Annotated in this window: 51 protein-coding genes, 1 tRNA gene, 2 pseudogenes and 1 riboswitch; of the genes and pseudogenes, 27 read left to right on the top strand and 27 right to left on the bottom strand. The window is 71.5% G+C overall.

The features are described 5' to 3' along the window. Positions 1-103: 103 nt before the first annotated feature. On the bottom strand, positions 104-862 hold the full coding sequence (gene grpE, locus AB0B85_RS29795) for a nucleotide exchange factor GrpE (protein WP_357412431.1): 759 nt from the start codon (positions 860-862) through the stop codon (positions 104-106). A 48-nt stretch (positions 863-910) separates the two neighbouring features. Beyond that, positions 911-2773: a molecular chaperone DnaK gene (dnaK, locus tag AB0B85_RS29790; RefSeq protein ID WP_357412429.1), complete on the bottom strand. Its 1863-nt coding sequence runs from the start codon at positions 2771-2773 to the stop codon at positions 911-913. A 219-nt stretch (positions 2774-2992) separates the two neighbouring features. On the opposite strand from dnaK, the gene AB0B85_RS29785 reads away from it, so the two are divergent. From AB0B85_RS29785 to AB0B85_RS29775, 3 genes are read left to right on the top strand one after another with little or no spacing between them, the layout of a single operon-like run. Then, entirely contained in the window at positions 2993-4834 is a 1842-nt protein-coding gene (locus AB0B85_RS29785; RefSeq protein ID WP_357412427.1) for an ABC transporter, read from the top strand. Further along, complete coding sequence (locus tag AB0B85_RS29780; RefSeq protein ID WP_357412425.1) at positions 4831-6516, top strand: GTPase; 1686 nt, start codon at positions 4831-4833, stop codon at positions 6514-6516. The genes AB0B85_RS29785 and AB0B85_RS29780 overlap by 4 nt, the downstream gene beginning before the upstream one ends. A 58-nt stretch (positions 6517-6574) precedes the next feature. Further along, positions 6575-7798 carry a hypothetical protein gene (locus AB0B85_RS29775; RefSeq protein WP_357412423.1) on the top strand — a complete coding sequence of 408 codons (1224 nt, stop codon included), beginning with the start codon at positions 6575-6577 and terminating at the stop codon, positions 7796-7798. Positions 7799-7878: 80 nt separating this feature from the next. Here AB0B85_RS29775 and AB0B85_RS29770 read toward each other — a convergent pair whose 3' ends face one another. Then, positions 7879-8502, bottom strand: coding sequence for a phosphatase PAP2 family protein (locus AB0B85_RS29770; protein ID WP_357412421.1), 624 nt, complete (start codon positions 8500-8502; stop codon positions 7879-7881). 84 nt (positions 8503-8586) lie between these two features. After that, positions 8587-9417, bottom strand: a complete 831-nt coding sequence (locus AB0B85_RS29765) for a hypothetical protein (RefSeq protein ID WP_357412419.1) — start codon at positions 9415-9417, stop codon at positions 8587-8589. A 635-nt stretch (positions 9418-10052) separates the two neighbouring features. Here AB0B85_RS29765 and pdhA point away from each other — a divergent pair. The 6 genes from pdhA (at position 10053) to AB0B85_RS29735 (ending at position 19348) form a co-directional block, all read left to right on the top strand. Continuing rightward, positions 10053-11228 (top strand): pyruvate dehydrogenase (acetyl-transferring) E1 component subunit alpha, encoded by a 1176-nt coding sequence (gene pdhA / locus AB0B85_RS29760; protein WP_357412417.1) that lies wholly within the window; start codon positions 10053-10055, stop codon positions 11226-11228. Beyond that, positions 11228-12217 (top strand): alpha-ketoacid dehydrogenase subunit beta, encoded by a 990-nt coding sequence (locus AB0B85_RS29755; RefSeq protein ID WP_357412415.1) that lies wholly within the window; start codon positions 11228-11230, stop codon positions 12215-12217. The genes pdhA and AB0B85_RS29755 overlap by 1 nt, the downstream gene beginning before the upstream one ends. Before the next feature lie 5 nt (positions 12218-12222). Beyond that, positions 12223-13815 (top strand): dihydrolipoamide acetyltransferase family protein, encoded by a 1593-nt coding sequence (locus AB0B85_RS29750; RefSeq protein ID WP_357412443.1) that lies wholly within the window; start codon positions 12223-12225, stop codon positions 13813-13815. Positions 13816-14032: 217 nt separating this feature from the next. Next, positions 14033-14170: a hypothetical protein gene (locus tag AB0B85_RS29745; RefSeq protein WP_357243345.1), complete on the top strand. Its 138-nt coding sequence runs from the start codon at positions 14033-14035 to the stop codon at positions 14168-14170. Positions 14171-14513: 343 nt separating this feature from the next. Further along, on the top strand, positions 14514-17279 hold the full coding sequence (locus tag AB0B85_RS29740) for a hypothetical protein (RefSeq protein WP_357412413.1): 2766 nt from the start codon (positions 14514-14516) through the stop codon (positions 17277-17279). 230 nt (positions 17280-17509) lie between these two features. Continuing rightward, on the top strand, positions 17510-19348 hold the full coding sequence (locus tag AB0B85_RS29735; RefSeq protein ID WP_357412411.1) for an NHL domain-containing thioredoxin family protein: 1839 nt from the start codon (positions 17510-17512) through the stop codon (positions 19346-19348). Positions 19349-19379: 31 nt separating this feature from the next. On the opposite strand, the gene AB0B85_RS29730 is transcribed toward AB0B85_RS29735, so the two are convergent. Genes AB0B85_RS29730 through AB0B85_RS29720 form a run of 3 tightly spaced genes read right to left on the bottom strand, consistent with a single transcriptional unit; the run spans position 19380 to position 21638 of the window. Next, complete coding sequence (locus AB0B85_RS29730) at positions 19380-20129, bottom strand: 5-oxoprolinase subunit PxpA (protein ID WP_357412409.1); 750 nt, start codon at positions 20127-20129, stop codon at positions 19380-19382. Then, entirely contained in the window at positions 20113-20976 is an 864-nt protein-coding gene (locus AB0B85_RS29725) for a biotin-dependent carboxyltransferase family protein (RefSeq protein ID WP_357412407.1), read from the bottom strand. Before AB0B85_RS29725 ends, AB0B85_RS29730 begins: the two co-directional genes overlap by 17 nt. Next, the gene (locus AB0B85_RS29720) at positions 20973-21638 is read right to left on the bottom strand and encodes a carboxyltransferase domain-containing protein (RefSeq protein WP_357412405.1); all 666 of its coding nucleotides are present in this window, start codon (positions 21636-21638) and stop codon (positions 20973-20975) included. The genes AB0B85_RS29725 and AB0B85_RS29720 overlap by 4 nt, the downstream gene beginning before the upstream one ends. A gap of 107 nt (positions 21639-21745) precedes the next feature. On the opposite strand from AB0B85_RS29720, the gene AB0B85_RS29715 reads away from it, so the two are divergent. Continuing rightward, a complete protein-coding gene (locus AB0B85_RS29715; protein ID WP_357412403.1) occupies positions 21746-22423 on the top strand; it encodes a hemolysin III family protein in 678 nt (225 codons plus the stop codon). A 100-nt stretch (positions 22424-22523) separates the two neighbouring features. Here AB0B85_RS29715 and AB0B85_RS29710 read toward each other — a convergent pair whose 3' ends face one another. Then, complete coding sequence (locus AB0B85_RS29710; protein WP_357412401.1) at positions 22524-22811, bottom strand: DUF6458 family protein; 288 nt, start codon at positions 22809-22811, stop codon at positions 22524-22526. Between the two features lie 112 nt (positions 22812-22923). On the opposite strand from AB0B85_RS29710, the gene AB0B85_RS29705 reads away from it, so the two are divergent. Continuing rightward, on the top strand, positions 22924-23463 hold the full coding sequence (locus AB0B85_RS29705) for a histidine phosphatase family protein (protein ID WP_357412399.1): 540 nt from the start codon (positions 22924-22926) through the stop codon (positions 23461-23463). 46 nt (positions 23464-23509) lie between these two features. Here AB0B85_RS29705 and AB0B85_RS29700 read toward each other — a convergent pair whose 3' ends face one another. The 4 genes from AB0B85_RS29700 to AB0B85_RS29685 form a co-directional block, all read right to left on the bottom strand. Then, entirely contained in the window at positions 23510-23779 is a 270-nt protein-coding gene (locus tag AB0B85_RS29700) for a DUF6458 family protein (RefSeq protein ID WP_030487564.1), read from the bottom strand. Between the two features lie 311 nt (positions 23780-24090). Continuing rightward, a complete protein-coding gene (locus AB0B85_RS29695; protein WP_357412441.1) occupies positions 24091-25947 on the bottom strand; it encodes an acyl-CoA dehydrogenase in 1857 nt (618 codons plus the stop codon). Between the two features lie 118 nt (positions 25948-26065). Beyond that, positions 26066-27190 (bottom strand): PP2C family protein-serine/threonine phosphatase, encoded by a 1125-nt coding sequence (locus AB0B85_RS29690; protein ID WP_357412439.1) that lies wholly within the window; start codon positions 27188-27190, stop codon positions 26066-26068. Between the two features lie 104 nt (positions 27191-27294). Continuing rightward, entirely contained in the window at positions 27295-27933 is a 639-nt protein-coding gene (locus AB0B85_RS29685; protein WP_357412397.1) for a septal ring lytic transglycosylase RlpA family protein, read from the bottom strand. Positions 27934-28120: 187 nt separating this feature from the next. Here AB0B85_RS29685 and AB0B85_RS29680 point away from each other — a divergent pair, with 187 nt between their 5' ends. Next, positions 28121-28672, top strand: a complete 552-nt coding sequence (locus AB0B85_RS29680; protein WP_357412394.1) for a phosphoribosyltransferase family protein — start codon at positions 28121-28123, stop codon at positions 28670-28672. Positions 28673-28721: 49 nt separating this feature from the next. Next, positions 28722-29153, top strand: a complete 432-nt coding sequence (locus AB0B85_RS29675) for an ASCH domain-containing protein (RefSeq protein WP_357412392.1) — start codon at positions 28722-28724, stop codon at positions 29151-29153. 83 nt (positions 29154-29236) lie between these two features. On the opposite strand, the gene AB0B85_RS29670 is transcribed toward AB0B85_RS29675, so the two are convergent. After that, positions 29237-30118: an LLM class flavin-dependent oxidoreductase gene (locus AB0B85_RS29670; RefSeq protein WP_357412391.1), complete on the bottom strand. Its 882-nt coding sequence runs from the start codon at positions 30116-30118 to the stop codon at positions 29237-29239. 48 nt (positions 30119-30166) lie between these two features. Between AB0B85_RS29670 and AB0B85_RS29665 the strand changes: the two genes are divergently transcribed. The 4 genes from AB0B85_RS29665 (at position 30167) to AB0B85_RS29650 (ending at position 32425) form a co-directional block, all read left to right on the top strand. Next, positions 30167-30661 carry a GNAT family N-acetyltransferase gene (locus tag AB0B85_RS29665; protein WP_357412388.1) on the top strand — a complete coding sequence of 165 codons (495 nt, stop codon included), beginning with the start codon at positions 30167-30169 and terminating at the stop codon, positions 30659-30661. Between the two features lie 57 nt (positions 30662-30718). Beyond that, the gene (locus AB0B85_RS29660; RefSeq protein WP_357412386.1) at positions 30719-30913 is read left to right on the top strand and encodes a hypothetical protein; all 195 of its coding nucleotides are present in this window, start codon (positions 30719-30721) and stop codon (positions 30911-30913) included. 131 nt (positions 30914-31044) lie between these two features. Continuing rightward, entirely contained in the window at positions 31045-31749 is a 705-nt protein-coding gene (locus tag AB0B85_RS29655; protein WP_357412384.1) for a dihydrofolate reductase family protein, read from the top strand. A 31-nt stretch (positions 31750-31780) separates the two neighbouring features. After that, the gene (locus AB0B85_RS29650; RefSeq protein WP_357412382.1) at positions 31781-32425 is read left to right on the top strand and encodes a dihydrofolate reductase family protein; all 645 of its coding nucleotides are present in this window, start codon (positions 31781-31783) and stop codon (positions 32423-32425) included. Between the two features lie 24 nt (positions 32426-32449). Here the strand turns inward: AB0B85_RS29650 and AB0B85_RS29645 are convergent, their stop codons facing one another. After that, a complete protein-coding gene (locus tag AB0B85_RS29645) occupies positions 32450-32815 on the bottom strand; it encodes a VOC family protein (protein WP_357412379.1) in 366 nt (121 codons plus the stop codon). A 127-nt stretch (positions 32816-32942) separates the two neighbouring features. Between AB0B85_RS29645 and AB0B85_RS29640 the strand changes: the two genes are divergently transcribed. Together AB0B85_RS29640 and AB0B85_RS29635 are read left to right on the top strand one after the other, a co-directional pair. Next, complete coding sequence (locus AB0B85_RS29640; RefSeq protein ID WP_357412377.1) at positions 32943-33737, top strand: hypothetical protein; 795 nt, start codon at positions 32943-32945, stop codon at positions 33735-33737. After that, positions 33727-34080, top strand: a complete 354-nt coding sequence (locus AB0B85_RS29635; protein WP_357412374.1) for a transcriptional regulator — start codon at positions 33727-33729, stop codon at positions 34078-34080. The genes AB0B85_RS29640 and AB0B85_RS29635 overlap by 11 nt, the downstream gene beginning before the upstream one ends. 125 nt (positions 34081-34205) lie before the next feature. On the opposite strand, the gene AB0B85_RS29630 is transcribed toward AB0B85_RS29635, so the two are convergent. After that, positions 34206-34709 carry a hypothetical protein gene (locus tag AB0B85_RS29630; RefSeq protein WP_357412372.1) on the bottom strand — a complete coding sequence of 168 codons (504 nt, stop codon included), beginning with the start codon at positions 34707-34709 and terminating at the stop codon, positions 34206-34208. Positions 34710-34924: 215 nt separating this feature from the next. Here AB0B85_RS29630 and AB0B85_RS29625 point away from each other — a divergent pair, with 215 nt between their 5' ends. Further along, the gene (locus AB0B85_RS29625; protein ID WP_357412370.1) at positions 34925-35857 is read left to right on the top strand and encodes an NAD-dependent epimerase/dehydratase family protein; all 933 of its coding nucleotides are present in this window, start codon (positions 34925-34927) and stop codon (positions 35855-35857) included. Positions 35858-35921: 64 nt separating this feature from the next. On the opposite strand, the gene AB0B85_RS29620 is transcribed toward AB0B85_RS29625, so the two are convergent. The 3 genes from AB0B85_RS29620 to AB0B85_RS29610 all read right to left on the bottom strand — a co-directional run bounded on the left by AB0B85_RS29620 (position 35922) and on the right by AB0B85_RS29610 (position 37333). Beyond that, complete coding sequence (locus AB0B85_RS29620; RefSeq protein ID WP_357412367.1) at positions 35922-36200, bottom strand: hypothetical protein; 279 nt, start codon at positions 36198-36200, stop codon at positions 35922-35924. Positions 36201-36372: 172 nt separating this feature from the next. Beyond that, positions 36373-36446 (bottom strand) — tRNA-Gly (locus tag AB0B85_RS29615). Between the two features lie 323 nt (positions 36447-36769). Continuing rightward, on the bottom strand, positions 36770-37333 hold the full coding sequence (locus tag AB0B85_RS29610) for a pyridoxamine 5'-phosphate oxidase family protein (RefSeq protein ID WP_357412366.1): 564 nt from the start codon (positions 37331-37333) through the stop codon (positions 36770-36772). Between the two features lie 99 nt (positions 37334-37432). On the opposite strand from AB0B85_RS29610, the gene dcd reads away from it, so the two are divergent. Beyond that, on the top strand, positions 37433-38011 hold the full coding sequence (dcd, locus tag AB0B85_RS29605; protein WP_285792496.1) for a dCTP deaminase: 579 nt from the start codon (positions 37433-37435) through the stop codon (positions 38009-38011). Positions 38012-38073: 62 nt separating this feature from the next. Here the strand turns inward: dcd and AB0B85_RS29600 are convergent, their stop codons facing one another. Beyond that, a complete protein-coding gene (locus AB0B85_RS29600; protein ID WP_357412364.1) occupies positions 38074-39114 on the bottom strand; it encodes an NlpC/P60 family protein in 1041 nt (346 codons plus the stop codon). A 13-nt stretch (positions 39115-39127) separates the two neighbouring features. Continuing rightward, a riboswitch (cyclic di-AMP (ydaO/yuaA leader) is annotated at positions 39128-39263 on the bottom strand. Between the two features lie 234 nt (positions 39264-39497). Between AB0B85_RS29600 and AB0B85_RS29595 the strand changes: the two genes are divergently transcribed. After that, a complete protein-coding gene (locus tag AB0B85_RS29595; RefSeq protein WP_357412362.1) occupies positions 39498-41465 on the top strand; it encodes an N-acetylmuramoyl-L-alanine amidase in 1968 nt (655 codons plus the stop codon). A 55-nt stretch (positions 41466-41520) separates the two neighbouring features. Here the strand turns inward: AB0B85_RS29595 and AB0B85_RS29590 are convergent, their stop codons facing one another. The 5 genes from AB0B85_RS29590 to AB0B85_RS29570 form a co-directional block, all read right to left on the bottom strand. Beyond that, positions 41521-42534, bottom strand: coding sequence for an NlpC/P60 family protein (locus AB0B85_RS29590; protein WP_357412360.1), 1014 nt, complete (start codon positions 42532-42534; stop codon positions 41521-41523). Between the two features lie 167 nt (positions 42535-42701). After that, complete coding sequence (locus AB0B85_RS29585; RefSeq protein WP_357412358.1) at positions 42702-43703, bottom strand: hemolysin family protein; 1002 nt, start codon at positions 43701-43703, stop codon at positions 42702-42704. Beyond that, the gene (locus AB0B85_RS29580) at positions 43696-45018 is read right to left on the bottom strand and encodes a hemolysin family protein (protein WP_357412356.1); all 1323 of its coding nucleotides are present in this window, start codon (positions 45016-45018) and stop codon (positions 43696-43698) included. The genes AB0B85_RS29585 and AB0B85_RS29580 overlap by 8 nt, the downstream gene beginning before the upstream one ends. A gap of 107 nt (positions 45019-45125) precedes the next feature. Further along, positions 45126-47324 (bottom strand): (Fe-S)-binding protein, encoded by a 2199-nt coding sequence (locus AB0B85_RS29575; protein WP_357412437.1) that lies wholly within the window; start codon positions 47322-47324, stop codon positions 45126-45128. A gap of 209 nt (positions 47325-47533) precedes the next feature. Beyond that, complete coding sequence (locus AB0B85_RS29570) at positions 47534-47797, bottom strand: cell division protein CrgA (RefSeq protein ID WP_357412354.1); 264 nt, start codon at positions 47795-47797, stop codon at positions 47534-47536. A 221-nt stretch (positions 47798-48018) separates the two neighbouring features. On the opposite strand from AB0B85_RS29570, the gene AB0B85_RS29565 reads away from it, so the two are divergent. The 4 genes from AB0B85_RS29565 to AB0B85_RS29550 are packed head-to-tail and all read left to right on the top strand — an operon-like array spanning position 48019 to position 51242. Continuing rightward, entirely contained in the window at positions 48019-48819 is an 801-nt protein-coding gene (locus tag AB0B85_RS29565; protein WP_357412352.1) for a DUF881 domain-containing protein, read from the top strand. Continuing rightward, the gene (locus AB0B85_RS29560; RefSeq protein ID WP_357412350.1) at positions 48816-50306 is read left to right on the top strand and encodes a class E sortase; all 1491 of its coding nucleotides are present in this window, start codon (positions 48816-48818) and stop codon (positions 50304-50306) included. Before AB0B85_RS29565 ends, AB0B85_RS29560 begins: the two co-directional genes overlap by 4 nt. A 4-nt stretch (positions 50307-50310) precedes the next feature. Continuing rightward, complete coding sequence (locus AB0B85_RS29555) at positions 50311-50589, top strand: hypothetical protein (protein WP_357412348.1); 279 nt, start codon at positions 50311-50313, stop codon at positions 50587-50589. A gap of 2 nt (positions 50590-50591) precedes the next feature. Further along, positions 50592-51242 (top strand): aminodeoxychorismate/anthranilate synthase component II, encoded by a 651-nt coding sequence (locus AB0B85_RS29550; RefSeq protein WP_357412346.1) that lies wholly within the window; start codon positions 50592-50594, stop codon positions 51240-51242. Between the two features lie 148 nt (positions 51243-51390). Here AB0B85_RS29550 and AB0B85_RS29545 read toward each other — a convergent pair whose 3' ends face one another. From AB0B85_RS29545 to AB0B85_RS29535, 3 genes and pseudogenes are all read right to left on the bottom strand, one after another. Beyond that, complete coding sequence (locus AB0B85_RS29545) at positions 51391-52089, bottom strand: ElyC/SanA/YdcF family protein (RefSeq protein WP_357412344.1); 699 nt, start codon at positions 52087-52089, stop codon at positions 51391-51393. A 50-nt stretch (positions 52090-52139) separates the two neighbouring features. Beyond that, entirely contained in the window at positions 52140-53960 is a 1821-nt protein-coding gene (gene pknB / locus AB0B85_RS29540; RefSeq protein WP_357412342.1) for a Stk1 family PASTA domain-containing Ser/Thr kinase, read from the bottom strand. Beyond that, positions 53957-54232 (bottom strand): annotated as a pseudogene (locus AB0B85_RS29535) (serine/threonine protein kinase); the annotation flags it as partial. The gene pknB and the pseudogene AB0B85_RS29535, both read right to left, overlap by 4 nt. Here AB0B85_RS29535 and AB0B85_RS29530 point away from each other — a divergent pair. Next, positions 54183-54372 (top strand): annotated as a pseudogene (locus AB0B85_RS29530) (hypothetical protein); the annotation flags it as partial. The pseudogenes AB0B85_RS29535 and AB0B85_RS29530 sit on opposite strands and share 50 nt — an antisense overlap.

Genomic DNA, 54372 nt, shown 5'->3' with positions numbered 1-54372 from the left:
AATTGAATACAAACTCCCCGCACCCCCCCTTCTCGCCGTCGGCGTTCCCGCCCCCCCCCCCCCCGGGGGGGGGGGGGGGCCACGGCCCGGTCACTGCTTCGCACTATTCCGGATCCGCGACCGCTACCAGCGCGGGGCGCAACAGCCGCTCACCGAGCTGGTAGCCGCGCCGCATGACCTGCACGCAGGTCGGCTCGGTGACCTCGGCCGAGGTCTGGTGCGCGACCGCCTCGTGGCGGGTCGGGTCGAACGGGTCGCCCTGTTCGCCGAAGGCGTTCAGGCCGAACTTGCCGAGCGCGGTGGTGAGCTGTTCCGCCACCGTGCCGAACGGTCCGACCAGGTCGCCGTGTTCCCGAGCCCGGTCCAGGTCGTCGAGGATCGGCAGCAGTGCGGCCAGCACCGAACCGGTCGCCTGCTCCTGCACCAGGTTGCGGTCGCGGTCGACCCGCTTGCGGTAGTTGGCGTACTCCGCCGACACCCGCTGCACGTCCCTGGTCCGCTCGTCCAACTCGGCCCGGAGCGCCTCCAGTTCGGCACCGAGCGAGGTGCCCGTGCCGCCGCCGTCCACCGGCTGCGCCGGGGCGTCCACCACCGGCGGACCGGACGGCTCCGGACCGTCTGTGGAGTTGACCTCGACCTCGATCTCGTCGACCACGACCTCGGCGTCCTCGACCAGACCCTCGGCCGGCACACCGGTTTCCGCGTCGGCGGCGGTGCCCTCCGGCTCCGCCGTGTCGACGAGCTTGCGCTTGTTGCGGATGACCACCCGCTCCTCGTCGCCGCTGGTCGGCTCCGTGGGCGCGGAGCCACCCGGCGTCGACCCGGTGTCGCCCGGGTCGGCGGCTCGTGGCTTCTGCGTCATGCGGCTACCTCATCCCCTTCGCCGTGGACACGTGTCGGAGGCCGACTGTCACTTCTTGCCGTCCTCGTCCACGATTTCCGCGTCGACCACGTCGTCGGCGCCGCCGGACTGCGGGCCGGGCTGTGCGCCGGTCGCACCCGGGCCGGCCTCGCCACCCGGCTGCTGACCCTGCTCGTCCTGCTGCGAGTAGAGCAGCGAGCCGGCCTGCTGGGAGACCTGCGCCAGCTTCTCGTGCGCGGACTTGATCTTCTCGATGTCCTGGCCGCCGAGGGCGCCGCGCAGCTCGCCGAGCGCCTCGTTGAGCTGCTCCCGGTTTTCGGTGGGCAGCTTGTCACCGCTCTCGGCGAGGAACTTCTCGGTCTGCCACTGGAGCGCCTCGGCCACGTTGCGGGTCTCGGCGTCGTCGCGGCGGCGCTTGTCCTCCTCCGCGTGCTCCTCGGCGTCCCGGCGCATCCGCTCGATGTCGTCCTTCGGCAGCGACGAGCCGCCGGTGATCGTCATCTTCTGTTCCTTGCCGGTGCCCAGGTCCTTGGCGTGCACGTTGACGATGCCGTTGGCGTCGATGTCGAAGGCGACCTCGATCTGCGGCACACCGCGCGGCGCCGGCGGCAGGCCGGTCAGCTCGAAGGTGCCGAGCTTCTTGTTGTAGGCCGCGATCTCCCGCTCACCCTGGAAGACCTGGATCAGCACCGACGGCTGGTTGTCGTCCGCCGTGGTGAAGACCTCGGAGCGCTTGGTCGGGATGGTGGTGTTGCGCTCGATCAGCTTGGTGAAGATGCCGCCCTTGGTCTCGATGCCCAGGCTCAGCGGGGTCACGTCGAGCAGCAGGACGTCCTTGACCTCACCCTTGAGCACACCGGCCTGCAGGGCGGCGCCGACGGCGACGACCTCGTCCGGGTTGACGCCCTTGTTCGGGTCACGACCGGTGAGCTGCTTGACCAGGTCGGTCACGGCGGGCATCCGGGTCGAACCGCCGACCAGGATGACGTGCTCGACGTCGGAGATCTTGATCCCGGCGTCCTTCACGGCCTGCTCGAACGGGCCCTTGCAGCGGTCCAGCAGGTCCTGCGTCATCCGCTGGAACTCGGCGCGGCTGAGCGTCACGTCGAGGTGCAGCGGGCCGGCCGCGCCGGCAGTGATGTACGGCAGGTTGATGTTGGTGGTGGTGGCGGCGGACAGCTCGATCTTGGCCTTCTCGGCGGCCTCACGGAGGCGCTGGAGGGCCATCTTGTCCTGACCGAGGTCGATGCCGTGCTCACCGCGGAACGTCTTGACCAGGTGGTCGATGATCCGCTGGTCCCAGTCGTCGCCACCGAGGTGGTTGTCACCGCTCGTCGACTTGACCTCGATGACGCCCTCGGCCAGCTCGAGCAGCGACACGTCGAAGGTGCCGCCGCCGAGGTCGAAGACCAGGACGGTCTGCTCCTTGGAGCCCTTGTCCAGCCCGTACGCCAGTGCGGCCGCGGTCGGCTCGTTGACGATCCGCAGCACGTTGAAGCCGGCGATCTCGCCAGCTTCCTTGGTGGCCTGACGCTGACTGTCGTTGAAGTAGGCCGGGACGGTGATCACCGCGTCGGTGATCTGCTCGCCCAGGTACGCCTCCGCGTCCCGCTTGAGCTTCATCAGCGTCCGGGCCGAGATCTCCTGCGGGGTGTACTTCTTGCCGTCGATGTCGACGGACCAGTTCGTGCCGACCTCGCGCTTGACCGACCGGATCGTCCGATCCGGGTTGGTCACCGCCTGGCGCTTGGCGACCTCACCGACGAGCACCTCGCCGTTGCGGGCGAACGCGACGATCGACGGGGTCGTCCGCGAGCCCTCCGCGTTGGCGATGACGGTGGGCTCACCGCCCTCGAGAACGCTGACGCAGGAGTTCGTCGTGCCGAGGTCGATACCGACCGCACGTGCCATCTTCGCTTCCTCGCTTCGTAAGGTTGTGCAGATGACGGGGGTTGCCCGTGACTGCTGGCGGGCACCGCCGGCAGCGGGCCACACCACAAGTTGAGTGAACTTGACTCAATAGTGCCACGCGTTGGCGAATCGTCAAGTCGAGTTGAGTCGACCCGACGCAACCCAGCCGTTACTACCGTCTGGTTGTCTTCCCTTGCATCGGTCGGGCACGCTTTAGCGGTGACGACGCACGGCGATTCCGCCACCCGTTCCGGCGCGCCCGCCGTCGCAGCCCGCACCGGTCCGCCGGACGCCGCGGAGGAGCCGCCCGCCACCACCGGGGACGACAGCCTCCCCGGCGCCCTGTCGGGCCTCCGGGAGGCGATCGGTGCGACCCGGTACCCCCTCGCACTGCCCTCCGCCGGCCCCGCCCGGCACACCGCCACCGCCCTCACCGACCAGCTCGACGACTACCTGCTACCCCGGCTCGCCCGGCTGGACGCCCCCCTTCTCGTGGTGGTCGGCGGCTCCACCGGGGCGGGCAAGTCGACGCTCGTCAACAGCCTGGTCAAGGCCCGGGTCAGCGCCGCCGGCGTGCTCCGGCCGACCACCCGCTCCCCGGTGCTTGTCTGCAACCCGTCCGACGCGGCGTGGTTCCGCCAGGGCGACCTGCTGCCCGGCCTGACCCGCACCACCGAGCCGAGCGACGACCCCCGCGCCCTACACCTCGTCACCGCCCCCGCACTACCCGCCGGGCTGGCCTTCCTCGACGCGCCCGACATCGACTCGGTGGTCGACGCCAACCGGGCGCTCGCCACCCAACTGCTGGCCGCCGCAGACCTCTGGCTCTTCGTCACCACCGCCGCCCGATACGCCGACGCGGTGCCCTGGGAGTTGCTGCGCAGCGCCCGGGCGCGCGGCGCGGTGATCGCCATGGTGCTGGACCGGGTGCCCGCCGAGGCCACCGACGAGATCGCCGCGCACCTGGCTGAAATGCTCGCCGCACAGGATCTCGGCCGGGCGCCGCTGTTCGTGCTGCCGGAGACCTGGGTCGACGGGCAGGGGCTGCTGCCCGAGGGCACGACCGCGGCACTCGCCGACTGGTTCGCCCGACTGGCCGCCGACGCGGACGCTCGGGCGGCCGTGGTCCGCCAGACGCTGGACGGGGCGCTGGCCGCGCTCCACCCCGCCGTCGAGGAGCTGGCCGACGCCGCCGACGAGCAGGTCACCGCCGCCGACGGGCTGGACGACCGGGTCCGCGCCGCGTACCGGGGTGCCGAGCGAACCACCGAGCAGGGGCTCCAGGACGGTCGACTACTTCGGGGCGAGGTGCTCGCCCGCTGGCAGGAGTTCGTCGGCACCGGGGAGTTCTTCCGCACACTCGAGGCACGGATCGGCCGCCTCCGGGACCGGGTCGTCGCCGCTGTCTCCGGTCGGCCGGCGCCCGCCGTCGAGCTGCGCAACGCCATCGAGTCGCAACTGATCACCCTGCTGCGCGGGGTGGCCTCGGAGGCCGCCGAGTCGGCGTACACGGCCTGGCAGGCGCACCCGGCGGGCCGAGGGCTGCTCGATCCGGCGCTCGCCCACCCGAGCGACGACCTGCCCGAGCGCGCCGAACGGATGGTCCGGGACTGGCAGCGCGGCGTGTTGGAGCTGGTCCGGGTCGAGGGCGGCGACAAGCGGTTCGTGGCCCGCACCGCCGCGTACGCGGTGAACGCCACCGGGTTGGCCGTGATGATCGCCGTCTTCGCCTCCACCGCGTTCATCCCGACCGGGCTGGAGCTTGCCACCGGGGCCGGCACCACTGTCGCCGCGCAGGCCGTGCTCCAGGCGATCTTCGGTGACCAGGCGGTGCGTACCCTGGCCGCCAAGGCCCGCACCGACCTGCTGGCCCGGGTGCGGACCCTGCTCGACGCGGAGGCCGACCGGTTCCTCAGCCGCACCGCCGACGCCCGCCCCGCCGCGGACGCCGGCGACGGGCTGCGCCGGGCCGCCGGCCGGGTCGAGCTGGCCCGGCACCGCAGCGGCCTGTCCGCCGGCGGCGACACCCGACCGGCCGGCGACGAGGAGGGCAACCGGTGAGCAACATCACCGGTCGGGTACGCGAGGCGTTCCGCGGTGAGCAGCGGGTGGACGCCGACGCGCTGATCGCCCGACTCGACGCGGTCCGGCGCCTGTTGACCGCTGTGGACGGCCTGCTGCCCGACGCCGAACTGGTGCCGGCGCACACCCTGGTCGAGCGGGCCGGCACGCGGCTGGCCCTGTCCCGGGATCACACGGTTGTCGCGTTGGCCGGTGCCACCGGCAGTGGCAAGTCCAGCCTCTTCAACGCGTTGGCCCAACTGGAGCTCTCGCCGGTGGGGGTCCGCCGGCCGACCACCGGCGTCACCCACGCCTGCGTGTGGGGGCCGTTGGCTGGCGCCAACCAGTTGCTCGACTGGATCGGCGTGCTGCCCCGACACCGCTTTGTCCGGGAGAGTGCCCTGGACGCGGACGACGAGTCGGCGCTGCACGGGCTGGTCCTGCTCGACCTGCCCGACTTCGACTCGGTGCAGCGCTCGCACCGCCTGGAGGTGGACCGGCTCCTCGGCCTTGTCGACCAGGTGGTCTGGGTGGTCGACCCGCAGAAGTACGCCGACCGGGTCATCCACGACAGCTACCTGCGCGAGTTCCAGAGGCACCGCGACGTCACTGTGGTCGTGCTCAACCAGGCCGACCGGCTGCCCCCGGCCGAGCTGCCCCGGGTCCTGGGCGACCTGCGCCGGCTGCTCGACGCGGACGGGCTGACCGGTGTGCCGCTGCTGTCCACCACCGCCATCGACCCGGCCGGCATGGTCGGGCTGCGCGGCGCGCTGGAGCGGACCGTCGCCGAGCGGCAGGCCGCGCTGCGCCGACTCGCTGGTGACGTCGACACGGTTGTCGCCGGACTGACCGAGTTGATCGGCTCGGCCAACCCCTCGGCCGGACCGGACAGCTCCACCGTCGACGGGCTCAACCGGGCGCTGGCCGGGGCGGCCGGGGTGCCCACCGTCACCGTGGCGGTGGAGCAGGCGTACCGGCATCGGGCCGGCGCTGCCACCGGCTGGCCCGTGGTCCGGGGTTGGCGGCGGTTGCGACCCGACCCGCTGCGCCGGCTGCACCTGCCCGGCCCGGGCGGCGACCGCGACGCCCCGGCGGAGAGCCTGGTCGCGGCCACCTCGGTGCCGGCACCATCGGCCGCCCAGCGCTCGGCGGTGGGCCTCGCCGTCCGCGCGGTGGCCGACCGGGCCGCCGCCGACCTGCCCGCCGCCTGGCCCGGCGCGGTAACCTCGGCCGCCCGGTCCCGCCTCGGTGACCTGCCGGACGCGCTGGACCGCACGATCGCCGGCACCGACCTCGGCCTGGACCGGCGACCGCTGTGGTGGCGGGTCGTCGGCGGGGTGCAGTGGCTCGTCACCCTCGCCGCCGTGGTCGGGCTCGGCTGGCTGGTGCTCGGGTACGCACTGCGAGCCCTGGGCCTGCCGGCGCTTGACAACCCGACTGTCGGTCAGGTGCCGCTGCCCACCCTGCTGCTGCTCGGCGGGCTGCTGGCCGGGCTGCTGGTGGCGGCGCTGACCCGGCCGGTGGTGCGCTGGGCTGCCCGGCGGGCCCGGGCCCGTGCCGAGCAGCGGCTGACGGCAAAGGTCGCGGTGGTCGGCGAGGAGTACGTGCTGACACCGGTGCGGACCGTGCTGGACTCGTACGCGCAGGCGCGCGACGCGCTGCGGGACGCCGCCCGCCGCTGAACGCCCCGCCCGGCTCGCTACCGCTCTCCATCGGCCCCGGGCGGCGTAGGGTCGGAGCATGGCCACGCCTGAGACCCCCTACGACGCGGTGCTGCACGCCGCACGCGACGTGACCAAGCTGGAGTCCGCCCTCGACGCCGAGATGCTCGGCAGCGCGCTGCTGGGCAGTGTCTACGCCATCGCGGAGACCGACCGCGACACCGCCGTACGGGAGTTCGTCACCGGGTTCCTCGCCGCCACCGCCCGCCGACGGATCGCTGCGGCCACCACCATCCGGCAGGTCTTCGCCTCGCTCGTTCCGGACGCCGCGGGCACCGAACGGGTCCGTCCGGGCAGCCAGGCACCCGCCTGGTCCGGGCAGCTCGGCCGGGTGCACCTCACCGGCACCTGGGCGTACGGCGACGTGTACGGCGACCAGACCTCCTATCTCGCCACCTTCGCGTACGACGACGCGTCGGGTGGCACCGAACACGCGTTGGTGGCCCTGGTGGACCACAACATCGGGATCACCAAGGACATCTTCGTCGGCGGGCCGGCGGAACGGATCCTGGACCAGGTCCGGCAGATGTGCGCCGACGACGAGTTGACCTGGTTCCGGACCGAGAGTCCGGCCCGACTCCGTGGCGAGGTGGCCCGCCACCTCGCGGTGACCGACGACCTGAGTGAGTTGCCCGGCGAGGGTTCCCTCGCCACCGACCGGGCGCTTGTCGGTGCCCGGCTGGCGCTGCTGCCCACCGCTGCCGATCCGACCGGCCCGGCGGCTGTCGAGCCGCTGTCCGCGGCTGAGCGCACCGACCTGGTCCGGCGGTTCCTCGCCGCGCCGGAGGCCGCCCGCTTCGGGCTGGACGCCGTCGACGGCGCGGAGTTGGCCTCACTGCACTTCTGCCTGAGCCTGGTGCTTGACCATTCGGCGAGCTTCCCGGACGGCGACCCGATGCGCTGGAGCCCGGCGGTGTCCGGGCTGTTCCTGCTCGACTGGGTGCACCGCCGGGCGGTGCTGGACATGGACGACGCGGCGATGCTGCCCCGGGTGCTGCGCGGCTGGGCACGGTACGCGTCACGCCAGCGTGGGCTGCCGGAGGCGGCGGCGACGCGCACCGACGAGGCGATCGAGGAGATGGTGCCGGAGTTCGCACGCCTCTACTCGACAGGTGAGCGGCGCAGTCCGGCGACCGCCGCGGTGGCGCAGCTGATGGCCGACGGGGTGGACCCGGACGATCCGGCCGCGTTGGACGCCTGGATCGAGGCGAACCGGCACCGCCTCGCCGACGACGGCGCCTGACGGTCTTCCGGGGCGGGTGGCATGCCGCCCGTCCCGGGTCCGCGCCCGGTGACGGGGCTCGGTCGGGGGCAGGCTGCCGGTCAGCGCAGCGCGCCGAAGACCACAGCGGCGATCAGCCCGCCGAGGACGCCACCCGCGAGCACCTGCGGCACCGTGTGGTCCCTGAGCCGCACCCTGGACCAGCCGACCAACACCAGCAGCGGCGCGGCGACGACCAGCCGGGTGCCGAAGGTCAGCATCAGGATGACCAGGGTGCCGGTGGCCACCGCTACGTGGACCGACATCTTCCACCAGTGGCTCACCGACACGGTGACCACGAGACCGACCAGCCCGGCCACGGCCAGCGCCAGCACCGGGCGGGGCGCGTCGAGCACGACGAGCAGGGCGAGCCCTGCCGTCACCGAGGCGAGGCCGACCAGCAGCGGCGCGCGGCGCTGCTCGCGCCTGCCGACATGGTGGTCGGTGAGGCGGCCTCGGCGTACCCCGCCGACGACGTAGGCGAACGGAATGCCGATGACGAAGAGCGTGGCGAGCAGACCCCAGATCAGGCCCTGACCAGGGCGGCGGGCGCTGTGCCAGCTCACTGTGACGATCAGCAGCGACACGATTACGGCCGGCGCGCTCACCTCGGTGACCAGCCGGGCGAACCGCAACCCCGGGCCGGGTCGGGTGGTGACCGGGCGGAATCTCGCACCGCCGCCCACGCCACCCCCTCCGGTACGTGCCCACCGCCGGGTCACGCCTGAGGGTCACCGTACCGTCGCGACGCGGAGCGTGGGGTGCGTTGGTCAGGCCACCGGCGAGCGGCTGACCGGGGGCGTCGACCGAACGTCAGTGGGCGACGGAACCGCCGGGCCGGGCCGGCTTGTCGGTGTGGCAGGGACGGCGGGTGGCCCGGGGGTGGTGGCCGGCGCTGACGGCGCCCTGGTCGGCACCGCGGTCGCGGTGGGGACGTCCGTCGGCGTCGGATCAATCGTGGGCGTCGGGTCCGTGGACGGCGTCGGCTCCATCGTCACGGTCGGGGTCGGGTCGGGAGCCGCCGAGTCGGTCGGGTCGGGATCCGCTGGGCCGGTCGGGTCGGGATCCGCCGAGTCGGTCGGGTCGGGATCCGCTGGGCCGGTCGGGTCGGGATCCGCCGAGTCGGTCGGGTCGGGATCCGCCGGGCCGGTCGGGTCCGGGTCGGCCGGTGTGCCGGTCGTCGGCGCTGGCGGGCCGGGCGGGGGGACGGCGGGCCAGGTCTCGCGGGTGGGCTTCGGTGCCAGTGGCGGGTAGGTCGTCGACCGGCCGGGGGCCTGGCCGGTCACGGGCTCCGAGCCGGGTCTCTCCGCGGTACGCCGGGGAGCGGGCAGCCAGCCACTGGCCGGGTCGACGCTTGGTGTGCCCGGTGGCGGGAGCGCCGGCTGGCTGGTCATCGGCATCGGGATGACCACCGGTCCCACCGACGGGGTCGGGATGAACGGGGTGCTGCTGTCGGGCAGCGCGGTGCTGCCCGGGGTGGCCGAGCCCGCGCTGATCGCGGCGAGGATGGGCATCGACGCGGTGCCGGCGAGCAGCGCGACGGTGAGCAGATAGCCCCGGGACGGGCCGCCCGCTCCCGGGGCGCGGTGGACGCCGACCATTCGGCGGTAGCCACCGGTCGACCGATGCCGGCCGAGTGCTGGTGGGCCTGGACCGTCAGCTGGCTCGTGCACCGCACACCCCTTGTCGTCGGCCGCCGCAGGACACGGATGGACGCCGTGCGAACGCCTGGCCGCCCCCCGTCGCCGGGCTCGTCGCCATGAGCCACAAATCCGGCATATAACCCGATAAACGTGATCGCGCAGGAATCAGCCTGGCCCAGTTACCCTCCGTCAGCCAACCTCCACCGCGTGTCGACACGCCGGCCTGACCGAACCGTGACGAATCATCGCCGGAACGTCTCGGAACGGCAGGCCGGCAGGAGGGCGACAAACAGCAGTAAAGGGTGGGTGGTCGGAATCCGGGGCGGGCGTACTGTGGGCGCGCTCACCTGCTCTGCGAATATGGAGCACGACGGCAACGCAGCCGTGACCTCCGCGCACCCTCGCGGCAGGCGCGGCCCGGCGCCGGCGCTCCCGATCCGGGTTCGGCCAGAACCCGGCTCATGCCGTGCGGCAACCCCCACCGGGGCTAGGCGCGGCCGCCAGGAACCGGTCCGGCAAGAGCCGGGCAGGCGCACGAGTTGCGTGGCCGGGTGACCCCCCGGTGCCGACGCAGACACGACAGGGAGAGACCGATGGCAAAGGGCGACCCCGGGGGCACCACCCGCAGCAGGCGGGCGGCACCCCGCTCCAAGAAGGGCACGGCCGGCGATCCCGAGCTGGTGCAGTTGCTCACCCCCGACGGCGAGCGGATCGACAGCGTCACCGGGCCGGACGGCACCGAATACCGCGTCGACTTCACCGACGAGGAATACCGCGGCCTCTACCGCGATCTGGTGCTGGTCCGCAAGCTGGACGCCGAGGCGACCGCTCTCCAGCGCCAGGGCGAGCTGGGCCTCTGGGCCAGCCTGCTCGGCCAGGAGGCCGCCCAGGTTGGTTCGGGACGGGCGCTACGAACGCAGGACATGGCCTTCCCGACCTACCGGGAGCACGGCGTCCTCTACTGCCGGGGCATCGACCCGATCATGCCGCTCGGCCTGTTCCGCGGTGTCGACCAGGGCGGTTGGGACCCGAACGAGTTCAAGTTCAACATGTACACGATCGTCATCGGCGCGCAGACCCTGCACGCGACCGGATACGCCATGGGCATCACCATGGACGGCAAGACCGGCACCGACGACGGCGAGGCGGTCATCGCCTACTTCGGCGACGGGGCCACCAGCCAGGGCGACGTGAACGAGGCGTTCGTCTGGGCGAGCGTGTTCAACGCCCCGCTCGTGTTCTTCTGCCAGAACAACCAGTACGCGATCTCCGAGCCGCTCGAGCGGCAGACCCGGGTTCCGCTCTACCAGCGGGCCGCCGGCTTCGGCTTCCCCGGCGTACGCGTGGACGGCAACGACGTGCTGGCCTCGTACGCGGTCACCCGCACGGCGCTTGACAACGCCCGCCACGGGCAGGGCCCGAGCCTGATCGAGGCGTACACCTACCGGATGGGTGCGCACACCACCTCCGACGACCCGACCCGCTACCGGATCGCCAGCGAGGTCGAGGCGTGGCAGGCCAAGGACCCGATCGCCCGGGTCAAGGCCTTCCTGGAGAAGCAGCAGATCGCCGACGCGGCCTTCTTCGCCGAGGTCGACGAACAGGCGCGCCGGGAGTCGGTGCATCTGCGTGAGCGGGTGCTCGACATGCCCAACCCCGAGCCGGTGACGATGTTCGACCACGTCTACCCGAACGGTTCTCCACTGCTCGACAAGCAACGTGCGCAGTTCAGCCGCTACATGGAGTCCTTCGAGGGGAGCGCCCACTGATGGCCACTGAGACGCTCACCATCGGCAAGGCCCTCAACACCGGCCTGCGCCGCGCCCTGGAGAACGACTCCAAGGTCATCATCATGGGCGAGGACGTCGGCAAGCTCGGCGGCGTCTTCCGGATCACCGACGGGCTCCAGAAGGACTTCGGCGACCAGCGGGTGATCGACACCCCGCTTGCCGAGTCCGGCATCATCGGCACCGCCGTCGGTCTGGCCATCCGCGGCTACCGGCCGATCTGCGAGATCCAGTTCGACGGCTTCGTCTACCCCGCGTACGACCAGATCGTGTCGCAGGTGGCGAAGATGCACTACCGCTCGGGCGGCAAGCTCAGCATCCCGATGGTGATCCGGATCCCGTACGGCGGTGGCATCGGCGCTGTCGAGCACCACTCCGAGTCGCCCGAGGCGTACTTCGCGCACACGGCTGGCCTGAAGGTGGTGACCTGCGCCAACCCGCAGGACGCGTACGTGATGATCCAGCAGGCGGTCGCCTCGGACGACCCGATCGTCTTCCTGGAGCCCAAGCGGCGCTACTGGGAGAAGGGGCAGGTCGACCTGGACGCGCCGCTGTCCGAGGCGTACCCCCTGCACTCGGCCCGCGTGGTGCGGCCCGGCACCGACGTGACGGTGCTGGCCTACGGGCCGATGGTGCGCACCTGCCTGGAGGCGGCGACCGCCGCCGCGGAGGACGGCCGGGAGCTGGAGGTCATCGACCTGCGTTCGCTCTCCCCGCTGGATCTGGCGGCGGCGTACGAGTCGGTGAAGCGCACCGGCCGCGCGGTAGTGGTGCACGAGGCGCCGTCCAACATCGGCCTCGGCGCCGAGCTGGCCGCCCGGATCACCGAGGAGTGCTTCTACTCGCTTGAGTCGCCCGTGCTGCGGGTCACCGGCTTCGACACCCCCTACCCGGCAGCCCGGGTGGAAGAGGAATACCTGCCCGACCTCGACCGGGTGCTCGACGCCGTCGACCGCACCTTCGGCTGGTGAGCGACATGTCCCGGATCAAGACGTTCAACCTGCCCGACCTGGGCGAGGGCCTGACCGAGGGCGAGATCCTGGCCTGGCTGGTCAAGGTCGGCGACACCATCGAGCTGAACCAGCCGATCGTCGAGGTGGAGACGGCCAAGGCGGCGGTGGAGATCCCGGCGAAGTGGGCCGGGCAGGTGCAGGCGATCCACCACCCGGAGGGCACCACTGTCGAGGTCGGTACGCCGATCATCGCGATCGACACCGACCCCGGTGCCGGCCCGTTGGCGGCACCGTCGACCACTGCCACGCCCAGCGGTGACCTGCCCACCCCGTCGGCGGCTTCGCTGGCGGCGGTGGAGGTGGCGCCGGCCGAGGGCATGGTGGAGCCGGGCCTGATCGGTGGCGCCGCCCCGGGCGGCCGCACTGCGGTGCTAGTCGGCTACGGCCCCCGCACCACCGCCGCAAAACGCCGCCCCCGCAAAAACGCGCCCCCCACCCCCACCCCCACCCCCACCCCTGTCCCCGTGCCCCCCGCCCCCGCCCCCACCCCCGCCGCCGTCGATCATGGACTTGTGGTGGGGGACAAACCCGCTACTACCCCTGCAATTCCGGCACCACAAGTCCATGATCGACGCGATGGGGTGAGCCTTGGGCGCGATGGGGTGAGCCTTGGGCGCGATGGGGTGAGCCTTGGGCGCGATGGGGTGAGCCTTGGGCGCGACGGGGTTGTGCTTGCCAAGCCTCCGGTGCGGAAGCTTGCCAAGGATCTTGGCGTGGACCTGCGCACGCTCACCGGGTCGGGGCCGCTGGGCTCGATCACCCGGGAGGACGTGCAGCAGGCGGCCAGTGGGGTGGCCCCGGCCGCCGAGCCGGTCACCGTCACGCCGGTGGCGACGAGCGCCGCGAGCTTCGGCGCCGACCGGGAGCAACGCATCCCGGTCAAGGGGGTCCGCAAGCTCACCGCCGAGAACATGTCCCGCTCGGCGTTCACCGCACCGCACGTGACGGAGTTCCTGACCGTCGACGTGACCCGGGCGATGAAGGCACTTGAGCGCCTGCGGGGTCGGCGGGAGTGGCGCGAGGTGCGGGTCTCGCCGCTGCTGCTGGTGGCGAAGGCGGTGCTGCTGGCGGTCAAGCGGCACCCGATGGTCAACTCGACGTGGGCCGGCGACGAGATCGTGGTGAAGGAGTACGTCAACCTCGGCATCGCGGCGGCCACCGAGCGCGGTCTGATCGTGCCGAACGTCAAGGACGCCGGCCGACTCTCGTTGCGGGAGCTGGCGGACGCGCTCACCGACCTGGTGCAGACGGCGAAGTCCGGCCGCACCTCGCCAGCGGCCATGTCCGGCGGCACCCTGACCATCACCAACGTCGGTGTGTTCGGCGTGGACACCGGCACGCCGATCCTGCCGCCTGGTGAGTCCGCGATCCTGGCCTTCGGCGCGGTACGGGAGATGCCCTGGGTGCACAAGGGCAAGGTCAAGGTGCGTCAGGTCACCACGCTGGGGCTGAGCTTCGACCACCGGATCATCGACGGTGAGTTGGGCTCGAAGTTCCTCCGCGACGTCGGTGACTTCCTGGCGGATCCGGAGGCGGCGCTGCTCGCCTGGACCTGATCGTCGATACGCCAGCCACGGCCGGTGTGCCACGGGTTAACGCCCGGCACACCGGCCGTGTCGTTGAGGCGACGAAAGCATCGGCCAGACAGCCCGTTGACCTTTGATTGTTAGGCAGGTGTCTCAGCTCACCTAATAATCGATGGAAGTTGGCGGGGTTCTGCTGTTGAATAGATGCATCAGGGGCTGACAACCGAATAGCTAGGGGGACCCACCAATGAGCATGATCGAGCGAATCCGCAACCACCGCGACGCCACCCGCCGCGCCCGTGCCATCGAGCACGCGCTGCGCTCGGCGAACACGCCGGCAGTTCGCGAGGAACTCCTCGTCATCGCCCAGCGTCACATGAGCTGACGCTCCACGACATTCCGCACCTCCTCCAGATCGATGGCCCACCCGGCCCACCGGGTGGGCCATCGGCGTTCCCGGCCACCCGCCACCGGGATTCCGCCCTGCCGCAGCGCCCGGTACGGTGGGCTTCGGTCGCCGCCCGCCGACCCGGCAGAGGCCGAGCAGTCCGAAGCTGCTCGACACCGACCGGCCACGCGGAGTGACGACCGGTGCTCCTTGGACGTGCCGTGCCACCACCCGATACCGTGCGGGGAGCCGGCACAGCGGTACGCCGGTGACGCCGGCAGCCATGCCGAGGAGACCGATCGGCACCGGCGAGCCGACATGTGATGGAGGAGGCGCACCCATGACGTCCGAGGGCCCGCACCGCACCGGCCATGAGCCGGACGAGGTGTCACCGGGCGCCGGCGGACCGGCGCCGTACGGCGACCGCCCGGCGCAGCCGGACAACGGCCACAACGCCGCCGGCCCCGACCTGGGCTGGGCACCCCCGCCACCGGCGCGGCCCGACGCGTCGACGCCGGCATGGGCGACCCAGTCCGAGCAACCGCCGGCCCCCGCCTGGGGTGCCGTCGCTGCCCCACAGCCAACCGACCCGCCGCAGCCCGCCTGGGGCGCCGCCCCCACCGCACAGCCGAACGACCCGCCGCAACCCGCCTGGGGCGCCGCCGCTGCCCCACAGCCAACCGACCCGCCGCAACCCGCCTGGGGCGCCGCCCCCACCGCACAGCCGAACGACCCGCCGCAGCCGGCGTGGGCGGCCGGCGGTGGCGTGAGCGAGCCGCCGCAACAGCAGCCCGGCACCTGGCCCGGCAGCGAGGGCACACCAGCCCCGGCGCAGCCGGCCTGGGCCGCACCCCAACAGCAGGGCTGGACGCCCGCTGAGCAGGGCACGCCCGCCCCCTCCTGGACCCCGAACGCGGCCGAGCAGCCCGACTGGGCGCAGGCCCAGCAGCCCGCGCGGGGCGCCGCGCAGGTGCCGCCGGCCACCACCGCCTGGCCCGCCCAGGAAGATCCGGCCGCTGCCGGTGGCTGGGGTGGTGCGGCGCAGAACAACCCGCCCGCCGCTGACTGGCACGGAGCCCAGGGCCAGCAGGCCGAGCCGCAGCCGGCCGCCAACTGGTCCGGCAGCGCTCCGCAGGACGAGTCATCAGGCAACGGCGGCTGGCCCGCCACCGCAGCGGGACGCGACGACCAGCCAGTGTGGACGCCGGCTGAGCAGTCGCCGCCGGCCTGGGGTCAGTCCGCCGAACCCGCCGAGCAGCCCGCCCCCGGGTGGGGTCAGGCCGCTCAGCCCAACGCGGCCCGTGGCGCGGCGCAGGTGCCGGCACCGGCGACGAACTGGCCCGGTCAGGACGACCCGGTCCGCTCCGGTGGCTGGGCCGCCCAGCAACAGCCGGACCAGCCCGCGCAACCGGCCGTCTGGGGCGATGCCGAGAGCCGTCCGCAGCAGCCCGACTGGGTGCTCCCGCCGCAGGACCAGCCCGCCGAGCGGCCGGAGCAGGTCGGGTGGACCCCCCCGGCGCAGAGCGCCCTGCCCTCCCGCGCCAGCGCCAGCGTGCCCGGCAAGGATGGCCCGGCCGAGGTCGAGCCGTGGGCACCCGGCGAGGTGTGGGGTCGCGCCGAGGCGGAAGCCTCCGCGCAGGCCCGCGGCGGCTGGGAGGCGGACCGGGGCGACGAGGCGCCGGCCTACCAACCCGGGCCCGCGCCGGGCATCTCACCGGCGAACGCGGTGCCGCTGCCGCCGCAGGAGCAACGGGTGCCGGGCGCCAGCCTGGCGGCTGCCCCGCCGACCGACTACGCACCCCAGGCCCAGTTCGCACCGATCCCTGAGCAGCCCGCGTACGCCGAGCGGGAGACCCCGGACGCCGCCGCGCAGTACGAGGCGGACCCGGCCGGTTGGGGCCGCGCCGAGGATGCCCCCGCCAATGCCGCGGTGGTGCCCGCACCGCGTACCTCTCCGGAGTCCGGAGCGGGTCGCGCGGTGGTGCCGGTGTCGGACGCCGAGTCGGCAGCCAGCGCGGCGGCCCGGGCCACGGCGAGCGCTTCGGTGCCGCTGGCCAGCCGGGTGATGCCCCCGACCGACCAGGCCATCCGCCCGACCGGCACTGCCACACCACAACCCCGGGTGTACGGTCGGCCGGCGCGAACCGAGCCGGAGAACGAGCCGGAGCCGGAGGCGTTCCAGGCCGACCCGGCTGCCGACCGCCAGTCGGCACCGGAGTGGCAGCACGATGCCCAGCGGCAGGTCGCACCGGAGTGGCAGAACGACTCCCCCCGTCAGGTCGCACCTGACTGGCAGAACGACCCGCAGCGGCAGATCAGCCCCGGCTGGGGCGGCGAGCCCGCTGCCGAGCCGCGCTTCGACGACCGGCAGCCCGCCCCGAACGCGTTCGGTGAGGCTGCGGCACCGCCGCCGGCGTTCCCGCCCGGTGTGCCTTCCTTCGTCGACGCGCCCAGCAACAACCGGCCGATGAACGGCACCCGGCCGCACGGCGGCGCCGAGCGGCCGGCCGACCAGTTCGGCGGCGCCGGATCGTCCGCCGCCGGCACCGCAGCGGTCGGCGGCACGTCGACGTTCGGTGCGACGAACTACGGCGGACCGGGCCCCAACGGGCCCGGCTTCGGCGGGCCCCCGATCGAGTCGGGACCGGGCGGCAGCTTCCCGCCGGCCTTCCCGCCACCGCAGCAGCCCGCGCCGTCCTGGGGCCAGGAGCCCGGCAAGTCGGATCAGGGCCGGTTCGACGCGTTCAAGCCGGACGCCGAGGAGCCCAAGACGGAGGCACCGGCGCCGAAGGTACGCAACGGTCGGGTGCTGGCCGCGGTATTGATCGCCGCGGTGCTCATCCTGGCGGTGCCGCTCGGCCTGCTGCTGCTCCTCGGGAAGGTCGGCAAGGAAGACACCCCGGCCTTCGACCCCGCGGTCGGCAGCTGCGTGAAGCAGTCCGGTCAGGGTGGCGCATCGGCGGCAACCTGCGGCGAGGCCGGTTCCTTCACTGTCGTCTCCAAGGTGGACGCCAAGGAGAAGTGCGCCGACCCGACGCAGCCCCACGTGGTGTTGCCGGGTAGCGGCACCAACAGGGTGCTCTGCCTCAAGCCGGCCACCAAGTAACTCCACCGACGGCGGGGTCACGGGCAACCGTGGCCCCGCCGTCGTCGTACCCGCCGCGGCGGCGCAACGCCCATGGCCAGGCGTAACCCGTCCCCGACCGACGCGGTCGAGGTCCGTGAATACGCCGCGAGGCGTCGGGAGCGCGACGAGGGCGGCGCGGGCGGGGACTGCTCAGCGGTCTGTCGCCCGGGTCACGGCGGTCGGGACTGCGGCGTGGCAGGCTGGCAGGCATGGGAACGACAGCGCGTGTACGTGCGCCCGAACTGCGGGGCCGCCAGTGGCTCAACACGGGCGGACGGAACCTGACCTTGCAGGACCTTCGCGGCAAGATCGTGGTCGCGGACTTTTGGACGTTCTGCTGCATCAACTGCCTGCACGTGCTCGACGAACTGCGCCCGCTTGAGGAGAAGTACGGCGACGTGCTCGTCGTGATCGGTGTGCACTCGCCGAAGTTCGAGCACGAGAAGGACGCGGACGCCCTCGTCGCGGCCGTCGAGCGGTACGGGGTGCACCACCCCGTACTCGACGATCCCGAGATGGACATGTGGCAGCAGTACGCGGCCCGGGCCTGGCCGACCCTCTCGGTGATCGACCCCGAGGGTTACGTGGTGGCCACCATGGCGGGCGAGGGTCACGCCGAGGGGCTGGCCCGGTTGATCGACGAGCTGATCGCCACCCACGAGGCCAAGGGCACCCTGCACCGGGGCGACGGCCCGTACGTTCCGCCGCCGGCCCCGGAGACGGCGCTGCGCTTCCCGGGTAAGGCGGCGCTGCTGCCGAACGGGAACCTGCTGGTCTCGGACTCGGCCCGGCACTCACTTGTCGAGGTTGCTCCCGACGGCGAGACGCCGGTGCGTCGGATCGGCTCGGGCGAGCGGGGCCGGGTCGACGGGCTGGCTCCTGCGGCGACGTTCTCCGAGCCGCAGGGGGTGTGCCTGCTGCCCACGCATGTCGCCGAGGTCGCCGGCTACGACCTGGTGGTGGCCGACACCGTCAACCACCTGCTGCGCGGTGTGCGGCTGGAGTCCGGCGAGGTGGTCACCGTGGCCGGCAGCGGCCGGCAGTGGCGTGCCGAGGTCGACGACCACGCCCACGACGCCCTCGCTGTGGATCTCTCGTCCCCGTGGGACCTGGCCTGGTACGACGACAAGTTGATCATCGCGATGGCCGGTATCCACCAGCTGTGGTGGTTCGACCCGATCAAGCGGACCGCCGGCATGTACGCCGGCACCACTGTCGAGGCGCTGCGCGACGGCCCACTGGCCGAGGCGTGGATGGCGCAGCCGTCCGGGCTCTCCGTCTCCGCCGACGGTGCGCGGCTGTGGATCGCCGACAGCGAGACCAGTGCTCTGCGGTACGTCGAGAACGGTGTGCTGGGCACCGCCGTCGGGCAGGGCCTGTTCGACTTCGGGCACGTGGACGGTCCGGCGGAGTCGGCGCTACTGCAACACCCGCTCGGTGTGTGCGCCCTGCCGGACGGCTCGGTGCTGATCGCGGACACGTACAACGGCGCGGTTCGTCGCTTCGACCCGGCCACCAACCAGGTCTCCACAGTCGCCGACGGGTTGGCCGAGCCGAGCGACCTGGTGCTCACCCCGGCCGGCGAGGTGCTGGTGGTGGAGTCCGCCGCGCACCGGCTGACCCGGCTCGCCCCGGGTGCCCTGTCGGCGGCCGGTGCCAGCACTGTCGACGGCCCCCGGCACCGCACCGAGCGCAAGCCGACCGACGTCGCGGCCGGTGAGGTCACCCTGGACATCGTCTTCACCCCCGCGCCGGGGCAGAAGCTGGACGAGACGTTCGGGCCGTCGACCCGGTTGGTGGTCTCCGCGTCACCGCCGGAGCTGCTGGTGGAGGGTGCGGGCACGGGCACCGACCTGTCCCGTCGGCTGGTGCTCAACAGCGAGGTCACCGCCGGGGTGTTGCAGGTGACCGCCCAGGCGGCCACCTGCGACGCGGACGTCGAACACGCGGCGTGCCACCTGACCCGGCAGGACTGGGGCGTACCGGTCCGGGTCGTCGACGGTGCGGTGACCCGACTCCCGCTGGTCCTCCGCGGCCTGGACGCCTGACGTGTGGAGGGGCCCGTGCGGGCCCCTCCTCTCACGCGAACGGTGCCAGGGACACGTCGGCGTCGATGAGGGTGGCGCGGACCAACTCGGCGGCGGAGACCGCGCCCGGGGTGTCGCCGTGCACGCAGATCGAGTCGACCGAGCAGGGGATGACGGTGCCGTCAACCGCCACCACGATCCGTTCGGTGGCCATCCGCGCCGCCCGTTCCGCCACCTGCTCCGGGTCGGTGATCACCGCGCCGGGTGTGCCGCGCGGCACCAGCGCCCCGTTGGGCAGGTAGGCACGGTCGGCGAAGGCCTCCGCGACGACCGGCAGGCCCGCGCCGACAGCGAGTTGGGCGAGCGTCGACCCGGGTAGGCAGAGCACCGGCAGCTCGGGGTCGTAACCGGTGACCGCCGCGACCACCGCCGCCGCCTGGGATTCGTTGGTGCTGGCTGCGTGGTAGAGCGCGCCGTGCGGTTTGAGGTAGCGGACCCGGGTGCCGAACAGCCGGCAGAACGCGTCGAGCGCCCCCAGTTGGTAGGTCACCTCGTCGCGTAGTTCGGCGAAGTCGTACGCGATGTGCCGTCGACCGAAGCCGGCCAGGTCCCGGTAGCCGACCTGCGCGCCCACCGCGACCCCCCGTCGCGCGGCGCCCTCGCAGACCCGCCGCATGGTGGACGGGTCGCCACCGTGGAAGCCGCAGGCGACGTTGGCGGAGGTGACGAGGCTCAGCAGCGCCTCGTCGTCGCCGAGCCGCCAGATGCCGAATCCCTCACCCAGGTCAGCGTTGAGGTCCATGGAATCTGACGGTAGTACCTGGCCGGGCCTGCGCGAGCGCTGTCACGTCGCTGACCACCCCGATGACGGGGTATCCACCGGTGGTCGGATGGTCGGCGAGGAAGATCAGGGGCTGTCCGTCCGCCGGCACCTGCACCGCGCCGAGCACGATGCCCTCGCTCGGCAGTTCGCCGGCCACCGCGCGGGGCAGCGCCGCGCCGGCGAGCCGCGCCCCGACCCGGTTGCTCACCGGGCTGACGGTGTACGCGGTGCCGAACAGCCTGTCGAACGCGGTCGGCGTGAACCAGTCCTCCCGAGGGCCGGGATGCAGCAGCAGGTGCAGTTCCGACGCCGGCGCGGCGGTGACGGTCAGGTCCACCGGCGCGGGCGGGCCGTGGGGCTCGCCGAGCGGCAGCCGGTCGCCGTCACGCAGCGGAGCCGGCCCGAGCCCGGCGAGGGTGTCGGTGGCCCGACTGCCGAGTACCGGCGACACGTCGATGCCACCCGCCACCGCCAACCAACTCCGTACGCCCTGACGGGCCGGGCCGATCCGCAGCACCGTCCCGGCCGGCACGGTGAGTGGCCGTCCGGTGTCGCCGGGGCGATCGCCCGCCTGGACCGTCACCTCGGCCCCGGTGACCGCCACAGTGGTGGCCCGGGTCAGCCGCAGCGTGCAACCGGACAGGGTGACCTCCAGGCCCGCGGCGTGCTCCGGGTTTCCGACCAGCCGGTTGGCCAGCCGCAGCGCCGCCGGGTCGAGGGCACCGGAGCGGGGTACGCCCAGGTGTGCCCAACCGGGCCGGCCCAGATCCTGCACGGTGGTGAGTGCGCCGGCGCGCAGCACCTCGACAGCGGCCGGACGGGTCATGCCGCCGCCATCCGGACCTGGGTGCCGGGTCCGAGTCGGGCCGGGGGATCGGCGTGCACGTCGAAGAGGACCAACTCGGTCCGGCCGACCAACAGCCATCCCCCGGGGGACGCGCTCGGGTAGATGCCCGCGTACGGGCCGGCCAGCGCGACCGACCCGGCCGGCACCCGGGGGCGGGGGGTGGCGAGCCGGGGCAACGCCAACTCGTCGGGCAACCCGGTCAGGTAGGGAAACCCGGGGGCGAAGCCGCAGAACGCGACCCGGAACCGGGTGCCGGTCAGCCGGCGTAGCACTGTCGGCACGTCCACGCCCCACTGCTCGGCCACCACCGGCAGGTCCGGCCCGTCGAAGACGACAGGCACGACCACCTCCGCCGCGGCACCGGCACTGTCGCCCGCCCCGCCGCCGGCCCCGACAACGCCCACCGCTGTCACGCCGGGCGCCCATCGGGCCAACTGCTCGGCCGTGCCGGCCGGGTCGGGCAGGCCGTCGAGCAGGACCGTGCTGGCCGCGGGGACGATCTCGACGGCGACCAGGTCACCCTGGGCCCGACGCCGCCACAGCTCGGCCCGCCACGCTTCCACGAGCGCGGCGTCGGAAGAGCCGGCCGGGGCGGTGCAGTCGATGAGCAGGGCTCGCGCCCCGACGGGTCGGATCCGCATCCGCTCATCCTCGCCGATGTCGTGCCGGTACGGAGTTCGCGACGACGGTGCCACGCGTCACCCACACCACTACTTGCAGGTAACCTACGGTGCCGTAGCCTGACTGTGTGAGCACTTCCGCCCCGCTTCGCCTGAAGCCGGTCGACATCGGTAAGCCCCGGATGCGCGGCTGGCTACACACGTACGCCTTCTTCGTGGCCGTGGTCTGCGGCATCGTGCTGTACTCGATCGCCGCCACCCGCCCGGGGTGGGCACCCCTGGTCAGCTGCCTGATCTACAGCGTCACGGTGTGCGGGCTCTTCGGCACCAGCGCGCTCTACCACCGTCGGGTGTGGTCGGAGCGCGGCTACCAGGTGATGCGCCGGATGGACCATTCGATGATCTTCGTGTTCATCGCCGGCACGTACACACCGCTCTGCACGATGCTGCTCGCGCCCCGGCCGGCCACCGTGATGCTGGCCCTGGTCTGGGGTGGTGCGCTGGCCGGCGTTGCGGTCACGATGGTCTGGCCGCACGCGCCGCGCTGGGTGTCCGCGCCGCTATACCTGGCGCTGGGCTGGGTGGCGGTGGCCATGCTGCCGGAGATCCTGCACGGTGGCGGCGTCGCGGCACTGGTCTTGCTGATCGCCGGTGGCGCGATCTACAGCGCCGGCGCGGTCTGTTACGCGTTGCGCCGGCCCAATCCGTGGCCGACCGTCTTCGGTCACCACGAGTTCTTCCACGCCTGCACGCTGCTGGCAGCGCTCTGCCACCACATCGCGATCTACCTCGCGCTGTTCGCCTGACCTTCCGGGCCGACGAAGCCCGGGACCGTCCGCGACGCCGGGCCAATACGCGAGCCGGGGCCCCGCGACGCTGCGGGACCCCGGAGTTCGCGAGCGAGGATCAGACCGGCCGGCCCGGCCGACGCACCTCGCGGTACTCCTGCACAACCTGGTTGTCCTGGACCGGCACGACCCGGTCAGCCACCACGCGCTCCTCGCGGACCGGTGCGGCGACCACTGTGCGACGGCGGCTGTTCCAGAAGTAGAGGGTGGCGATCAGGCCGGCGACACCGGCCAGCATCAGCACCCAGCCGACCACTGACAGGTTCAGCCAGCCCAGATCGGCGTCCACGGCGAACGCGAGGATCGCGCCCAGCGCGATCAAGAAGATGCTGCCACCAATGCCCATGTCTCGCTCCTCGGCTCTAACCTGGCGTACGACGCGCCGCGGCCGTCGGTAGGGGTGCGGCATCCATCGACTTACCCAGGCACAGAGATCGCCAATCGGGCAAGCTGGGGGCATGACGGACGCTGACTCCGAGATGCGGACTCTGGTGTTGCTGCGGCACGCGAAGGCCGAGCAGGGCAGTGACGCGGCAGATGATGCCGAGCGCCCACTCAGTGCCCGTGGGGAGGCGGACGCGGCAGCGGCGGGTGCCTGGCTGGCGCACCACGGGTTGCTGCCGGACGTGGTGATCTGCTCGACGGCGAGACGTACCCGGCAGACCTGGCACGGGGTGGCGATGGGGATGACCGGCACGCCACCGGAGGGTGGCCCGGCCGGTCCGCGGCCAACTGTTCGTTACGAGCCCGGCGCGTACGACGCCCACCCGGAGGAGTTGTTGGCGCTGGTGCGTACGGTCGACGCAGCGGCCCGGACCGCCCTGTTGATTGCCCACAACCCGGGCATATCGCTGTTCGCGGGCCTCCTCGACCCGACAGGTGCGCCAGATGAGGGTTTGCGGACCGCCGAACTGTCGGTGCACCGTGGCCGGTTCGCCTGGATGGAGTTGGCGCCGGCGGGAGCGCCGGTCTCGGCCCGTCACATCGCACGCGGCTGAGCCACCCGTCGATCATCGACGGGTGGCTCAGCGGGATGTGCCGGCGTCAGGACGGCGGCGCGGTTGGTGGCGGTGGGTCTGGCGGTGGCGGCATCATCGCCGTCGGATGGGAGAGCCGGTTCTCCTCGACGATGAGGGTCCGGGCCCGCTTGCGCCGGTCCTGCCAGAACCAGACAGTGGTCAGCAGTACGGCCAGCCCGGCCAGGATGAAGACCCAGCCGACCGCCCGCACGTCGATCCACCAGACGTTGGCCCTCAGTGCGAAGGTCAGGATCGCGCCGATCGCGATGAGAAAAATGCCGCTTCCTACACCCATGTGCGCTGCACTCCCCCGTGCGGTGGCTCTGGGCGTTCCCTTTCGAGGTCACGCGACGGTTACCCGCCACGACGCCGGCATACCCGGCGGGGCTGGCCCAATGCGTGCCGGCCCTCGCAGCCGGGCCGTCCGACGCGACGAGGCCGGTCCGGAGCCGCCGCGATCCGGAGCCGCCACCCCGCTCTGTCGGCGACGCGCGGCGGCCCCGGACCCGGACGCGGCGACGGCCGGCGGGGCATGTCGCCCTCGCCGGCCGTCGGTGTCGGTACCGGGTGGTGCGACCCGGAACCGTCAGCCGTGCCGTGGTGCGGTCAGAAGGCCTCCTCCGGGAGGTCCATGATGTCGAGATCGGTGCCCTCGATGATCCGCCGGTCGGCGCCGATGCGGGGCAGCACCTCGCGGGCGAAGAAGCGGGCGGCGGCCACCTTGCCGGTGTAGAACGCCTTGTCGCTGGCGGTGACCTCGCCGGCCAACGCCTTCAGCGCCACGTCGGCCTGCTTCTGCAGCAGCCAGCCGACCACCAGGTCGCCGATCGCCAGTAGGAACCGCCGGCTGCTCAGCCCGACCTTGTAGAGCGCGCGGGTGTCGCCGCCCTGCGCCTCGCCCAGCCAGCCGGTCATGACGCCCAGGATGTTCTGGACCTCGACGAGCGCCTTGCCAAGCGCCTGCCGCTCCTCCTTGAGCTGGCCGTTGCCCGCCTCGGAGGAGATGAATTCCTGGATCTCGCTGGCTACCGCCATCAGCGCCTTGCCGTTGTCGCGGACGATCTTGCGGAAGATCAGGTCCAGGCTCTGGATGGCGGTGGTGCCCTCGTACAGGGTGTCGATCTTCGCGTCCCGGACGTACTGCTCCAGCGGGTAGTCCTGCAGGAACCCGGAGCCGCCGAAGGTCTGCAGGGCCTCGTGCCCGAGCAGCTCGTAGGCCCGCTCCGAGCCGACGCCCTTGACCAGCGGCAACAGCAGGTCGTTCACCCGCTTGGCAAGCTTGGTGGCCTTCTCGTCGCCGGCGGCCTCGGCGATGGCGACCTTGTCCTGCCAGCTGGCGGTGTAGAGGACAAGGGCACGGAGACCTTCGGCGTACGACTTCTGCAGCAGCAGCGAGCGGCGGACGTCCGGGTGGTGGGTGATGGTGACCCGCGGGGCGGTCTTGTCCGCCTGCTGGATCAGGTCGGCGCCCTGCACCCGGCTCTTCGCGTACTCCAAAGCGTTGAGGTAGCCGGTGGAGAGGGTGGCGATGGCCTTGGTGCCCACGAGCATCCGGGCGTACTCGATGATCATGAACATCTGCCGGATGCCGTCGTGCTTGTCGCCGAGCAGCCAGCCCTTGGCCGGTACGCCGTGCTCGCCGAAGGTCAGCTCGCAGGTGTTGGAGACCTTCAGGCCCATCTTGTGCTCGACGTTCGTGGTGTAGACGCCGTTGCGTTCACCCAGCTCGCCGGTGGTCTCGTCGAAGTGGAACTTCGGCACCACGAAGAGCGACAGACCCTTGGTGCCGGGGCCACCGACGCCCTCCACCCCGACCGGGCGGGCCAGCACGTAGTGCACGATGTTGTCACTCAGGTCGTGCTCGCCCGAGGTGATGAAGCGCTTCACGCCCTCGATGTGCCAGGAACCGTCGGGCTGCTGGATCGCGCGGGCGCGGCCGGCGCCGACGTCCGAGCCGGCGTCCGGCTCGGTGAGCACCATCGTGGAGCCCCACTGCTTGTCGATGAAGAGCTTGGCCCACCGCTTCTGCTGCTCGTTGCCCTCGACCTCCAGGACGTGCGCGAAGGAGGGGCCGGAGGCGTACATCCAGATCGGGGCGTTGGAGCCGAGCACCAGTTCGGCCATCGCCCACCAGAGGGCGCGGGGCGCGTTGGTGCCGCCCAGGTGCGGCGGCAGGTCCAGGCGCCAGAACTCGGAGTCCATGAATGCCTGGTACGACTTCTTGAACGACGCCGGCAGCGGCGCGGTGTGGGTGGCCGGGTCGAACACCGGCGGGTTGCGGTCACTGTCCGTGTAGCTGGCGGCGAGCTCCCCGCGAGCGAGGCGGTCCAGCTCGGCGAGGAACGTGCGGGCGGTGTCGGTGTCGAGATCCGAGTACGGCTCCTGGCCGAACGACCGGTCGGCACCGAAGACCTCGAACAGGTTGAACTCAAGGTCCCGCAGGTTGCTCTTGTAGTGGGTCATGCTCACTGGCCCCGCTTCCGGACAGGTGTTACCGATCAGTAACCCCGACTGTATTACTCGCGGGTAGGCAGCGACAAGCGGATGAGCCAAGTGACGGCGATTACACACTCCGCTCGGGTCAGCTCTCGGCGGCGCCGAACTCCCAACTCGGTACGGCCGCCGCCGCGCCGGTACGGGCACCGACGTACTCCATCAGCACCAGGGCGATGTCGTCGTCGAGCCGGCCGTGCACCCACTCGACCAGGGCGGTCTCCAGGGAGGCCAGCCCGTCGGCGACGGTGCCGTGACCGAGCAGCCGCCAGGCGCGGTCGGCGGTGGGAAAGAACTCACCATCCCGCCGCGCCTCGCCGAGACCGTCGGTGAACAGCAGCAGCCGGTCTCCCGGCTCCAGGCGCTCGACCCGCGGGCGGACCACCGGCATGAACCCGAGCGGGGGTGCCGGCGCCGGTGGTTCCAGCGGAATCACCGCACCCCGGCGCAGCAGCAGCGGTGACGGATGCCCGCAGTTGACGATGGTCAGTGTGCCGCCGCGCTCCTCGACAAGCGCGGCGGTCACGAAGTCCTCGTCGCCGACGTTACGAGCCACCGCGCGGTCCAGGTCGGCGACCACGGCGCGCAGGTCGGCCCGCTCGTACGCCACGTGCCGGTAGGAGCCGAGAACGATGCTCGCCAGCCGAACCGCGTCCAGACCCTTGCCGCGCACGTCACCGATGATCATGCGGACGCCGTAGGGCGTGTCGATCGCCTCGTACAGGTCACCACCGATCTCGGCCGTCGCGGTGGAGGAGATGTAGCGTCCCGCCACCGAGAGCGTCCCGACCTGGGGCCCGAGCGGACGCAGCACCGCCTGCTGGGCCACCGACGCGAGTTTGGTCAGCTCGACGATCTGCTCCGCCTGCCGCTGCCGGACCGACGCCACCGCCACCGCCAATCCGGTGGCGACCGCGACCGCGACAACGCTGACCGGGGTGATCATCGACATCTTCGGCTCGGTCAGGGCGAAGCCGGCACCGGTCAGGGTCGCCACGATGCCCACCCCCAGCACCACAGGCCAGGACGCCACGGCGGCGGCCAGCCACGGTACGGCCGACAACAGTGCGACGTAGTGCGCGAACCGGCCGTCCGCCGCCTCCACCGCCGACACGATCCCGAGCAGGACAAGGGCCGCGCCGAGGCCGGCGCGGGATCCGGGGCTCAGCGGGCGACGGCCCGGCTGGAGGAGTCGCGTGGGTACGACTGACAGTTTGCCTGATCCACGTGAGTCGGTGAATGAACCTGACCCGTCGTCCGAGAAGGTTCTGTCCGGCCGGCCCTGTCGACCGGCCGAATCGGCGCGACCCGACCCGGTCAGCCGAGGACCTCGTAGCGGACGGTGAGCGCGCCCACGTCGACCGAGGCGATGGTGGCGAACGCGGCCCGGGAGAGGTCCAGGCAGCGGCCGTCGATGAACGGGCCGCGGTCGTTGATCCGCACCACTACCGACTTGCCGTTTGCCGGGTTGGTCACCCGGACCTTGGTGTTGAACGGCAGCGTCTTGTGCGCGGCGGTGAGCGCGCTCGGGTTGAACGACTCACCGTTGGCGGTCAACTGCCCGTCGGAGTAGAACGACGCGCCACACGAGCCGCTCTCCAGGACCTTCGCTGCCGCGGTGGTCTTCTTCACGGTCGGCTTCGGCGTCGGCTTCGGCGGCGCCGTACGGGTCTTGCCCCGGGAGGCCGCCTGCTGCGACCGGATGGCCGACGGGCTGGCGGACCCGCTCGGCGACGGGCTGACGGTCGGGGAGACGGCCGGGGAACTGGGGGTGAGGCTGCTCGCGGCGGTGCTCGGGGTGAGGTCGAGGCTCGCCTGCTCCGCCTGGCCGGAGCCGGAGGTCAGCTGCACGGCACCGAACGTGCCCCCGACGGCGAGGGCGACGCCGACCGCCGCGGTGGCCACGATGCCCGCCGGAGAGGAGAAGATGCGGGTACGGGAGTGCTTGGCTGCCACCGGCCCGGTCCTTTCGTCGTCTGAACAAACCGGGTCGGACCGTAACGAGAGAAGCACTTCCGACGTCAACGTGATCATGGTGGTATGCCCGTAATTGCACTGGTACGTGTAGCCGATCATCCGATCCGGGGTGGGCCGGCCGGCCCGGGTGCCGGCGCACCGACCACGGTTGCCGCAGGATGAGCGGATGCCCGCTGAGCTGACCGCACGCCTGGCCACCCTGTTCCAGTGGATCGACCCCGGACCGGACAGCAGTCACCTGGTCAGCGACATCTCCGGCTGGTGGCGGGACCCGGCGGTGCTGGCCGAACTCGGACCGGCCCTGGTCGCGCCGTACCGGGCCGCCAGGCCGACGGTGGTGCTCGCCCCGGCGGTCACCGGGCTGCTGCTCGGGCCGTTGGCCGCCACCGCCCTCGGGGTCGGCTTCGTGGCCGCCCACAAGCCCGGCGACGGCCGGTTGCCGGGCGGGCCGCTCACCTGGGCGCAGAGCCCACCGGACTACCGGGGTCGGCGGGTCGACCTGGCCGTCCGGGACCGGCACCTCGGCCCCGGCGACCGGGTCCTGGTGGTGGACGACTGGGTGCGTACCGGCGCCCAACTCCACGCCCTGTACGACATCTGCTCCGCACGCGGTGCCGACGTGCTGGGCACGGCGGTGGTGGCCGTCGACTGCCCGCCGGACGTCGCGGCCGAGCTACGCGTCACCGGCCTGATCAACGCGGCGGATCTGCCCGCCTGACTGCGTATTGCGGCGGCGGGCTGAGCCGTGCTGGCCTAGCCTCGGCAGGATGTGGCCTCGGATCGGTGAACTGCGCACCCTCGCCCTCGGCACGCCGGGTGAGCTGCGGACGACCCTCAACACCCTGGTACTCGCCGGGGTGAAGACGGCGACGGCCGGGCGGCTCGCCGAGTACGCGGACGAAGGCGAGGAGTTGGAGCACGTCGGCGAACGGTTGGCGCTTGTCGACGACGACAACGCACTTGCCGGCGTAGTCGAGATCACCGAGGTGGAGGTGGTCCGCTTCGCGCAGGTGTCCTGGGACTTCGCCCACGCCGAGGGCGAGGGTGACCGCTCGATCGAGGAGTGGCGGGCCGGGCACTCGGCCTACTGGGCGCGGCTCGGCACCCCGGTCGACGGCGACACCCCGATCGTCTGCCTCCGGCTACGGCTGGTCTCCGCCGGCGAGGGCGGCGTGGCCAGCGGCGACCTCGGCACCTGAGCCGGTCGCGTCGGCAGCGCGGGCTGACGCCACCGGTCCGCCGCCGGCGCTGTCCCGACCGTCAGCGATGCGGGGGCGCGTGGTCAGCCGCGCAGCTCCGGGAGGAGTCTTGTCGCCACGTCCACCAGGATGGCCTCGTCGCCCGCGTACCAACTGCTGGCCCGCGGCCAGTGCGTCACCACGTCGGTGAAGCCGAGGTCGGCGGCCCGGCCGACCTGATCGGCGAAGAACTGCGCACTGCTGAGCGAGAAGACCGGCGCGGCGTCCAGTGAGAGATAACGGTCCAGGGTGGCCGGATCGCGGTCGGCCTCGGCCAGCGCCCGGTCCATCCGCGCGGAGAGGGCGACCACGCTGTCCCACCAGCCGGCCAGGTCGTTGTCGTCACCGGTGCCGGTGGTCACCCAGCCCTGACCGAAGCGCGCCACCAGCCGCATCGACCGGGGTCCGTTGGCGGCCATCACGAACGGCACCCGGGGTTGCTGCACGCAGCCGGGGTTGTTGCGGGCATCGACGGCGGCGAACCAGTCACCACGCCAGGTGGTGCCGTCCTCGCGAAGGACCAGGTCCAGCAGTTCGGTGAACTCGGCGAACCGTTCGACCCGCTGGCGCGGTGGCAGCGTCTCGCCGCCCAGCACCGCCGAGTCGAACCCGATGCCGCCCGCGCCCAGGCCGAGCAGCAGTCGACCGGCCGAGACGTCGTCCACGGTGGTGATCTGCCGGGCGAACGCGGCCGGGTGCCGGAAGTTCGGCGACGCGACGAGGGTGCCCAGCCGGATGCGGGAGGTCACCGAGGCGGCGGCGGTGAGCGTGGCCATCGAGTCGAACCACGGGCCGTCGACGAGGTCCCGCCAGCCCAGGTGGTCGTACGTCCAGGCGTGGTCGAAGCCCCACTCGTCGACCTGCCGCCAGCGACGCTGCGCCTCCGCCCAACGCTGGTCCGGCAGGATCACGATGCCAATGCGCATGATCGCCAGCCTAGCCGGGCCGGAACGGGGTGCCCTAGCATCGCGGTGATGCGAAGAAGCGGGCCGGCGGTACGACCGGCGGAGTTGTCAGACGTACCGGCACTCGTGGAGCTGCGCCTGGCGAACGCCGCCGCGCACCTCGCCCTGGACCCGGACGTCTACCGGCTGCCGCAGCGCGAGGCGGTCGCCCAGCACTTCACGACAGCGCTCACCGCCGAAGCCGGCCGCGACGCGATCCTCGTCGCGGAGTTGAACGGGCAGGTGGTCGGGATGGTCGAGGTGCTGCGCCTACCCGAACCGCCAGCGCACCAGATCCTGCGCCCCGAGCCGTCGGCACAGATCCACACTGTGGTGTCGGACTCGACCAGGGGGCGCGGGGTGGGTGCGGCACTGCTCGACGCGGCCGACCGGTGGGCGACCGAGAACGGGATCACCAGCCTGTCGGCGGGCATCCACCACCGCAACGACGGCGCGGTGCACTTCTACCGCCGCCACGGCTACGCACCCTCGGGCACCTCCTTGAACAGGCAACCCGGGGCCTAGATCCGGCACCACCGCTCGGGGCCACCACGGGGCCGTCGCTGCGGCTACCGTTCCGCTGTGGACCTACACGCTCAGCGCGTCGCCACCGTGCGATCGTTCGGCACGGTGGCGCTCGTGGCCGGCTTCATGACCTCGCTGATCACCATGGCATCCGCGTACCACGGGCTTGAGCCGCACATCCTCGCCACCTTCCTCATCCTGATCGGCCTTGGTCTGCGGATCGAGGCGGCGATCGTCGACCGGAGGTCGTAGCTCCATGCCGGGCCTGAGCATGAGGTGACGCACGTCACACCTCGATCCGGTAGGGAGACGCCGTTCGGCGCCGACCCCTCGGCGAGCGACATCCGTTGGTGAGGTGTCAGCCGAGGAGAGGACCAGACGCAATGACGAAGGTGACGGCACAGCTGTCGGTGTCGGTGGACGGCTGCTACGCCGGCCCACGGTTCGACGGAGACGGCGACTGGATGGACTCGGCGGAGAGCGCCAAGTTCTTCCGGGTCACCCGGTGGGCGACCGAGGCGGCGGCCTGGCGCGAACGGCAGGGTTTTGCCGGCGGGGAGCAGGACGCCAACTCCGAGGTGATCGCCGAGTCGTTCGGCGCGGCCGGCGCGTACGTGATGGGGCGCCGGATGGCCGACGGCGGTGAGGTGCCCTGGGGTGAGGAGCCGCCGTTTCGCGCGCCGGTCTTCGTCGTCACGCACCGCCCTCGCCAGCCGCTGCTGCGCGGCGGAGGCACCAGCTTCACCTACGTCACCGATGGCGTGGCCAGCGCCGTCGAGCAGGCCCGCGCCGCGGCCGGTGGCAAGAACGTCGCGGTGGCCGGGGGTGGCAGCCTGGTGCGGCAGGTGATCGAGGCCGGCCTGCTCGACGAGTTGGAGCTGCACGTCGTACCCGTCGTGCTCGGCACCGGTCTCCGACTGTTCGACGCGGACCTCGACCTCGGCGAGAAGGAGGGGTTCGAGCTGACGCCGACCCGGGTGATCCACACCCCGCAGGTCACCCACATCCGGTACGAGGTGCGCGGTCGTGCCCCGCTCGTGCTCGACGACCGGGGTAGGGGTGGCGGCCCGACGGTGACCGCCAACTGAACCCGGCCCGTCTACCCGAGAGGGGATCCTCATGCCGCAACTGCTGCGGGTGCAGTGCTTCAACGTTTCGCGCGACGGGTTCGGCACCGGGGAGGGGCAGAGCCTGGAACGGCCCTTCGGCCACGCCGACCCCACCCCGCTGTTCTCCTGGCGGGCTGCCACCGCGAGCTTCGTGTATCGCACCGAGCCGGGTGGCACCCGCGGCCTGGACGACTACCTGACCCGCGATGCCGAGTGCAACATCGGCGCGGAGATCATGGGTCGCAACAAGTTCGGCCCCCAGCGTGGCCCCTGGGAGAACCATGACTGGCAGGGCTGGTGGGGCGACAACCCGCCGTTCCACACGCCGGTCTTCGTGCTCACCCACCACGTGCGCCCGTCGTTCGCCCTCGCCGACACCACGTTCCACTTCGTCAACGCCAGCCCGGCCGAGGCGCTGGCCCAGGCGAAGCAGGCTGCCGCCGGCCGGGACGTACGCCTCGGGGGTGGGGTCGCCACCATCCGCGAGTTCATCGAGGCGGACCTGGTCGACACGATGCACATCGCCGTCGCGCCCGTCGACCTGCACCGGGGCGAGCGGCTGTGGGGAAGCCCCGACGAACTGCTGGACCGCTTCCACCTCGAGTCGGTGCCCAGCCCCAGCGGAGTCACCCATCTGCTGTTCTGGCGACGATGACCCCGCCCTTGCCCGGCACACACCCTAGAGCCGGGCCAGCACCAGCAGTCGGTTGCCGTCGGGGTCGGTGACCCGCGCGGACCGCTCACCCCAGGGCTGGTCCACCGGCTCCTCGGTGACTGTCGCTCCACCGGTGCGCAGCGCGCCGACGGCCGCGTCGCAGTCGTCGGCGTAGACGCACAACTCCCAGCGGTGCGACTCGGCCGGCCCGCCCGCCTCCGGGTTGGCGGCCAGGCCGAGCTCGCTACTGCCCAGCCGGAGAGCGACGAACTCCGGGACGCCGTGGGCGGGGAACCGGTAGGTCAGCTCGAAGCCGACCACGTCCCGGTAGAACGCGACAAGTCGTGGCAGGTCAGGTGTCGTCACGATCGGAAAAGCCTCGGTGAACACGAACCACCTCCACGCCGGACCCTAGCCGGTGCCGGGTCCGGCAGGAACCACCACTGTCGATCCCCCGGATGCCGTCGGCGCGCTGAACCGCTTGCGCAAAATGGTTTGTGATGCAAATCTATTGGCAGTGCAGCACCCGCGCAGCAGCCTGGAGGCCACCGTGTCGGACCGATGGAGCACCACGCCGAACAGCGGCGACGCACCAGGAGAGCTGCTGGCCTCGGTGACCGCCCTCCAGCGGCGCACCAGGGCCGTCCGCAACGCCTACTGGCTGCCGCTGCTGCTGTTCGGCCTGCTGATGACGGCAGCCGCCCCGCTGTACGTCGAGTCGGTCGAACCGCCCGCGCTGCGCGCCGGGCCGGAAAACCCCGCCCTGACCGGCCTGGGTGGGCACTTCCTCGAACGCTCGGCGGCGCTCGGCTGGTACTGGCTGGCGGCGCTCATCGGCGGTTACCTGCTGAGCCTCTGGTGGTATCGGTGGCATGGTGTGCGGGTGGGCGTCCAGACACCGACTCGGCCGTACGTCATCGCCGGCATCGTGGGCACCATCGTCGGGCTCGTGCTGCCGATCGTGCTGCGGTACCTGCTGCTCAACACGGGTGCGGTGATCTCGACCGGGACCAACTGGTTGACCACACCGCTGCTGGGCATCTCCAACCGCGGGATGATCCCGCACCTGGTCATCGCGGCGGGCCTACTGGTCCTGGCCCGACTGGAACGCAGCCGCGGCCTGATGGTAGTGGCCACGGTCTACGTCGCGGCAATCGTCCTCGTGACCATCTACTTCCAGACCGCCGACTTCGAACCGGGGGACCTGAACCGCCACAGCTTCCTGCTGGCGGCCCTGCTGCCCGCACCGATCCTGCTCGTCGGCGGCGGCATCGCCCTGCTCAACACGATCAGAGGTCGGCGTGACCAGTAACGCGGCGGCCGGCGGCCCGGGCAACGGCGGGCACCCGACGAACGGGCTCAGCGACACCGTCCACCAACGCAACCGGCTCGGCATCCTCACCATCGCGGCGGAGGCCGACCGGGTGGAGGTGGCCTACCTGCGCGACGCCCTCGAACTCACCGCCGGCAACCTCTCCCGACACCTCGCGGTGCTGGAGGAGGCGCAACTCATCCAGATCGAAAGGGGCTATCACGGGCGCCGGCCCAAGACCTGGATCAGGATCACCGCGCAGGGGCAGGCCGCGCTTACCGCCGAGATCGAGGCCCTGCGGGAACTCCTTCGACGCCACCAGGGGTTCCGGGCCGGCACCTGACGGCCAGCCGGGGCCGGGCCGCAACAGCCGGAAGACCACGTGGTGCGAGCGTTCGCCGCACTGGAGGAGCTGACCACGCCTGCGGCGTCGAGGCCGCAGCGCGCGGTGTCACCGACCGGCCAGCGCTAGCTGTCGGTGCCGGCGCCTGCGTCGAGCGCGCCACTGGCACCTGCCCGCACCCGGGTGAGGAACGCCAACACGAGCAGCAGCACCGCGCCCCCGGCACCGATGAGAATCGCGTACGGCGCGGCGACGTCAAGCACGCTGATCCAGGTCGGCGTCGTGTCGTCGTGGACAATGCCCAGTTGGTTCGGGTCGCTGCCGTCGTTCGGCGTGGCCAGCACCCCGGCAGCGCCGTAGGCGGCGAGCACCCCGCAGACCCACGCGATGACGCCCGGCCACCTCGATCCGGCGACGGCGACCCGCCGTGCCGCGATCCACAAGATCGGCAGCAGCACCGCCGTCAGGACCAACCGCAGGTAGGCGAAGACTTCCTCCATGAGGGAGGCGAGCGACCCGCTCATGCTGCTGCCATAGTTGAACAGCTCGTTGAAGTGCACGAGGTCCCAGACCGTCCCGGCGGCACGGAGCAGCAGCCCGACGCTGAGCACGGCAATGGGGAGCGGCATCCAGGTGAGGTGCTGTCGATCTCGGGGTAGCGCGCTAACCGTCACGGCGACCAATCTATAAGGCAGTTGTCAGTAGAGGGTGCCACCGTCGACAGTTCATGCCATGCCGGGCAGCACCTATCGGCCACTTAACCGACCTTTCCGGGCAGTGCGCCTAGTGGCCGCTGCTGGCAGGCCGACCACTGGCGCGTCGCCCGCCATTCCAAGGAGGGGTCATGCACGTGTTGGTGCTGGGCGGTACCCAGTTCGTCGGCCGTGCCATCGTGACGACGCTGCTCGATGACCACGAGGTCACCGTACTCAACAGGGGTTCCAGGCCTTTGTGGGATCCGCGGATTCGGCAGCTCGTCGCGGACCGCAACGACGCCGCGCAGCTGAGGGAACTGAACCTGGCGGGCTTCGACGCGGTCGTCGACGTCTCGGGCACCGAACCTCATCATGTCACCAATGTGCTCGCGGCCCTGCCGGAGCCTCAGCAGCTGCGCTATGTCTTCATCAGCTCGGCCGCCGTCTACAACCGGTCGGTGGCGTCACCGCCGTTCCAGGAGACCGACCAGGCCGACGGCGATGCCATCTGGGGCGGTTACGGCGAGGCGAAAGCGGAGTGCGAGGCCGCGCTGCGAGGCGCCTGCGACACCGGTCTGACCGTCCTGCGGCCGCCCTACGTCTACGGTCCGCACAATCCGGAGCCGCGCGAGCAGTTCCTGTGGGCTCGCTTCCTGGCTGGCCAGCCGGTCTTCGTCCCCGGAGACGGTGGCACCCGCATCCAGTTCTGCCACGTCCAAGCGCTCGCCCAGGTGGTGGCCGCCGCGTGCGCGGGCCAGCTGGGTGCGGGAACGTTCAACGTGGGCGAGCCGGCCAGCTACACCCTGCGCGAGTACCTCGCGATCCTCGGGGAGGTCGCCGGAGTACGGCCCACGGTGGTCCCCGCCCCGGACCCCTCCGTCCGCGCGCGTGACTACTTCCCGTTTCGCGACGCAGAACTGGTGCTCGACGTGAGCCGGCTCGCCACGCACGTGCTGGTGAACCACGACGACCTGGTCACCGGTCTGACCAAGACGCTCACCTGGTTTCGCGAGAACGGCGACATCAGCGACGAACCGACCGCGCAGGAGTTGGCCTGGCGAGCCACGACCCGATGGCAGTAGCGGGCAGCGAACCTTCGCGCCGGAATTGGCCCGGTCCAATGGCGCGCGAGACCCCTCGAATCGCCTACCCGCCGCTCGGCGTTCCGCCGTCACTTCCGTAGGCCGCATCCGCCGCCAGACCATCGTTGCCGCCACCGCCCTTGCCGCGAAGCGTGCCCCGCCCAGTACGACGCCCATCCCGAGCGATTTGGCGGGTAGCGGCCCGTGCCGCCCGCAGCACCGCCTCCCGGTCCTGCTGCGAAGCAGCCTGCCTTCGCCGTCGTACGAACATCGTCACCAATGCGGCCAGCCCGCACACCAGCGCGAGGAACAACAGCCCCGATGCCGCCCAAACGACAGTCATGCCTGGACGGTAGATGGTGCACCCAAGGCATGTCATCGGTCAGGCAGCGGTGGAGGCCTTACCGGATCGGGGCCGCGCTTCGACGTCGCCGGCATCGTCCAGCCGCATGATCCTCGACCGTGAACATCGAAGGCCCTGGCCGGGACTGTCGTCCTGGCCAGGGCCTTGATCGTGGAGCGGGTGACGGGAATCGAACCCGCACTGTCAGCTTGGGAAGCTGATGTTCTGCCATTGAACTACACCCGCAAGCGGCACCACTGTACCCGAGTCGTCGAGCCTGTGCACCCAGGTACCCCGGCCCGCCGATTGTCCGCGCGCCGCTCCGCCTCGGCCGGCCCACGTTGATCCACTCGGCTTCCTGAAAGTCGGGGCATCCGAGCGGCCGGGATACCGCGACTTCACCAAAACCGAGTCGATCACCCCCGGCAGCGACCCACGAGGCGCGGCTCGCGGGCGGCACGGCACGGCACGGCCTCGCGGGCGGCACGGCGCGGGCGGCGCAGGGCGGGCGTACAGACGGTGCCGGCTCCGTCGGGGACGGAGCCGGCACGGACTGTCTCTGGTCGTGGTCAGGCGGCAGTGCACTGGACGTCACGGCTGCGGCGGGTCGGGCGGGACTGCGGGACGGCGAGCGGCGCGGCGGCCGTCGTCGGCGACGGGGCGTGCGGGTCGAGCCAGACCCGAACGGCCGGCCGACCCGGCGCGAGGCCCGGAATGCCGGCGGTGTGCTGCTCGCGACGGGTCAGCATCGCCACGTCGACGGTGAACTCGAACAGTTGCCAGTCGACCCGTGGCTCGGCGCGGGCGCCCTGGGCCAACCGGGCGACACGCGCCGGATCGGTCACCGGACGGGCACGGCCAGCCACATACGCCTCGTCGTCGCTCTCCTCCGGCGGGAACGAGTGCAGCGCGTAGCGGCCGTCGCGTTCGAGGTCACGGCGCTTCGGGGAGTCGATGATGAAGCAGAACAGGCCCTCGTCGGTGATGACCGGGGAGACCGGGTGGACCCGGGGCCCGCCGTCGGCGCGGACGGTGGCCAGGTAGCCGAAGCCCGGCCCGTACTGCTGGAGGAGAACGCGGATCCCGTCGGCGAGTCGGGGCTCGTCGGCGGCGAATTCGGACCAGGAAGCCATGCGAGCATTCTATCGAACAAATGTACGAGCAGCGACCTCGACGCGCTGGTCACCGGCACCGAATCCGGCCAGTTTTGGCAGCGCGGCTATGGTGGTCCGATGCTGCTCTCCGACCGCGACCTGGTCTCCGAGATCAAGGCCGGCACGCTGGGCCTGGAGCCGTTCGAGCCCACCCTGGTCCAACCCTCAAGCATCGACGTACGGCTGGACCGGCTGTTCCGGGTCTTCAACAACCACCTCTACACCCACATCGACCCGGCGATGCAGCAGGACGACCTGACGTCGGCGGTCGAGGTGCCCGACGGGGAGCCGTTCGTGCTGCACCCCGGGGAGTTCGTGCTCGCCTCGACGCTTGAGGTCATCTCGCTGGGCGACCAGCTCGCCGGCCGGCTGGAGGGCAAGAGTTCGCTGGGGCGGCTCGGGTTGCTCACGCACTCCACCGCCGGCTTCATCGACCCCGGCTTCTCCGGTCACGTCACGCTTGAACTCTCCAACGTGGCGAACCTGCCGATCACCCTCTGGCCAGGGATGAAGATCGGGCAGCTCTGCATCTTCCGGCTCTCCTCGCCGGCCGAGCACCCGTACGGCTCGGCGGTCTACGGATCTCGTTACCAGGGCCAGCGGGGTCCGACGCCGAGCCGCGCCTGGCAGCACTGGCGCACCTGGCCGACCCGCTGACCCCGTGACGACGAGGGCCCGCCGCGACGAATCGCGACGGGCCCTTCGGTCAACACCCTCGATCAGGCTGGGCGGCCGTAGCTGTGGATCGGGCCGTCGTCGACCTTCTTCATCTTGACCGGTTGACCGGCCTGCGAGGCGTGCACCACCCAGCCGCCGCCGACGTACATGCCGACGTGGTGGATGTCGCTGTAGTAGAAGACCAGGTCACCGGGGCGCAGGTCGGCCCTGCTGACGTTCTTGGTGACGCGGCTCTGCGCGGCGGCGTTGTGGGGCAGTGACACCCCGGCCTTCGCCCAGGCGGCAAGCATCAGCCCGGAGCAGTCGTACGAGTTCGGTCCCTCGGCACCCCAGACGTAGGGCTTGCCGATCTGCGCGCAGGCGAACTTGACGGCCGTGCCCGCGGCGCCGCCGGGATAGCTGCCGGGGCAGGGCGCCGGGCGCAACGGACCGCCACCACCGCTGCCGTACACCTTGAGGCGCAGCTTCTGCAGCTTGTCGATCTCCTCGTTGATCTGCTTCTTCTTCGCCGCCAGTTGCGCCTCGGTGCGGGTCAACTGGGCCACCATCTGGTCGAGTGGAGCCTTCTGCCCGGCCAACTTGTCGCGCAGGTCGGCCACCTCGCGGACGTCCTGCTGCTGGTTGTGCGCGAAGCGGTCGAGCAGTTCGAGTTGACCGACCACCTCACTCGGTGACCGGCTGCCCAGCACCGCGTTGACGGTAAGCACGTTCTCGCCCTTGTAGGCCCGCACGGCCAGGGCACTGACCTTGTCCATCGCGGCGTCGACCTGACGCTCGAGCGGGGCGATCCGGGCGGCCAGCGCCTCGGCCTGCCTGCGCTTGGCGGCGAGGTCGATCCGGGTGGCGTTGTGCTGTTCGATGATCGGCTCGAGCTTGTTCCAGTCGGCGTCGATCTGGCGCTCGATCTCGGCGACGGACGGGTCGGCGTGGGCCGCCGTGGCGCTGCCGGTCAGGACGACGGCGACGCCGGCCAGTGCGGCGAGCGCGGTGGTGAAGCGGGACCAGCGTGAACGCGGCACGATCGACGTCGGGCCGGCTGCTGCCGACCGCTCGGACGACGGCCGCGGGGCATGGAGTGCCACCGGGGTTCCGTACTCCTTCTTCCTGACCGCCTACCGGGTTAGCTGACGGGTTCGGGCGGGAAGTCGGCGCCCTACCGCAGTGGCTGCGGATTCACCCCGGGGGACATGGGTCCCCGGTTCGTTCGGAAACGACTCGGCGGTGTCGGTCCGTTACCGCCCGGGCTGGACGGAGCTGCTATCGGGCCGACGAATGACCAGAGTAGAGACGCTTGTTACCACTTCGCAACCCGTGCGGCCGTGACACTCCGTACCGATCGGAGAGGGTCACCGACCGTACATGAAAATTTCTTTCCCTCCTTGTCGATGGATGGAAAGGTATTGACGCGGACTCCCGGGCGGCGCGAAGGTGACCTCACCTTCACCCGCGCAATACAGGGGGTTCAATGCATCGTCCAACCCTGCTCGCCGCGACGGTGGCCGCCGTGGTCGCCGCCGCGACCACTGTTCCGCTACCTGCCAACGCCACGACCGCACCAACGACCGACCGCCAGCAGCAGTACGCCGCCGCGGCGGCCGAGTACGGCGTACCGACCGACGTGCTGCTCGGCGTCTCCTACCTGGAGTCCCGCTGGGACAGCAACGCCGGCACCCCCAGCACCAGCGGCGGTTACGGCCCCATGCACCTGACCGACGCCCGACACGTGGCCGCACTGCTGGTGGGCGGTCACCACGACACCGGTACCGAGGACCCGCGCGGCGACGACTCCCGTACCGCGCTGGCACCCGCGCCCCGGCCGGCCGAGGACCCGGCGCCACCCGCCGCCGCGTTGCAGACAGTGGACGCCGCCGCCGCGCTCACCGGCGCGACAGCCGACGCGCTGCGCACCGACGCCTCCGTCAACATCCGGGGCGGCGCCGCGCTGCTGGCGTCGTACCAGCGGGAGTTGGGCGCGCCGGTCGGCGCCGGCACCGACCCGGCCAGCTGGTACGGCGCGGTGGCCCGCTACGCCGGCGCGGACAGCGCCGACGCGGCGGCGGCCTTCGCCGACGAGGTCTTCACCACCATCGGCGCCGGAGAGTCCCGGGTGACCGACGACGGCCAGCGGGTCGCGCTGCCGGCCCGGGCGATCCGCCCGCAACGCTCCTGGCTGGACCGACTGGGTCTGCGCCGGCTCGCCCGACCGGACGGGCTGGAATGCCCCCGGACCATCTCCTGCGAGTGGATTCCGGCGCCCTACGCGGCGTTCGGCGACGGGGACTACGGCAACCATGACCTGTCCGACCGGCCCGCCCGGCAGAAGATCGAGTACATAGTCATCCACGACACCGAGGGAAGCTGGGCCACCACCCTGCAACTCGTGCAGGACCCGACCTACGTGAGCTGGCACTACACGCTGCGCTCGGTGGACGGGCACATCGCTCAGCACGTCAAGACCAAGGACGTCGCCTGGCACGCCGGCAACTGGTACGTCAACGCCAAGTCGGTCGGGTTGGAACACGAGGGCTTCGCGGCGCAGGGCACCTGGTACACCGAGGCGATGTACCGGACGTCGGCGAAACTGGTCCGGCACCTCGCGCTGCGGTTGGGCATCCCGCTGGACCGCCAGCACATCATCGGCCACGACAACGTGCCCGGCACCACCGCCGCGACCGTCCGTGGCATGCACTGGGACACCGGTCCGTACTGGGACTGGACCCACTACTTCGAACTGCTGCACGCGCCCCGGTTGGACACCGGTACCCCGGCCACCGGACTGGTCCGGATCGACCCGGACTTCACCACCAACCAGCCCGCGTTCGTCGGCTGCGTCACCGCCGGTGTGCCGTGCGCGCCGCGCGGCTCCTCGGCGGTGGTGCTGCGCTCCGCGCCGGCTGCGGACGCGCCACTTGTGAACGACATCGCGCTGCGCCCCGACGGCACCCCGAACACGATGGAGGTGTCGGACCACGGTGCCCGTGCCTCCGCCGGCCAGACGTACGCGCTGGCCGGCCGGCAGGGTGACTGGACGGCGATCTGGTACCTCGGGCAGCGGGCCTGGTTCCACAACCCGGCGTCCGCGCCCACCGCCAGCTGGACAGTCGGCCTGGTGGCCACCCCGAAGCCCGGCCGGACCACCATTCCGGTGTACGGGCGGGCCTACCCGGAGGAGGCGGCCTACCCGGCCGGGGTGCCCTACCAGACGATCTCGCCACTGCAGTACACCCTGACCGCCGGGCAGCGGTACGCCGTCGGCGCGGTGCTCCCGGGCGAGTACTACCGGGCCAGCACCGTCGACGGCTCGTCACCCGGTGACTGGACGGTGATCCGCGGCAAGAACTGGTACGCGCAGATCCAGTTCGGCCACCGCATCATGTACGTCGACCTGGCCGACGTGCAGCTCCTGCCGTCCCCGGTGGGCGCACCCCGCTGAGAACCACGACGGCCCCCGGTCGGAATGACCGGGGGCCGTCGTCGCGTGGTGGGGATCAGCCAGGTCTGCGGAAACCGGCGACCGGCATGGTGTTGATGCTCGACACCTGCACCGGCTTACCGGCACGTGGGGCGTGCACCATCTGGTTGTTACCCAGATAGAGCCCGACATGGCTCAGGCCGGAGTAGAAGAAGACCAGGTCACCGGGCCGGGCGTCGGCCCGCGCCACAGCCTTCCCCTCATTCCACTGGTCACCGGTGTGGTGGGTGAGGTAGATCCCGGCCGACTTGTAGGCGTACTGGGTGAGGCCCGAGCAGTCGAACGAGTTCGGACCGGTGGCGCCCCAGACATACGGATCGCCGACCTGCTCGCAGGCGGTCTTGATCGCCTTCTGTGCGGCCACGGCGAGCACACCGTTGATGGTCGGGCAGCCGGCGGTCTTGACGGTGGTCTTCGGCATCGACGCCTCAAGCTGCTTGATCTCGGCGTCGATCTGCTTCTTCTTGGCCGCCAGATCGTTCTGCTGCTTGGTCTGCGTGGCGATCAGGGTGTCCAGCTTCTGCTTCTCGCCGTCGTACTTGGCCCGTACGGCGAGGACGCCCTCGACCTCCTTGCGCTCCTGCGCGGCCAGCCGGTCGAGGATGGTGAGCTGCTCGGTGAGCGTGTCCGGCTTGGCACTCACCAGCAGGGCGCCGATGTCGTGCGACGGGCCGGAGATGTAGTAGCGGGAGGCGAGATCGCCGACCCGGTTGAGCGCCAACTCGCTCTGCAACGCCAGCGGCTCGATCTTCTTCTGCAGGTCCGCCGACTTCTGCCGATTTACCTTCAGCTGCGCCCTGACCTTGTTGTACTGCTCGATAGTGGGCTCCAGCTGCTCCCACTTCTTGTCGATCTGCGCTTCGATCTCGTCGACCGTTGGTGCGGCGTGCGCCGGGGCGGCGAGCAGCCCTGCGCCGACCACCGCGGCGGCGACCAGGACGAGCAGACGGTGACCAGCACGGCGCAGACCACCCGGCCGAGCAGACGCATTCAGGTCGTGACGATGAGGGGGCATGGTTGCCACCGGCACCGACTCCTTTGCAACCGACCGCCGGGCGCCTCGCGTGAGGAAAGGGCCGAGGCAGACGACCCACAGCGGTCGGTGCCTCACATTAGGGAAACGTGCGGCGGTAATCAAGGCGAGTGGAGTGACCGTCACTGTCGTGCAACCGCTTGCACACCAAGGGTATTGGCGCATCACCCAACGATTGCCGTCAATACATCATCGAGGGTGACCACACCGAGCGGGCGCCGACCGTCGCTGACCAGCACCATGTGCCGCCGTTCGCGGCGCATGGCCAGCAGCAGGTCCGCGAGACTACGCTCCGGCGGCACCACCGCAAGCGGGCGGTAGACCTGGGCCGGCACCGGCGACCGGCGCCCCTGTCCGGCGTACCCGAGCACGTCCTTGACGTGCACGAAGCCGAGCACCCGACGGGTCGACCGCTGCACCACCGGAAACCGGGACCGGCCGGTCCGGGTCGCCAGCACCTCCAGCGAGGCTGGCGAGACGTCCTCGGCCACCGTCACCACCGTCGACCACGGCTGCAGGGCGTCCGCCGCCGTGCGGCTGTGCAGGGCCAGCGCCCCGGTGATCCGGACGTGCTGCTCCTCGTCGAGCAATCCCTCGGTGCGGGCCTGCGAGACGAGCCCGGCCAACTCCTCGGCGGTGAACACCGTCTTCACCGCCTCGGACGCCTCGATCCGCCAGATCGCGAGCACCCGACGGGCCGCCCACTTCATGGCCAGCAGCAGCGGCTTGGTGGCCACGCAGAACGCCAGCATCGCCGGGCCGAGCCACAGTGCGGAGACCTCGGGACCGGCCAGCGTGATGTTCTTCGGCACCATCTCACCGACGACCGTGTGCAGGAAGACCACCACGCCCAGGGCCAGCACGAAGGCCACCGGGTGCACCGCCCGCTCGGGCAGGCCGGCCGCGTGGAACGGTGGCTCCAGCAGGTGCGCCAGCGCCGGCTCGGCGATCGCGCCGAGGCCCAGCGAGCACACCGTGATGCCGAGCTGCGCGCCGGCGATCATCAACGGGATCTGGTTCATCGCCGACAACGCCCACCGGGCCCGCTTCGACCCGGCGGCCAGCGGCTCGATCACCGTCCGGCGGGACGCGATGAGCGCGAACTCACTGCCCACGAAGAACCCGTTGCCCAGTAGCAGCAGAACGGTCACCAGCAGCTCAGTCATCGTCGTCCGGTTCCGCCGGGCGCAGCACCCGGACCTGCTCGATCCGGTGCCGCTCCACCTCGACAACTGTGAATTCCCAGCCGTCCGCCTCGACCGTCTCGCCGGCCGACGGGATGTGCCCGAGCCGAGCCATCAGGAACCCGGCCAACGTCTCGTAGGGCCCCTCGGGCAGGCGGAAGCCGGTCTGCTCGGCCACCTCGTCGGAGCGGAGCACCCCGTCGACGAGGACTGTGCGCTCGCCACCTGGGACGGTCAACTCGACCAGGTCGGCGTCGTCGACACTCGCCGGGTCGAACTCGTCGGCGATCTCCCCGACCAACTCCTCGACGAGGTCCTCGATCGTCACCACGCCGTCCGTGCCGCCGTACTCGTCGACCACGATGGCCAGGTCGGCCCCGGCCGCCTTCAACGCGGCGAGTACGCCGTCCAGGTTGAGGCTCTCCGGCACGTACACCGGCTCACGGGCCACCGAGCCGACCATCGTCGACGCCCGGTCGGCGAGCGGCACGCCCAGCGCGTCGGGCACTCCGGCCACGCCGGTCACCAGGTCCAGGGTCTCCTCGTACACCGGGAACCGGGTCCGCCCGGTCTGCCGGGACTGCTCAAGCAGTTGGGCCACGGTGGCCGTGGCGCGCAACGCGACAACGTCCACCCGGGGGGTCATCGCCTCGGCGGCCCGCTTGTCGCCGAACCTGATGGTGCGGCGCAGCAGCATCGCGGTGTCGGTGGGCAGCGCGCCGGCCCGCGCCGAGATGGCCGCCAGCAGGCCCAACTCCTCGGGCGAGCGGGCGCTTGCCAACTCCTCCTGCGGCTCCACACCGAGCGCCCGGACCAGCCGGTTCGCGGAGCCGTTCAAACCCCGGATCAACCAGCCGAACGTCCGGGAGAAGGTGTGCATCGGACCGGCGGTGGCCAGCGCCGCCGGCATGGGCCGGGCCAGCGCCGCGTTCTTCGGCACCAACTCACCGAAGAGCATGGAGAGCAGCGTGGCCAGGGCCAACGCCAGGAACGGGGTGAACCGCTCGGTGCTCTCCCCGGCCACTGGGCGCAGCAGCGGGGTGAAGATCCGCGCCAGGGCCGGCTCGGCCAGGTAGCCGGTGAGCAGCGCGGTGATGGTGATGCCGAGCTGCGCGCCGGAGAGCTGGAAGGAGAGCTCGCGCAGCGCCGCGCGTACCGTCAGGGCGGCCTGGTCGCCCGCGGCGGCCCGCCTGTCGATCTCCGCGCGGTCGACAGTGACCAGGGCGAACTCGGCCGCGACGAAGAACGCGTTGCCCGCGGTCAGGGCAACGAACCCGACCAGGGGCAACAGCGTCATCAAGAGTAAGCCGTCGATGTCGCCTCACCTCGGCGAGATTCTTGCACGACGGCGGCGGCCCGCAGGGGGCCGCCGTCGTCGATGTTCAGATCTCAGGTGTACGCGTCTCAGCCGCCGACCGGCGCCGTCTCCTTGCCGCCCTGCGGCTGCTCCGGCTTTACCGAACGGAGCAGCACGCTCGCCACGTCGATGACCTCGACCTGCTCGCCGGCGTCCTTGCCGTTGACCCCGTCGTTGAGCATCGTCGAGCAGAACGGGCAGCCGACCGCTACCGTCTTCGCCCCGGTGGCCATGGCCTCCTCGACCCGGTCCACGTTGATCCGCTTGCCGATCTTCTCTTCCATCCACATCCGGGCGCCGCCGGCGCCGCAGCAGAAGGAGCGCTCACTGTTGCGCGGCATCTCGGTGAGTTCGCCGGCGATGGCGTCGCCGAGGACCTCGCGGGGGGCCGCGAAGACCCGATTGTGCCGGCCCAGGTAGCAGGGGTCGTGGTAGGTCACGCCGCCGTCGACGGGCTGCACCGGCGTCAGCTTGCCGGTGGCCACCAGGTGGGCCAGCAGCTGGGTGTGGTGGACCACCTCGAACTCGCCGCCGAGCTGGCCGTACTCGTTGCCAAGGGTGTTGAAGCAGTGTGGACAGGTCGCGACGATCTTGCGCTTGGCCTTCTCCCGGCCCTCGAACGCCTCGTTGAGCGTCTCCACGTTCTGCTGGGCGAGCATCTGGAAGACGAACTCGTTGCCGATCCGTCGCGCCGGGTCGCCGGAGCAGGTCTCGCCCTCGCCGAGGATCGCGAACGAAACGCCGGCCTCGTTGAGCAGGGTGGCCACCGCGCGGGTGGTCTTCTTGGCCCGGTCCTCGAATGCGCCGGCGCAGCCGACCCAGAACAGGTACTCGAAGTCGTCCACCTCGCCGACCCGGGGCACCTCGAAGTCCAGGCCCTTGGTCCAGTCCTCGCGGGTGTTCTGCGGGGCGCCCCACGGGTTGCCCTTGTTCTCCAGGTTGCGCAGCATCACGCCCGCCTCGGAGGGGAAGCTCGACTCGATCAGCACCTGGTAGCGGCGCATGTCGACGATGTGGTCGACGTGCTCGATGTCCACCGGGCACTGCTCGACGCAGGCGCCGCAGGTAGTGCAGGACCAGAGCACGTCCGGGTCGATGACGCCGCCCTCCTCGGCGGTGCCGATCAACGGCTTGTCGCCCTCGGCCAGCGAGAGCACGTCCAGGTGGGCGAGCTGCGCCTGGGTGGCCTTCTCCTCGCCGGTCAGGTCCTTGCCACCGCCGGCCAGCAGGTAGGGGGCCTTGGCGTACGCGTGGTCGCGCAGGCTCAGCACCAGCAACTTGGGCGACAGCGGCTTGCCGGTGTTCCAGGCCGGGCACTGCGACTGGCAGCGACCGCACTCGGTGCAGGTGCTGAAGTCGAGCAGGCCCTTCCAGCTGAACTGCTCGACCTGGGCGACGCCGAACTGGTCCTTCTCCGGGTCGGCCTCCTCGAAGTCGAGCGGCTTGCCCTGGCTCGTCATCGGGCGCAGCGCACCGAGGCCGGAGCCGGCCGGCTTCGTCGGCTCACGCTTGAAGAAGATGTTGGGGAACGCCAGGAAGCGGTGCCAGGCGACACCCATTGTGACGTTCAGCGAGATGACGATCAGCCAGGTCATCGAGATGACGATCTTGATGAGCGCGGCGACGCTGGCCCCGTCCGACCAGTCGGGCAGCACTGCACCGACCGCGTGGCTGACCGGGGTGGCCCAGAGCGGGTACTCGAAATGGTCGGTGGCGACCTTGAAGCCGCGGATCACCAAGCCGAAGATCAGGACCAGCAGCACGATCCACTCGACGAAGTAGCCCTGCCACATCGTCGAGCCGGTGAACCGGGACCGCCCGCCCGGCCGGCTCGGCCGGTTGCGCAGCCGGATCGCCATCAGCACCAGGATGCCGACCAGACCCAGCACCGTGATGATCTCGGTGGCCAGACCGAAGATGGTCCAGGCCCCGATGATCGGCAGACCGCCGGTCGGGGTGACCACCTCGAAGTACGCCTCGAGCACCAGCAGCGACAGCACGATGAAGCCGACCATCACGAACCAGTGCGCGGCACCCACCACGCCCCACTTGAGCATCCGGGTGTGGCCGGCGGTCTCCACAAGCATGGTCCTGGCGCGAGCGACCTTGTCGGTGAACCGCTCCGGTGCGGGTTGCCCGAGCCGGATGACTGCCACCATCTTCAGGACCGCACGTACCGCAAGCCACACCGCCACGGCGGTGATGGCGGCCGCGAGGATCGTGGTGACGATCTGGACGCTGCCCATCGAGTTGGCCTCCCCGGTCTGCTGCCTGATGACCTCGCTGCGCTCGGTCATGCACTGCAGCCTACGCGAAGGTTACCCAGCAGTAACGTGAGTCATCTCGCAGTAGGCCACGCTGCCTGCGGACACCATAGGGGGCCCCACCCGATCCTGGCGGGCAGGGGGACGGTGGGGTGACGTCGAGCCGCCGACACGACGGCTCCGAACCGGGCTCAGCGCCAGCGGGAGAGCAGCGCCAGCGAGGCCACCATCGCACCGAAGCCGACAGCGAGGTTCCAGTAACCCCACGCCATGACCGGGTACTCCTGCTCGGACAGGTAGTAGAGCACCAGCCAGCCGATCCCCACGACGATCAAGGCGACCGCGGTGATCGGCAACCACACCGGGCTAGGCTTGCTCGACGACGCCGTCGTCGACGGACGGACGTCCGTCGGCGGGGTGTACACCTTCTTCTTGCGGACCTGAGACTTGGGCACGGCGCTCTCCAGAGGGGTGACGACCTCGTCCGGCCTGACAACCGGGCGCGGGGGCGACGGTCCATGGCCAATAATGTTCGACAGCTAGCGTAGTCCCGATTGCCCGTCCGGACCATGAATGGGGTCAGGCCGGTGCACGGAGTGACCGAAAAAGGCGGGACTGTTCCCATCACCGGCCCAGCCGGGGCGGACCGATCCCCGACACGCGGAAGGAACGCTCGGTGGAGTACACATCCGGCGCAACCTCCTGGCAGAAGGTCCTCCGACGGGCCGCCGCCGGGCTGATGCCCCGGCGGCCACGTCAACGCCGACCGGGCTGGTCGATCGGGGTGCCCCTGATCGCCGCCGCAGCGGGGCTGCTCTTCACCACCACCGCGACCACCGCCGGCGGCACCGCGCTGCGCGAGGACCGACGGCCGCAGCTCAACCAGCTCATCGAGGACCGGCGCGAGCAGGTGGCGGCGAGCGAACGCCAGGCCGCCACACTGCGCGACGAGGTCCAGCAACTGACAAACACGCTTGCCGACTCGGACGCCCCGATCAAGGACCAGCAGGATCGCGCCCAGGGCAGCCTGCAGGCCGCCGGGTTCACCGCCCTCGGCGGGCCCGGGGTCACTGTCGAGCTGAACGACGCGCCGCAGCTCGACCAGACCCAGTCCGGCGCCGACAACGACGACCTGGTGGTGCACCAGGCGGACGTACAGGCCGTGGTCAACGCGCTCTGGGCCGGCGGAGCGGAGGCCATGTCAATCATGAACGTCCGCGTGCTCGCAACCAGCGCGGTACGCTGCGTCGGTAACACCCTGCTGCTCCACGGCCGGGTGTACTCCCCCCCATTCAAGATCGTTGCGATCGGCGATCCCGCTGCCCTCCAGCAGGCCCTCGCCAGCTCTGAGGGAGTCCAGTGGTTCAAGGACGCGGTCGACGATTACCACCTCGGCTACGAGGAGACAGCTTCCACGGTGCGAGTTCCGGCATTCGAGGACTCGACCGCCCTACGCTCGGCGACGGTGCCTAAGTGAGCACGCCAGACGAGCGCCGCGACGGGCGACACCGGGACCAGACCGACGATCCGACCGCCTTCCTGCCCAAGGTCGACCGGCCCGAGCCGGCGCCGACCCGGCCGACCTCGGCCGACAACCGGCCCGAGCCGATGCCGCCCACCTGGGCCGGTGCGTCGCGCCCGCTGGCCACGCCGGAGCCGCCCCGCCCCGCCGACCCGGCCCCGGGCCCGCACGGGGTCGACGCACCGCCGCCGTGGCCGGGCAGCCCCGCCCCCCGATCCGGCCCGCACGGAGGGCCAACCGGTCCGGCCTCGCTCGACCAGCCGACCGCGACCCACCCGGGCCCGCTACGGCCCGCCGCCCCGGGCGACGCCCCGGCCGGCCCCACGAGCGCACCGGTGACCGACTCACCTACCGCGTTCATCCCCCAGATCGCCGCCCGGCCCCCGCGCCCGACCGGCTCCCCGGTCGCTCCGGCCACGCCCGGGCCCGGGCCGAATGCCGCTACTTCCGCCGGGCCGGGCCATGTCCCGCCCACCGGGTCGACCCGGGGCCCCGCCGCCGGGCCGGATCGGGCCGCCGACCCGGCCGCCACCGCGTTGATTCCCGCCGTGCCCGCCACCCCCACCACCCGCCCCCCGACAATGGACTCGACAGCGCTGATGGGTGCCGTCCCCCGCACGGCAGGCCCCCAGGAGCCGACCGGTGGCGGCGACAACCCCGCCGAGCCGCCCCGGCCCCGGCGCGGCGAACGGGTGGTCCAGCTCCGGCCACACCAGACCGGCGAGGGCTACAAGAGCGTCTACTCCGAGCTCACCCGCCCGTCGCTCGGCTCCCGACTGCGCAGCGGTGTCCGCGTCACAGGCGAAATCCTGATCACCGTCGGCCTGGTGGTGCTGCTCTTCGCCGGTTACGAGGTGTGGGGCAAGTCGGCGATCGTCGACGCCCACCAGAACGACCTCAACAACGAACTGGCCCAGGCGTGGGGCCCGACCGACGACCCGACTGTCGCTCCGTCGGCCGGCCCGAGCGTCAAACCGTCGCCGCCGGTCCGCGGCAAGCCGCTCGCCGGCCTCTACATCCCCAAGCTCGACAAGAACTGGGTAGTTGTCGAAGGCGTCACCCAGCAGGACATCCGCTACGCCCCCGGCCACTACCCGGGCAGCGCCCTGCCCGGCCAGGTGGGCAACTTCTCCGTCGCCGGCCACCGCAACCGGGCCACCTTCTGGCGGCTGGACGAACTCCACGAGGGCGACGCGATAGTGGTCGAGGGCAAGACCGACTGGTACGTCTACCTGGTGTCGCGGTCGCGGATCGTCCGGCCCACCCAGGTCGAGGTGGTGGCGCCGGTGCCCGGCGAGCCGAACAAGAAGCCGACCAAGCGGATGCTCACCCTGACCACGTGCAACCCGAAGTTCGACAACTACCAGCGCCTGATCATCCACGCCGAGCTGGACCGCACCCAACCCAAGTCGGCGGGCCGCCCGGCGGAGCTGGGAGGCTGACCCGATGTACGCGTTCATCTGGCGCAAACTCCCCTTCGGCCTGGCCGGAAAGCTGGTCGGCTCGGTGCTGCTGGTCGCCGCCACGGTGGCCCTGCTCTGGTATGTCGCCTTCCCCTGGGCCGAGCCCCTGCTGCCCTTCGACGACGTGCAGGTCGAGTCCGGCGTCCCGGCGGACTCCGGCGACGGCGGCCCGGTGACCGACGACGCCCCGGCCGGCGAGGATCACGAGCTGCCGTACAACACCGACCAGAACAACCCCGCGCCACCCTCCCCGAGCAGGTGACCATGCGCATCCTGGTGATCGACAACTACGACTCGTTCGTCTTCAACCTGGTGCAATACCTTGGCCAACTCGGCGTGGCCTGCGAGGTCCGCCGCAACGACGAGATCGACGTCGACACGGTGGGCCGGGTGGGCGCGGCCGGCATCCTGCTCTCCCCGGGGCCCGGCAGCCCCGACCGGGCCGGCATCTGCCTGGACGTCATCAGGCAGTACGCGGGCGAGCTGCCGATCTTCGGTGTCTGCCTCGGTCACCAGGCGATCGGCGAGGCGTTCGGAGCGACAGTGACGCGCGCACCAGAGCTGCTGCACGGCAAGACCTCCGAGGTACGCCACCAGTCGGTAGGCGTCCTCGCCGGCCTGCCCGACCCGTTCACCGCCACCCGCTACCACTCCCTCGCCGTGCTGCCCGACACGCTTCCGGGCGAACTGGAGGTCACCGGCTGGACCGACTCCGGCGTGGTGATGGCGATGCGGCACCGGACCCTGCCCATCGAGGGCGTCCAGTTCCACCCTGAGTCGGTGCTGACCGAGGGCGGTCACCTGATGCTTGCCAACTGGCTGGCCGACTGCGGTCACCGGGAGGCGTTGGAGCGTGCCCCCGCCCTGGCCGCCGAGGTCGACGCCCGCCGCCGGTCGGCCTTCGCCACCAGCTGACTGAGGCCGCGCCGCCCGATCAGCAAGCGTGGACAGCACCACTGGGGGAGACCCACGCGCTTCGCCGACGACGTGACCCCACGTACCGGACGGCCGGCACCGCCGCTGTCCGCCAGCGCCGCCACACTGCCGCTGCGCGCTCGCCGGATCAGTCGCGCAACGCGTCCTGCACGGCCGGATCCGCGGGCGAGCCGACCGCGGGCGGGCGACCACGGGCCGTGTCCCACGCCGCCTTACCGCTGGCGAAGTACTCCCGGACCGACTTCTCGGCGAACATGAGCCGTCCACAACCGTCGCACCGTGCGGTGACCCCGTCGACGTCGAGACCGAGTTGCCGGCACAGCGTCACCGCCCGGGGCAGGTGGAAGGACTGGGTCACGATCAGGGCCCGCTGTACGCCGTACACCTCGCGCGCTCGGGCGCAACTGTCGTACGTGTCCAGGCCGAACGGGTCGGCCACCACGCGCCGCGCATCGACACCGAGCCCGGTGAGGTACGCCGTCATCACCGCGGTCTCGTCACCCGATGCGCCGCCCCCGTCGCCCGACACGAGTACGACAGTGGCCCGTCCGCTCGTCACCAACGCAGCGGCGGTCTCCAGGCGACCGGCGAGCCGGTCACTGGGTTGTTGTCGATCGGCCGCCACGGCGGTGCCGAGGACGATCACCACGTCGGCGGCAGGGGCGTCAGCCTCGGCGTACAGGTGGCCACGGGCGGAGACCGTCGTCCACAGCCACGGAAGACTGGCGAGCAGCAGCGCGGCGACCGCCAGGACGGCCAGGCGTCTGCGGCGTCGGGGGCGGCTGCTCGGTACCGCCCCGACGCCGGACCCGTCGGCGTCACTCATCTCGTCGGCTGGACCCCGCCGCCGGCCGGCCCGGGGCTCCACCACCCGCCCTAGTCCTCGGGCAGCCAGCTCGGCGGGGGCGTAAACGGCAGGCCGACTCCGCCGCCGCCACCGGGCGTGGTCGGCGTGGCCGACGGCGTGCCGCTCGGCGTCCCGGAGGGCGGCGTCTCGACGACCTTCTCCGGGACGCCGACCTCGATGGTCACGGTCTTGTCCTTGGCCAGTTCGGTGCCCGGGCTCGGGTTCTGCTTCTCGACCCGGCCCGCACGGTCCGCCGGCACCTCGTCACCGTCGCGGACCTCGACGTTGTAACCCGCCTCGCGAAGCTCCGCGGTGGCCTCGTCCCGCGTCGAGTTGAGCACGTTGGGCACCTTGCTGACGTTGCCCAGCGAGACCTCGACGGTCACCTTGCTGTTCTGCTGGACGGTAGTCCCCGACGGCGGAGTCAACTTGAGCACGGTGCCCTTGGCCGCCGGGCTGTTCACCTGCTTGTCCTGCACGATCAGCCCCTGGGCCTCAAGCTGAGACTTGACCAGCTCGTACTGGGAGTTGACCAGATTGGGCGGGATCTTCACGTCGGGCTTGCCGTCGCAGATCTGAATGGTCACCGTGCCGGACTGCGCCAGCCGGGTGTTCGGCGGCGGGTCCTGCTTGGCGACAGTGCCCTTGGTGCAGTCGTTGGCCCGGACCGGCTCGCCCAGCTTCGGCTGGAACTTGGCATTGGTGATCTCGGCGACCGCGACCGCCTGGCTCTTGCCGGTGAGGTCGGGCACCGACTTGTTTGCCTTCTCCTGCTGCTGGTTCCAGAGCAGGGCGGCGACAAGGGCGATCACCGCCAGCACGCCGACCGCGCTGAACGTCGCGATCAGCCAGGAGGACGCCTTGCGCTGGCGCGGATCACCAACCCGGGCCATCTGCCCGGTCTGCGGCCCTCGGGTGGGAGTCGGGGGGTAACCGCCCCCGCCGCCGGCCGGGGCCATCGCCACCGTCTCCGCCTCGCGCAGCACCGGGGTCGCCAAGACGGGCCGGCCGGCGGCGGCGCGGAGCAGGTCGGCCCGCATCTCGCCGGCGCTCTGGTAGCGGTTGAGCGGGTTCTTCGAGAGCGCCTTCAACACGATCGCGTCGACCGCCGGGGTGACATCCGGGTTGATGTCGCTCGGCGTCGGCGGCGTCTCCCGCACGTGCTGGTAGGCAACGCTCACCGGGCTGTCCCCGACGAACGGGGGGTGCCCACAGACCAGCTCGAAGAGCACGCAGCCGGCCGCGTACACGTCGGAGCGAGCGTCGACGGCCTCGCCGCGCGCCTGCTCCGGGGAGAGGTACTGTGCCGTGCCGATCACCGCGCTGGTCTGCGTCATGGTGGTCGCACCGCTGGCCAACGCGCGGGCGATGCCGAAGTCCATCACCTTGACCTGGCCGGTCTGGGTGAGCATCACGTTGCCGGGCTTGATGTCCCGGTGGATGATGCCGTGCCGGTGGCTGAACTCCAGTGCGGCGCACATGTCGGCGCAGATCTCCAGCGCCCGCCGCGGCTGCAGCCGACCCTCGGCGCCGAGGACCTCCTTCAGGGTCCGCCCGTTGACGAACTCCATCACGATGAACGGCAGGGTCTCGCCGGTCGGCGCGGTCTCCTCGCCGGTGTCGTAGACCGCCACGATCGCCGGGTGGTTGAGCGAGGCAGCGTTCTGCGCTTCCCGGCGGAAACGCATCTGGAACGTCGCATCACGGGCCAAATCGGTCCGCAGCATCTTGATCGCGACATCCCGACCGAGCCGGAGGTCACGACCGCGGTGCACCTCGGCCATGCCGCCGTAGCCGAGCAGCTCGCCGACCTGGTACCTGCCACCGAGCAGGCGGGCCTGCGCTGTCATCGCGTCTGTCGTCCTTCGCTCGTCGTCGTCCCGCCGTCACCCGGCTGGAGTCGTATCTCCCGACGGTACGACGTCTGGGTCAGATCGTCGCGTCCGTCGGGTCGCAGCGCGCCGGACGTCGCGGTGCGCGCACTCGTCCCGAGAGGCTCGCCGGCCTGCGACTGCTTCTTCAGGTTGTAGGAAATCACGCCGGAGCAGAGCAGGACCAGCACGGCCAGCAAGATGGCGAGGAGCACCATGCCGGGCCGGGAGCGCCGGGGCTCGGGGGACGGCGTCGCCCCGACCGGCTGCCGGGCGTACGCCGCCGGTTGCTGCTGCCGGGGCGGCGGCCTGTTCAGCGAGTCGATCAGCCAGTGGCTGGGTGCCGTCTTCGCGCTCGTCGCCCAGCGCCTCGGGCTGCGTCCCACAGCGC

Origin of the sequence: Micromonospora sp. NPDC049044 (assembly GCF_040649215.1) — a bacterium.
Lineage (GTDB): Bacteria > Actinomycetota > Actinomycetes > Mycobacteriales > Micromonosporaceae > Micromonospora.
The sequence above is the reverse complement of the archived record's forward strand: the minus strand, read 5'-3'. Positions and strand labels throughout refer to the sequence as shown.

Coding starts and splice junctions, on each gene's coding strand:
- AB0B85_RS29575 (WP_357412437.1), bottom strand. CDS start 47,324: ATGGGCAGCGTCCAGATCGTCACCACGATCCTCGCGGCCGCCATCACC.
- AB0B85_RS29580 (WP_357412356.1), bottom strand. CDS start 45,018: ATGACGCTGTTGCCCCTGGTCGGGTTCGTTGCCCTGACCGCGGGCAAC.
- dcd (WP_285792496.1), top strand. CDS start 37,433: ATGCTGCTCTCCGACCGCGACCTGGTCTCCGAGATCAAGGCCGGCACG.
- AB0B85_RS29650 (WP_357412382.1), top strand. CDS start 31,781: ATGCCGCAACTGCTGCGGGTGCAGTGCTTCAACGTTTCGCGCGACGGG.
- AB0B85_RS29725 (WP_357412407.1), bottom strand. CDS start 20,976: ATGACCCGTCCGGCCGCTGTCGAGGTGCTGCGCGCCGGCGCACTCACC.
- AB0B85_RS29755 (WP_357412415.1), top strand. CDS start 11,228: ATGGCCACTGAGACGCTCACCATCGGCAAGGCCCTCAACACCGGCCTG.
- pdhA (WP_357412417.1), top strand. CDS start 10,053: ATGGCAAAGGGCGACCCCGGGGGCACCACCCGCAGCAGGCGGGCGGCA.
- AB0B85_RS29675 (WP_357412392.1), top strand. CDS start 28,722: ATGTGGCCTCGGATCGGTGAACTGCGCACCCTCGCCCTCGGCACGCCG.
- AB0B85_RS29610 (WP_357412366.1), bottom strand. CDS start 37,333: ATGGCTTCCTGGTCCGAATTCGCCGCCGACGAGCCCCGACTCGCCGAC.
- AB0B85_RS29735 (WP_357412411.1), top strand. CDS start 17,510: ATGGGAACGACAGCGCGTGTACGTGCGCCCGAACTGCGGGGCCGCCAG.
- AB0B85_RS29555 (WP_357412348.1), top strand. CDS start 50,311: ATGTACGCGTTCATCTGGCGCAAACTCCCCTTCGGCCTGGCCGGAAAG.
- dnaK (WP_357412429.1), bottom strand. CDS start 2,773: ATGGCACGTGCGGTCGGTATCGACCTCGGCACGACGAACTCCTGCGTC.
- AB0B85_RS29695 (WP_357412441.1), bottom strand. CDS start 25,947: ATGACCCACTACAAGAGCAACCTGCGGGACCTTGAGTTCAACCTGTTC.
- AB0B85_RS29620 (WP_357412367.1), bottom strand. CDS start 36,200: ATGACTGTCGTTTGGGCGGCATCGGGGCTGTTGTTCCTCGCGCTGGTG.
- AB0B85_RS29630 (WP_357412372.1), bottom strand. CDS start 34,709: ATGCCGCTCCCCATTGCCGTGCTCAGCGTCGGGCTGCTGCTCCGTGCC.
- AB0B85_RS29595 (WP_357412362.1), top strand. CDS start 39,498: ATGCATCGTCCAACCCTGCTCGCCGCGACGGTGGCCGCCGTGGTCGCC.
- AB0B85_RS29550 (WP_357412346.1), top strand. CDS start 50,592: ATGCGCATCCTGGTGATCGACAACTACGACTCGTTCGTCTTCAACCTG.
- AB0B85_RS29775 (WP_357412423.1), top strand. CDS start 6,575: ATGGCCACGCCTGAGACCCCCTACGACGCGGTGCTGCACGCCGCACGC.
- AB0B85_RS29700 (WP_030487564.1), bottom strand. CDS start 23,779: ATGGGTGTAGGAAGCGGCATTTTTCTCATCGCGATCGGCGCGATCCTG.
- AB0B85_RS29665 (WP_357412388.1), top strand. CDS start 30,167: ATGCGAAGAAGCGGGCCGGCGGTACGACCGGCGGAGTTGTCAGACGTA.
- AB0B85_RS29745 (WP_357243345.1), top strand. CDS start 14,033: ATGAGCATGATCGAGCGAATCCGCAACCACCGCGACGCCACCCGCCGC.
- AB0B85_RS29680 (WP_357412394.1), top strand. CDS start 28,121: ATGCCCGCTGAGCTGACCGCACGCCTGGCCACCCTGTTCCAGTGGATC.
- AB0B85_RS29710 (WP_357412401.1), bottom strand. CDS start 22,811: ATGGGCATTGGTGGCAGCATCTTCTTGATCGCGCTGGGCGCGATCCTC.
- AB0B85_RS29705 (WP_357412399.1), top strand. CDS start 22,924: ATGACGGACGCTGACTCCGAGATGCGGACTCTGGTGTTGCTGCGGCAC.
- AB0B85_RS29585 (WP_357412358.1), bottom strand. CDS start 43,703: ATGACTGAGCTGCTGGTGACCGTTCTGCTGCTACTGGGCAACGGGTTC.
- AB0B85_RS29545 (WP_357412344.1), bottom strand. CDS start 52,089: ATGAGTGACGCCGACGGGTCCGGCGTCGGGGCGGTACCGAGCAGCCGC.
- AB0B85_RS29765 (WP_357412419.1), bottom strand. CDS start 9,417: ATGGTCGGCGTCCACCGCGCCCCGGGAGCGGGCGGCCCGTCCCGGGGC.
- AB0B85_RS29730 (WP_357412409.1), bottom strand. CDS start 20,129: ATGGACCTCAACGCTGACCTGGGTGAGGGATTCGGCATCTGGCGGCTC.
- AB0B85_RS29750 (WP_357412443.1), top strand. CDS start 12,223: ATGTCCCGGATCAAGACGTTCAACCTGCCCGACCTGGGCGAGGGCCTG.
- grpE (WP_357412431.1), bottom strand. CDS start 862: ATGACGCAGAAGCCACGAGCCGCCGACCCGGGCGACACCGGGTCGACG.
- AB0B85_RS29655 (WP_357412384.1), top strand. CDS start 31,045: ATGACGAAGGTGACGGCACAGCTGTCGGTGTCGGTGGACGGCTGCTAC.
- AB0B85_RS29670 (WP_357412391.1), bottom strand. CDS start 30,118: ATGCGCATTGGCATCGTGATCCTGCCGGACCAGCGTTGGGCGGAGGCG.
- AB0B85_RS29720 (WP_357412405.1), bottom strand. CDS start 21,638: ATGCGGATCCGACCCGTCGGGGCGCGAGCCCTGCTCATCGACTGCACC.
- AB0B85_RS29740 (WP_357412413.1), top strand. CDS start 14,514: ATGACGTCCGAGGGCCCGCACCGCACCGGCCATGAGCCGGACGAGGTG.
- AB0B85_RS29625 (WP_357412370.1), top strand. CDS start 34,925: ATGCACGTGTTGGTGCTGGGCGGTACCCAGTTCGTCGGCCGTGCCATC.
- pknB (WP_357412342.1), bottom strand. CDS start 53,960: ATGACAGCGCAGGCCCGCCTGCTCGGTGGCAGGTACCAGGTCGGCGAG.